Consider the following 45,811-nt stretch of genomic DNA (forward strand, 5'->3'; position numbering starts at 1 on the left):
TCCGCTGGTGGTGCCCAGGTGCAGCGGGGAACCGCCGAAGCGGGCCGCCCAGCCCAGCAGGGCACCCACCAGGGACGCCACCGCATCGCTCACGACGAGGGTGCGCACGTACTCGCGCTGCCACACGGCCCGGCGGGTCGCGCGGTGCGCACCAGAGCGGCCACCGTGGAGTCCGTGCTCCGCTCGAAGCCCGCCGACGCACGGGCGCTGCTCGGCACGGGGGCGGCGCCGCCCAGCTCGGCGTTGCCCAGCGCCGTGCGGGTGCGCACCCGCACCAGGTTGCGCAGGTCGCGCGGTGCCGCCACCACGAACCGGCCACCACTGGTGCGCCGCTCGGCCGGGGCGAACAGCCTCTGGACGAACAGGTCGTCACCGCGCACGTCCGGGAACTGCCCGAACCTCGCCCGGCCGGTCCGCGAGACGCCGTACACGCCCAGTCCCACCAGCCCCTCCCGCACGTACGGGATCTGCTCGTAGGCGCGGTAGAACGCCCGCACCGGCCACGAGGACGCCGCGGTGTCGAACTTCACGCGGGGGGAGGCCACGACGGGCTCGTCGGTGCGCAGGGTGTCGGTGAGCTCGTCCAGGGCCCCGGGCGTCAGGACGATGTCGGCGTCGAGGTAGACCCTGGGGAACGTCAGGGCCGCCTCGTCACCGGCTCGCAGCGCCGCAGCCTTCGACGCCTGCCCGAGCTCGACGACACGGACTCCTGCTGCGCGCGCCACCTCAGCAGTGTCGTCGCTGCAGCCGTTGGCGACGACCACGACGTCGGGTACCTCACGCACAGCGGCGGTGCGCAGCGCAGCGAGGGTGCGGTGCAGCGTGCGTGCCTCGTCGTGGGCGGGCACCACCACCGAGACGGTGGGGGTGGTCACGTCCCCGCTCGACGCGAGGTCCGGGGCGGTCGCAGTGCTCACGTGCACCGCTCCAGCTCCCGGCGCAGGGTCGTGAGCATCAGTACGCCCCCCGCCCGCCCACCACGGCCTTGACCGTCTTGGCCAGGATCATCGCGTCGAACGCCGGCGACCAGTTCTCCACGTACTGCAGGTCCAGCCGCGTCGACTCGTCCAGGTCGAGGTCCGAGCGCCCGCTGACCTGCCACAACCCCGTCAGACCCGGCTTGACGAGCAGCCGGCGGTGCAGGTCGTCGCCGTACTCGGCGACCTCCTTCGGCAGCGGCGGGCGCGGTCCCACGAGGGACATGGAACCGGTCAGCACGTTGAACAGCTGCGGCAGCTCGTCCAGGGAGTAGCGGCGCAGGAAACCGCCGACACGGGTGATGCGCGGATCGCGCTTCATCTTGAAGAGCAGCCCGTTGCCCTCGGACTTCTCGCGCAGGTCGATCAGCAGCTGCTCGGCGTCGGTGACCATGGAACGGAACTTGACCATGGTGAACTCCCGGCCGTCGCGGCCCACACGGGTCTGCAGGAAGAACGCCGGCCCCTTGGAGTCCAGCTTCACCAGCGCCGCGATCGTCAGGAACACCGGGCTGAGCAGCAGCAGCGCCAGCGCCGCGGAACCGCGGTCCAGCAGCGCCTTGCCGACGTGTCGCAGGCCCCGCAGCTCGGGGCGCTCGACGTGCAGCAGCGGCAACCCGGACACCGGGCGGATGACCACGCGCGGGCCGACGATGTCCGTCAGGGCCGGGGCCACGACCAGGTCGGCGCGGGTGTCCTCCAGCTGCCAGCCGAGCCGGCGCAGCACCGGGCCGTCCAGCTCCGGGCAGGTCAGGGTGGCGACCACGTCCACGTCGGTGCGCCGCGCGACGGCCGCGACGTCCTCCAGCGTCCCCAGCACCGGCACGCCCAGCTGCTGCAGCTCCAGGCTGCCGCGCCCACCGGGGGTGCAGGCGCCGTCGATGCGCAGACCGTGATCGGTGTCGCGGCGCACCTGCCGCACCAGGGAGGCCACGGCCCCGGGGTGACCGGCCACCAGGGTGGACTGCACGCACTCCCCCGCCGCGCGGCGGCGGTGCAGGTAGCGGCGCGCCACCAGGCGCCCGGTCAGCGTCAGCAGCCCCGCCACCGGCAGCGCCACCACCACGAAGCCGCGCGCCACGTCCAGGCTGAACGCCCACGACAAGGTGCCCACCATCGCCACCACGGCCGTGCCGGCCGTCAGCACCCGCTGGAACTCCTCGGAGCCCACCCCCAGGAAGCGCGGCTCGTAGGCGCGCATCAGGCCCATCGCCGCCACCCAGATCGGCGGCAGCAGCGCCATCAGCCACAGCACCGCCTGTCCGCTGGTGGTGCCCAGGTGCAGCGGGGAACCGCCGAAGCGGGCCGCCCAGCCCAGCAGGGCACCCACCAGGGCCGCCACCGCATCGCTCACGACGAGGGTGCGCACGTACTCGCGCTGCCACACGGCCCGGCGGGTCGCGCGGTGCGCACCGGCCGCAGCGACGCGCCGGCGCGGGACGGGGAAGAACGGGTCGGCCGAGCTGTGCGACGGCTCCGAACCGTCGATCACCCTGCGCTGCTGGTGCGGGAAGACCCGCACCTCGTGAACCGCGACTTCCTCCGCCGCCATGCCTCTCCCCCCGTCGAGGTGCTCCTGGACCGTGCGACCACGACGGTGTGGCTGCGGACCACTCGATCGCCGCGGTCTCGCTGCGTACGTTCGGGTGATGCTGCGCCACGAATGGTAGCCGGGGCTCACCCGTTCTCCGCAACCCTCCCACAAAGGGTGCTTGTGGCAACACGAGTCACAAATGCCTCAGGAGTCACACGACGCCACACTGCGTCACAGCTGTGGAGTCAGCACCACGGCCGCGAAGAAGCCCCACCTTGCTCGCTCCGGCGCTGCCGCGGGAGCGAGCAGAACACGACCAGCCCCGCCCGCCCTGGGTCAAGTCCCAGGGCGGGCGGGGCTGCGCGCCGGCAGCGACCGGCGCCATCGACGGGTCGCTGCTCGTCGAGCAGCGGCACCGGCGACATCGATCGGTGGCAGTCACCACCGGAGATCACGACGTTCAACTGCAGCCCGTCGGCGGTGACCAGCGGGTGGTGCGTCGTGCCTGCTTCGCCCCTGCCGGTGGAGCTCAGCCCCGCCAACGCACCCCCTTCCCACCCGCACGCTGACGGGATCGGCGCTCGCCCGGGACCAGTCCAGCGATCTTCGCCGACCCAGACGGTGCAAGACTGCGCCGTGCTGAACCGCACCGGTGATCAGCCGAAAGGCTGCATGAGCGCATCGGTGGCCATGCGGATCAGGCGGCGCCTCGCTCAGCGTGACACACCAGAGCCTCAGCTCGGCTCTTGACCTTCGACTCCCACAGGGAAGCTGTAGGTCAAGAATCGAGCCGAGGGGATCTGTGACCGTTTGCCATCACACGGCCCAGGCCCTGTACTTCACCGACCCTGAGATGCGACCGGCGAACATGGCCGCGCGGCGCAGCCACAGGCCTCTGCTGCCGGCACGCACCAAGCCCCGGACGTTGCGGGCGAGCCAGCGCACCTCCCACCAGGGCGACCGTAGGCTCGTGCGCCGCACCCCCGCGGAACGGAACGCCTGCAGCAGTTGCGCGTCCGAGCGGGCGTAGGCGTAGGACTGGCGCATCGTGGTGCGCAGTGACGGACGCAGGCGGTAGCGGATGACCGCGTCCGGGGCAGCCGCGAGAGTGAAACCCGCGTGCTGCGCGCGCCAGGAGAACTCCACGTCGTCGCCTCCGGCGACGAACCCCACGTCCCAACCCCCGAGCGCCTCGAACACCTCCCGCCTCAGCCCGGTGTTGGCACCTACGGCGTACCCCAGGTGCCCCAGCTTTCGGGGCAGATCACCAGCCCGGTACATCGGCCGCCACTGGCGGACGACCTCGGAGTTGATGCCGTCGGAGACGAGGGTGCCACCGACCAGGTCAGCGGTTGCCAGGGCACTGACCATGGCCTGGACCCATCCCGGCTCCACAACGTCGTCCGCGTCACAGATCAGGATCGTCTGTGCCCGGGCAGCCGCACAGCCGACGTTGCGCGCGTGAGCGACGCCCCGCCGCTGCGAGGCATCCACGCGGCGGATCTGGTACGGCAGCCGCGCTGCCTCCTCGACGATGAAGCCCGCCAACCCGTCGGTAGACCCGTTGTCCGAAACGATCACTTCGAACAGCTCGCTCGTGTCTTGACGGGCCAGGGCATCGAGCTGCCCGGGCAGGTCCGCCACAGCGTTGAAGCAAGGGATCACGATCGACACGGTGGGCTCGGCGGCCGGGAGCTCACCACTCGGATCAGCAAGCACCGCGGCCCCCCAACACGTTGCGGACGGTCTCAACCCGGACCGTCACGTCGAAAGCCGGCGAGGGACGGTGCACCGCCCTCCGCAGCGACTCACTGACGGGCCGGGAGCTCAAGGTCCTCAGCATGCCGTCAACAGTGGCATCGATGAAGCACCGCCACTGGGAAGGCAGGGCCCGCGGCTCCCCCGCTGCCATGTCTCTCCCGTCGGGTTGAACGCTCTGCAGATCCCCACGACGGTGTGGGACGACGATCGCGGTGGTCGGCTTGGTGGCATCACTTCCCGGCGGAGTGCTACTTTCCGGTACCGGACGAGACGGATGGTAGCCGAGCCTCACCCGTTCGCCGCAACATCCCCACGGCAGCCCTGCTGCGGACCGGAGTCCGTGGGCGAGTGATCGCCACGGATAGTCATGGCGGCATCACCTCGCACCTCGAGAAGGGCAGTACCCTGAGCGCCGCTTCCTGATGGGAGCTCCGGAGTTGGCGCCGCTGCCGTTGACGACCTGCACGGCTCACCCGCACGGGGAACCGACGATGGCCACGCGCCGCCCACCGCGGCAGTTGGAGGGACGGAGCACGTGAGCACTAGGGCGGCCGGGGGCGACGAGGTGGCCGGCGACGAGGCGGGCCTCTCGGGGTCGCTGCGCGCGAGATCCACGATGGGCGTGATCTGGATGGCCGCTCAGATCTGGACGGTCCGCTCGATGAGCGTCGTCTCGTTCGTCGTCGTCGGCCGCCAGCTCGAACCCGCCGCGTTCGGCCTGGTGGCACTGGCCGGCGGCATCATCGGCGTCCTGGCGATCCTGAGCGACAGCGGCATGGCCACGTACCTCATCCGTCAGCAGCAGCTCGACGAAACGACGCGCAGCACGGCGTTCTGGACCAGTCTGGGCCTGGCGTGCACGCTTGCGGTCCTCCTCGCCGCCTGTGCTCCACTGATCGCGGCGGCGTTCGACGAGCCGGAGCTGACCGTCGTCCTGTGGTGCCTGACGCTCAACCTCGTACTGGCCGGCGGAAGCAGCGTGCCCAACGCGCTCATGCGCCGTGAATTGCGCTTCAAGGCGCTCGCGGCGCGCGGCACCGCGGCCGCGATGACCGGCGCCGTGCTGGCGATCGCGCTCGCCGTGGCGGGTGCTGGTGTGTGGGCGCTCGTGGCGCAGTCCATCGGGCAGGCTGTCGTCAGCGCTGTGATGCTGTGGTGCGCGGTCGACTGGCGCCCCACCCTCCAGATCGAGCGGCGCCGCGCTCGGGAGATGCTCTCCTTCGGCTCCAAGCTGCTGACCATCGACCTGCTCATGCAGGCCCGCGACCGTGGTGAGGAGTTCGTCCTCGCGGGAGTGGCTTCCACGACCACCCTCGGTTTCTGGACGGTGGCCACGCGGCTCGTCAAGCTCATCCAGGACACCGGCTCCCAGGTCATCTCCAGCGTCACGACACCCGCGTTCGCCAAGCTCCAGAGCGACCTTCCCCGCTTGTTCCGTGCCTACGAGACGGCGATGTCGGCCACCGGAGTGGTGATCTTCCCGGCCATGCTCTTCCTCGCGGCGACGAGCCCGGACGTCGTCCCCCTCGTCCTCGGGGAGCAGTGGACCCGGACCGCCCTGGTGGCGCAGATCACCGCAGTCACAGCCGCCATCGGCGTCTTCAGCTACTTCGACCGGACGATCTTCGTCGCGGTCGGCAAGCTGCGACCTGAGATGATCATGGTTGCTCTCATCATCACCCTGCACCTCGTCGTCGTCGTGACGCTGGCACCGCTCGGGCTGACGGCGATGGCCCTGGGCCTGCTGGGGCGTGCGCTCTTCACCTTCCCGGTGCGACAGGTGGTCCTTCACCGGGTCGTGGGTGTGCCGTACCGCTGCCTGCTCAAGCCGTTCCGGGTCTTCGCCGCGGCAGCGCTCATGGCGTTGCTGGTGTGGGGCGGCGGGCAGGTGCTGCCGTGGGAAGACCGCTGGGCTCGGTTCGGCGCCTACGCCGGCATCGCTGCCTTGACCTACCCCTTGCTGCTGCTGCTGCTCGCGCGGCCGGTGGCGCTGGACTTCGGTGGAGAGCTCAAGCGGCTCCTGGCGGGACGCCTACGGCGCGGCGCCCGGGCATCTGGACCTTCTCAGGCACAGGAGCCCAGCGCGACAGTGCGACCCACCGACTCGTCAAAGGTCTGACCACGTACGGTCACACCTCCCTGGTGCCGGATCACCGTCACCGAGGGGTGGCGCCGGCCGCCATCCCGCAAGGCTCGTACGAGCAGGGCACCACAATCACGCGCGGCGCATCGACTCCGCCACCTCGCCGTGCGACCGACTCGAGCCGTCAGCAAGGCACTCGGGGTGTCTCGCCAGCGCCGCCTCCACCCACCGTGTGACACCACGACGTCCTGAGAGCGGTTCCCTCGCCGCACGGTGGGCTCAGTAGCCAGCGCGTCGAACAACGGCCGGCACTCCGTAGCGCCCGTCTCTCTGCAGCCTCCGGATCCAGCGTGACGAGGATGTTGTCCGCGTACGCCCCGGCCCGGCGTCCGACCTGTCGTGGCGACCTACCACAACCATCGTGGTCGCGACCCGGTTCTTGACGGAGTGAGCGGTATCCCTCGGGCGTCACCTTCGCTGCGACAGCAGGAACTTGAGGGAGCCCCTCAGCGACTCCTCACACGCTCCTGCAAACGATTCAACGCCTCGGGGACGTCCTCCCACGCGGAGGCGAACTCGTGGTTGGTGTCCACGGCCGTCCACGTGTTCCGCAATGCGCTGATCTTCCCGAACTTGTCGTTCACAACGACGTGCGGGATGGACAGCAGGGTGCACAGGACGTGGCCGTGCAGTCGGTCGGTCACGATCACTTCGCCTGCCGACAACATCCCGCTGGCCCTCCGCAGGTTGACCCGAGCCAGCTCGTGCGCCGCACGAATGGTCGCCAGCCGAACTGCAGACGCCGACGTGCGCCGCTGCAGACGATTCACCTTCATCGTGGCCTGCCAGGTCAACCAGGCACGGGAGGTCCGGGGCGCCAGGAGCCAGTCGAAGACCTCACCCTGCACGGTGGGGGCAGAACCCTCCTTGTCGGTGCGCACCTGCGTGCGAACGGGCACGTGCGGTGCGGATCGACGCAGGGGGCCGAGCGCGAAGGCGACGTCGGGCAGCAGGTGCACGGGGCAGTCGTAGTCGCGCACTGCCAGCTCGTAGCTCCGCTCGTCACGCACGAGGAGGGTAAGGCGGCCGTGACGACCGACGGCTCGACGCAGCTCTTCGCGGTGGTGCTCATCGACGTACTCGATCGACTGAGGCAGTTGCAGGACGTCCTGGCCGCGGGTGTCTTCGAGCAGACGCAGCCGCAGGCGGTGGTGCGTCGGGTAGAGCCCACCCCAGTTGCCTCCAGGGGGCAGGACCGGCAGCGTGCCCGGTCGCACGAGCTCCGACCGGTAGGACTCCCGGTCGAGGACACGCTCGATCGACGAGCCGAGGGCGGTGGCGAGCCGCTCCTCACCCAGGTACAGCGCCGCGTCGCCGCAGTTGAGGTGCATGGGGTAATCCACGACCGTCCAAGGCCGCTGTGGCAGGTGCAGGGCTCGCACGCCGGACAGCAGGCGTGCCCGGCGGTCCTCCACGAGCTGAGCGGTCGTGGAGAACGCCGGATCGTTCGAGAGCCCCTGCGTCACGTGAGTCATCCTCTCGTCATCGTGCTCCATCGCCGGAGGTGCGCGGCCGGTGATCACCCACCGCAGCGCTCGGATGCTACCGGTAGCCATCACGGCTAGGGACGCCTCGTACATGCCGGGAGCCGCCACGACCACCCACGCGAAGAGGCCCCCGCCGTACCCGGCGGGGGCCTCTTCCGATGTGGAGCTGAGGGGACTCGAACCCCTGACCCCCTCGTTGCGAACGAGGTGCGCTACCAGCTGCGCCACAGCCCCTTGCTCACTCCTGCGTCGCCGCGGGAGCGAGAAGAACACTACCAGGCCCGAGGACGGGCCGAGGTCCACACCCGTGCCCGCACCCGGCGGCGGTCAGCCGTTGACGACCCGGGCGTGCTCGCGCACGTCGATGACGCGGCGCCCGCGCTTGGGAGCCGCGGGGGCGACCTCCACGTCCACCTCCACCGGCCCGGCGGCCGGCGCGACGACCGGTGCACTGCTCGCCGGGCGCACCACCCGGGCGCGCGGCTTGAGCAGGTACGTCGGCAGCGGCACCTCGACCGGCTCCCACGCCGAACCGTCCGCCGCGGGGGCCTGCGGGCGCGGCGACGGCACGGCCGTCCCCCGCCCGGCCAGCTCCTGCGCCAGCTCCCGCTCCAGCTGCGCGGTCAGGTCGTCCAGCACGGTGACCTCCTCGCGAGCGTCCCCACCGTCCAGCCCGCCGGCCGGCTCGCCGTCCACCGGGGCGGCCGGCGCCGGGACGACCGCCGTCGCCACGGCCACGCGGACCGGCGCCTGCGCGGCGTGCCGGCGCAGCGCGACGACGACCAGCGCCAGGACCGCGGTCGGCACCAGCGCCGCCCACGCGGGCACCACCGCTGCCAGCACCAGCGCCCACGTGACCAGCGCCGCGCCCAGCACCGAGGTCAGCAGCCGGCGGCGACGGCGCACCACCTGGCTCGTGCGGGGCTGGTGCACCAGCACCCGCGGCTCCGGCGCCACGGCCTCCTGCGCCACGGGTGCGGGGGCGGGCGCCTCCAGCTGCGGGCGGGCGGCGGGCCCGGCGAGCACCGGGCGGCTGGACCCGGGCAGCGCGGCGGCCCGCTCCGCGGCGAGGCGGCCCGCGGCGGAACCCTGGCGCACCACCACCCGCATCGCACCGGAATCGCGGTCCTCGACGCGGGCGTCGGCCGCGTGCCGGCGCCGGCGGATGGCGGAGGGCACCAGGTAGGCGGCCCACAGGGCGACGATGACGAGGAAGATCAGGCTGCTCGCGGGCACGACGCAACGCTATGGCTTGACAACTGCACGACCGTGCAGGCGCCGGGCGTGTCGCCCTGCGCGTTCCCCGTGAACCGCGTGGCGAAACGCTGTACGACCTCAGGCGCGCCGGGAGTTCCGGTACCGGCTCAGCAGACCCTCGGGGACCTCCTCGGCCGTGACCGCGAACGTCCGGTGGTCGCGCCAGGCGCCGTCGATGTGCAGGAACCGCTCGCGCAGCCCCTCGTCGCGCAGGCCCAGCTTGGCCGCCACCCGCAGCGAGGCCGCGTTCTCCGGCCGGATGTTCACCTCGATCCGGTGCAGCCGCAACGTGCGGAAGCAGTGGTCGGTGACCATCGCCAGCGCCACCGGGATCGTGCCGCGGCCGGCGACCCGCTGGTCGATCCAGTACCCCACGTGCGCCGAGCGCAGTGAACCCCACGTCACGCCCGAGACGGTGATCTGCCCGACCAGCCGGCCGTCCAGCTCCACCACGAACGGCAGCATCCGGCCGGCGCGCGCCTCGCGGGAGAAACCCCGCACCATCTGCGGGAACGTCGGCGGCGGCGGCGAGGCGTCCGGGCTCGTGGCCTCCCACGGCCGCAACCAGGACGCGTTCGCCGCGCGCACCGCGCGCCACTGCGCGGCGTCGCGCCGGCGCAGCGGCCGCAACCGCACCGGCCCCTCCGACAGCTCCACCGGCCACACGGGACCGTTCACGGCCGGCTCACGGGTTTCCCCCGTCGTGCGCAGCGCGGCGGTGGTCGACCCCGTGCAGCTGCTCCACGGCGTGCAGCAGGAAACCCGCCAGGACCTCCACGCCGTCGCGGGCGGCGCCCGGCGAACCCGGCAGGTTCACCACGAACGTGCGCCCGGCCACCCCGGCCAGCCCGCGCGAGAGCACCGCCGTGGGAACCCCCTTCGCCGCGCCCGCCGCCCGGATCGCCTCCGGCACACCGGGGACCTCGTAGTCCAGGACGCGGCGGGTGCGCTCGGGCGTCAGGTCCATGGGGCTCAGCCCGGTCCCGCCGTTGGTGACCACCGCGTCGTACCCGGCGGCCACCGCGTCGCGCAGCGCCTCCTCCACCGGGTCGCCGTCGGGCACCACCAGGGGGCCGTCGACGGCGAAACCCATGCCGCGCAGGCCCTCGGCGACGACGGGGCCGGAGTCGTCGGCGTACACGCCCGCCGAGGCCCGGTTGGAGACGGTGACCACCAGGGCGCTGCGGGGCTCAGTCATCGACGCTCCAGTCCCCCGAGCGCCCGCCGCTCTTGGCGGTCACGCGGACCCCGGTGAGGACCGTGCGCTTGTCCACGGCCTTGACCATGTCCACGAACGTCAGCGCCGCGACCACCACGCACGTCAGCGCCTCCATCTCGATGCCCGTGCGGTCCGCGGTGCGCACCGCCGAGCGGATCAGCACGCCCGGCTGCTCGCCGTCCTCGACGTCGATCTCGACCTCCACGGCGTGCACCGCCACCGGGTGCGCCAGCGGCACCAGGTCCGGGGTGCGCTTGGCCGCCTGCAGCCCGGCGATGCGCGCCACCGCCAGGGCGTCGCCCTTGGGCAGCCCCCCGGAGGCGATCAGCTCCAGCACCCGCGCCGAGCACAGCACCCGCCCCTCCGCGCGCGCCTCGCGCACCGTGACGGGTTTGGCGGACACGTCGACCACGCGGGCGTGGCCGCGCTCGTCCAGGTGCGTCAGCCGCTGCCCGCCACCGCCGTCCCCCGCGCTCACGGCTGCCCCACCGGCAGCGGTCCCAGCAGCACGCACTCCACCTCGTCGCCCACCTCCACCTCGGACGTGCCCACGGGTACCACGGCCAGGCACGTCGTTCGCGCCAGCGCGGTCACCAGGTGCGAGCCGTGCCCGGACACCGGCGCCACGTGCAGGCGGCCGTCCTCGCCGAGCGTCCACGCGCACCGCACGTACTGCTCCTTCGCCGGCGGCGACGTCCACCCCCGGGCCACCACGCAGCGCACCCGCGGGCGCTCGGGGTCGGGGCCCTCCGCGCCCAGCATCCGCCGCAGCGCCGGGCGCACGAACACCTCGAACGACACGAACGCGCTGACCGGGTTGCCCGGGAGGGTGAACACCGGCACCCGCTGCTCGCCCAGCGTCCCCGCGCCCTGCGGCATGCCCGGCTGCACCGCCACCCGCCCGAAGCGCACCCGGTGCCCGGCGCGCTCGCCCAGCGGCCCGGACAGGACCTCCTTGACGGTGTCGTAGGCGCCCTCGCTGACCCCGCCGGAGGTCACGACCACGTCGGCGCGCACCAGCTGGTCGTCCAGCACCGACGCCAGGGTCGCCGCGTCGTCGGCGACCACGCCCACCCGGTAGGCCAGCGCACCCACGTCCTCGGCCGCCGCGGTCAGCAGGTAGCCGTTGGTGTCGTGCAGCTGCCCGGGCGCCAGCACCGCCCCCGGCTCGACGACCTCGGTGCCGGTGGAGACGACCACCACGCGCGGGCGCGGGCGCACCCGCACCCGGGCGCGGCCCACCGCCGCCAGGACCCCGACGTGGCGCGGCTGCAGGCGGGTGCCGGCCTCCAGGACCACCACCCCCGCGGCGACGTCCTCACCGGCGCGGCGCACGTGCTGGCCCGGGCGCGGCGCGCGCCGGACGCTCACGTGCGCCACCCCGCGGTCGGTCCACTCCACCGGCACCACGGCCTCCGCACCCGCCGGCACCGGGGCGCCCGTCATGATGCGCGCGCTCGCGCCGCCGGGCAGGCGCAGCGGGTCGGCGCTGCCCGCGGCGACGTCCGCCACGACCGGCAGCCCCACCGGGGACTCCTCCGAGGCGCCCTCCACGTCGCGCACCCGCACCGCGTAGCCGTCCATGCCGGAGTTGTCGAACGCCGGCAGCGGGCGCGGGCTGACGACGTCCTCGGCGAGGACGCAGCCCAGCGCGTCGCGCAGCGCCAGGTCCAGCGGCGGCAGCGGGCGCACCAGGTCCAGGCAGGCGCGGGCGTGCTCGGCGACGGGCGTGAAGGGCCCGTCGCCGTGGGAGCTGACGTGCGGGGTGCTCACGAGGAGGCGCCGGCCCCCGCCGCGAAGTTCTCGCCCAGCCACGTGCGCAGGTCCGGGCCGATGTCCTCGCGCTCGCTGGCCAGGCGCACCACGGCCTTGATGTAGTCCAGCTTGTCGCCGGTGTCGTAGCGGCGGCCGCGGAAGACGACCCCGTGCACGCCGCCGCCGGGGGCGCCGGGCTGCGCCAGGACCTGCAGCGCGTCGGTCAGCTGGATCTCCCCGCCCTTGCCGGGCGCCGTCTCGTGCAGCACCGCGAACACGGCCGGGTCCAGCAGGTAGCGGCCGATGATGGCGAGGTTGCTGGGGGCCTCTTCGCGCTTGGGCTTCTCCACCAGGCCGGAGACCTTCACGACGTCCTCGACGTCGGTGGGCTCGGCGACCGCGCAGCCGTACAGGTGGATCTGGTCCTCGGGGACCTCCATGAACGCCACGACGCTGCCGCCGAGCCGCTCGCGCACCTCGATCATCTTGTCCAGCAGGGGATCGCGGGAGTCGACGATGTCGTCGCCCAGCAGCACCACGAACGGCTCGTCGCCCACGTGCTGCTCGGCGACCAGCACCGCGTGGCCCAGGCCCTTGGGGTCGCCCTGACGCACGTAGTGCACCTGCGCCAGGTCGGTGGACTCCTGCACGCGGGCGAGCTTGGCGTCGTCGCCCTTGGCCTGCAGGCCCACCTCCAGCTCGACGTTGCGGTCGAAGTGGTCCTCCAGCGACCGCTTGTTGCGGCCGGTGACCATCAGCACGTCGGTCAGGCCCGCGCGCACCGCCTCCTCGACGATGTACTGGATCGCCGGGGTGTCCACCACCGGCAGCATCTCCTTGGGCATGGCCTTGGTGGCCGGCAGGAAACGGGTGCCCTGACCGGCGGCCGGGATGACGGCCTTGCGGACCGTGCGGCCGGGACGCTCGTCGCGTTCGCTCATGGGGCCGGAGGCTACCGTCCGGCCCCACCGCCGCACGGACAGCAGTCGCACGCTCACACCGGGCATGGATTTCCGGCCCGTGCGGAGGCACACTGGAGGACCACCGGACCCCGCGCGCAACCCCCCGCGCAGGTCCCCCCGGACCCAGGAGCCGCCGTGCCCCCGACCCGCGACGACGCGCGTCCCACCTCCGCCGCAGCGACCGGCGCGCCGCACGGGCCCGGCCTGCGCGTGGCGCACGACCCCGTCGAGGTGGGCGCGCGCAAGCTGGGCCTGCGCAGCGCGCTGCGCGAGCGCCGGCGAGGGCGCGGCGAGCCCGAGACCACCGACGTCGACGCCGCCCTGGCCCGCACCCTGCTCGGCTGCCCCCTCGTCGCCGGCGCGCGGCGCGTGGCCTGCTACGCGTCCCGGCCCGGCGAACCGGGCACCCGCTCGGTGCTGGCCGAGCTGCGCCGCCACGGCGTGGAGGTGCTGCTGCCCGTGCTGCTGCCCGACGGCGACCTGGACTGGGAGGTGCGGGCGGTGCGCCCCGGCCCCGGCGGCACCGGCCCGCTGGGGCGGGGTGCCATCGCCACCGTCGACGTCGTCGTCGTGCCCGCGCTCGCCGTGGACACCGCCGGGCGCCGGCTCGGGCAGGGCGGCGGCAGCTACGACAGGGCGCTGCTGCGGGTGCCGCCGCGCGTGCCGGTGATCGCCCTCGTGCACGACGACGAGCTGTTCGACGCCGCCGTCAGCCCGCTGCCGGCGCTGCCGCACGACCGGCCCGTGCACGCCGTCGTCACCCCCACGCACTGGATGCCGCTGCTGACGTGACGGGCGGGCGCGGGCACCCGGCGCACCCGGCGCACCCGGCGCACCCGGCGCGGCCGACGAGCCGGTGATCCCGGCCCGGTACGGTGCGGCATGACCGTCGAGGAGCTCAGCGCCGTCCTGCTGGTCTCCTCCGCGGTGCTGCTGGCGGCGGTGCTGGCGGTGCGCCTGTCGGCCCGCACCGGGCTGCCCTCGCTGCTGCTGTACCTGGGGCTGGGGCTGCTGCTCGGCGAGGACGGCCTGGGCATCCAGTTCTCCGACGCCGAGCTGGCGCAGGTGCTCGGCTACTGCGCGCTCGTGCTCATCCTCGCCGAGGGCGGCCTGACGACCCGCTGGGACACCATCCGGGGGGTGCTGGCCCCGGCGGCGGTGCTGTCGACCGTGGGCACCGCGGTCTCCACGGCCGTGGTGGGCGTCGGCGCCCACCTGCTGCTGGGGACGTCGTGGCCCGTCTCGCTGCTGATCGGCGCGGTGGTCTCCTCCACGGACGCGGCCGCGGTGTTCTCCGTGCTGCGCTCGCTGCCGCTGCCGCGCCGGCTGACGGGCCTGCTGGAGGCGGAGTCCGGGCTCAACGACGCCCCCGTCGTCATCGCGGTGCTGGCGCTCACGGAGATCGCCGGTGGCGGGACCTCCCCGGCCTGGTGGGCCATCGCGGGCGAGGCGGTGCTGCAGCTGGCCGTCGGCACCGCCGTCGGCGTGGGTGGCGGGTTCGCCGGGTCGTGGCTGCTGCGCCGCAGCGCGCTGCCGAGCTCGGGGCTGTACCCGGTGGCGGTGCTGGCGCTGACCGTCGGCGCCTACGCCCTGGCCGACCTGCTGCACGGCTCGGGATTCCTGGCCACGTACCTGTGCGGCCTGGTGCTGGGCAACTCCCGGCTGCCGCACCGGCAGGCCACCCGGGGCGTGGCCGAGTCCGCCGGCTGGCTGGCGCAGATCGGGCTGTTCGTCGCGCTGGGTCTGCTGGCGACGCCCTCGCGACTGCCGGGGGTGCTGCTCGACGCGCTCGTGGTGGGGCTGGTGCTGACGGTGCTGGGGCGGCCGGCGTCCGTGCTGGTGAGCCTGCTGCCCTTCCGCGGGGCGCGGCGGGTGCGACGGGCGGAGCTGGTGTTCCTGTCGTGGGCGGGGCTGCGCGGGGCGGTCCCCGTCGTGCTGGCGACCGTGCCGGCGGTGGCGGGGGTGAGCGGCACGGAACGGCTCTTCGACGTGGTCCTCGTGCTGGTCGTCGTGTTCACCCTGCTGCAGGCGCCGACCCTGCAGCCGCTGGCGCGGGCGCTGCGGCTGGCGCCGGCCGCGGCGACCTCCGACCTGGACGCGGAGGTCTCGCCGCTGGGGACGCTCTCGGCGGACGTGGTGCGGGTGCGCGTGGGCGCCGGCTCCCTGCTGCACGGGGTGGAGGTGTTCGAGCTGCGGCTGCCGGTGGGGGCGAACGTGACGCTGGTGTCCCGCGACGGGGCGACGTTCGTGCCCGGGCCGCGCACCGCGCTGCGCCGCGGCGACGAGGTGCTGGTGGTGACCTCCACCGCGGAGCGGGCCGCGGTGGAGGAGCGGCTGCAGCAGGTCAGCCGGCACGGCAAGCTCGCGGACTGGCACCACCCCCGGTCCGGCGACCACCAGTAACCCCGTGTGATTTCGTAGGTACTGTGCGCTCATGCGCCGTCGCACGGTCCTCACCGGGGCCCTGAGCACCCTGCTCCTGCCCGCCCCGCTGACCGCGCGCGCCGCCGCGCCGGGCGAGGCCGGCCTGCCGGACCTGCGGGCGCTGGCCGCGGCGCCCGGACGCGTCGAGCTGGAACGGACCCTGACCACCGTCGCCCCCGGCCTGGTGCTCGAACGGCTCGCCACCCTGGACGCCGCCGGCGCCGTGCGAACCTCCCTGCTGCGCCTGGCCCCCGGCACCGGCACCCGACCCGCCCTGCTGCAGCGCAGCCTGTCCGAACCGCGCACCCCCGCCGAGCTGGCCGCGGCGGCCGGCGCCGTGGCCGCCGTCAACGGCGACTTCTTCGACATCGACCGCACCGGCACCCCCGACGGCCCCGTCGTCGTGGCCGGGCAGCCCCTCAAGGCCGATGCGGGCGCGCAGCGCGCCGTCGGCGTGGACGACTCCCCCGCCGGGTGGGCCGGCCGCCTCGGCGACGTCCAGCTCACCGGCACCGCCACCGTCGGCACCCGCACCTGGCCGCTGGCCGCCCTGGGCACCCGCACCGTCCCGGACGGCGCCGTGGCCCTGTTCACCCCCGCCTGGGGGGCGGGCGACCGGGCGCTGACCGCCCCCAGCGGGGTGGAGCTGGAGGTGCGCGCCGGGCGGGTCAGCGCGGTGCGCGCCCCCGGCGCCGTCCCCGTGCCCGCGGACGGCCTCGTCCTCGTCGCCACCGGCGCCGCCGCCGCCGCGCTGTCCGGCACCGGCACCGGCACCGGCGCGAGCGCGTCCGTGGACGTGCGGGTCGGCGCCCTGGCCCCCGGCTCGGACGGTTTCGCGCTCGGCGCGCGCCTGGAGCTCGTGCGCGACGGCCGCGTCGCCGCCATCGACACCGCCGACCCCACCTGGGCGGCGCTGCGCGCGCGCACCGCGATCGGCTGGACCCGCACCGGTGAGCTGCTGCTGCTGACCGCCGACGGCGGCACCGCCCGCTCGCGCGGGCTGACCGCCGTGGAGACGGCGCAGCGGATGGTGCAGGCCGGCGCGGACGGCGCCGTGATGCTCGACGGCGGCGGCTCGGCGCAGCTGGTGGCGCGCCCGGCCGGGCAGGCGGCGGCGGTCGTCGTCGGCGAGCCCTCCGACGGGGCGCCGCGCGCCGTCGCGCACGCCGTCGGGCTGCTGCCGCCGCCCTCGGACGGGCGCGCCACCGGGATCGCCTGGCACGGTCCGGGCGGGCGGGTCTTCCCCGGCCTGCACCTGGCCGTGACGGCCGTGGGCACCGACGCGGCCCTGGCGCCCGCGCCGCTGCCCGGGGCGAGCGCGAGCACCGCGGACCCCGCCGTGGCCGTCGTGGAGAGCAGCGGCGCGAGCGCCGCGGGCGGCGCGCGGGTCGTCCTGCGCGGCGCGGCCCCCGGCCGCACCGCGCTGCGCGTGCGCGCCGGCTCCGCGGCCGGGGAGCTGGCCGTGGAGGTGCTCGGGCCGCTGCGCGCCCTGGAGCTGGACCCGGCGCCGGTCCTGACCGCCGCGGGCGCGAGCGCCGACGTGCAGGTCGTGGGCCGCGACGGCGAGGGGCGCCGCGCCCGTGTCGACGCCGGTGACGTGCAGGTGTCGGCCGATCCCGCGCAGCTGGGCGTGCTCGCGCTGCCCGACGGGCGCGTGCGGCTGACCGCCGCGGGCGCCGGCCCCGTCGTGGCCGGGCTCGTCCTGCGCGCCGGGGCGGTGTCCACCACCGCCGGCGTCGCCCTGGGGCTGAGCACCGTGCCGGCCGACCCCGTCGCGGACCCCGCGCGCTGGAGCGCCGCCGCCACCCGCGCCACCGCGTCCCTGGTCCGCGTTCCCGTCGACGACCTGCCGGGGGTGGGCGCCGCGCTGCGCCTGGCCTACGACTTCCGCGGGCAGCCGGCCGGCACGTCCGTGGCCGCCGCCGTCGCGGGCCCGCCCGTGGCGCTGCCCACCGGCACCCGCCAGGTCGCCCTGCAGGTGCGCGGGGACGGCGCCGGCGGCTGGCTGCGGGCGGTGCTGCGCGTGGACGGGGCCGCCCGGCCGCTGACCTTCGCCGAGCGGGTCGACTTCACCGGCTGGCGGCGGCTGGTCGCCGAGGTGCCCGCCGGTGCCCGGCAGGTGGCGCTGGAGCGCGTGTACCTGGCGCAGACCGACGTGGCGCGGCGCGCTGCCGGCGTCCTGGACCTGGCCGCGCTGGAGGCCGGCGCGGCGCCGGTCGCGCCGCAGGAGGCAGCCGGCCCGCGCGACCCCGCCCTGGCGCCCGGCCCAGCCCCGGGCACGGTCACCGGCCCGCGCACCGGGCGGGTCGCGGTGCTCGCCGCCGTGCACGCCCGGGCGGGCCGGGACGGCGGCGACGCGCTGCTGCGGCAGGCGCTGCGGCAGGCGGCCGCCGCCGGGGCGCAGCACGTCCTGCTCGCCGGGGACGCCGTCGGGGCTCCCGGCGGCACGGGCACCGACGCCGACGTCGCGCTCGTCCTGCGGGTCCTGGCCGCAGAGCTGCCCGCCGGCACGGGCTGGTCGTGGCTGCCCGGGGACGGGGAGGTGGGCACCGCCGCCGCGGCGGGCCCGTCCTCCACCGGCGGTGCGGCCACGCACCGCCACCTCGACCTGGCCGGCACGCGTCACCTGCTGCTGGACGCGAGCGGCGGCTCGCTGCGCACGGCCGGCTTCGGCCAGCTGCCGTGGCTGCGCGCCGAGCTGGACGCGGCGGCCGTCGACGACGCCGTCACCGGCGTCGTCGTGACCGCCTCGCGCGGCCCGGGGGCGGGCGCCGGGGACCTGTCCGACCCCGACGAGAGCGCCCTGCTGCGCACCTGGGCGGCCGGCTGGCGCGCCGGCACGGGCAAGCGGATCGCCCTGCTGGGCCGGGCCGGCGGCCCCGCAGCGCAGCTCACCCGGCGCGAGGGGGTGCTGGAGGTGGGCGCGGCCCGCGCGCTCGTGCCCGGCACCACCGCGGGCGGGTGGACGCTGCTCACCCTCGACGCGGGCGCCGCGAGCCCGGCGGAGGTCGCCGGGGCCCTGCCCGCGGGCGACGACGGGTGGGTGCGGGTGCACGCCCACCCGCTGGGCGCCGTGGTGGCGCGGCGCGAGCGCCGGGTGCGCTGAGCGCGGCGCGCGGCCGGGACGACGAGTAGGATTGGCACTCGAACTCCCCGAGTGCCAGTCGGGGTCCGCAGCTCCCTGGAGACGACGTGCCCACCTACGCCTACGCGTGCCAGCAGTGCGACCACTCCTTCGAGGTCCGCCAGTCCTTCAGCGACGACGCCCTGACCAGCTGCCCGGAGTGCTCCGGGCAGCTGCGCAAGCTCTTCAACAGCGTCGGCATCGTCTTCAAGGGCTCCGGCTTCTACCGCACCGACTCGCGCGGCAAGACCTCGGAGGGCAAGAGCCCGGAGAGCAAGGGGTCCGAGAAGAAGAGCTCCGGGAGCGAGGGCTCCGGCGCGGGCACCGGGGGCGGGACTGCCTCGGGCTCGTCCAGCGCGACGGCGGGCTCCGCCAAGAGCTCCTCGAGCTCCTCCACCGGCGGGTCCACCTCCGCCGCCTGACGACCCGAGCGGGCGGCGTCCCGGCCACCGGGGCGCCGCCGTGTCCACCGGCCGGTGCGGCGGGCGGCCGTCCACAAGCGGCGCCGCCGCCCGCGGTCCGTGCGGTGGCGGCGCGCCTACGGTCCCGGCGTGCTGCGCGAGACGACCCCCCGCCCTGCCGGCCCCCGCGACCGGCGCCGCCGGCGGCTGGCCCGCCGCTGGCTCAGCGCCGGGCTGAGCGCCGGCGCGGCCGGGGTGGCGGTGTGGGCGCTGTCACCACCCGCCCCGCAGACCCGGGCGGTGCTCGTCGCCACCCGCGACCTGCCCGCCGGCGCCGCCCTGGCCGACACCGACGTGCACCGCGTGCAGCGGCCGGTGGCCACCGTGCCCGACGGTGCGCTGGAGCCCGCCGCGGCGGGGGCCGTGCTGGCCGGCGCGGTGCGCCGCGGCGAGGTCCTCACCGACACCCGCACCACCGGCGCGGGTCTGCTGGCCGGGCAGCCGCCCGGCACCCTGGCCACCACGGTCGCCGTGGGCGACCGGGCCGTCCTGGACGGGCTGCGCCCCGGGGCCCGCGTGGACGTCCTGGCCCGCACCGACGACCCCGTCACCGGCCTGGCCACCGGCGCCGAGCGCGTGGCCACCGACGTCGTCGTGCTGGCCGTGCCGGCCGCCACCGCCTCCGGCGGGCTGCTGGGCCCGGCCCCCGCCGGGGCGACGGGCAGCGTCCTGGTGGCGGTGGACGCACCCACGGCCGCCGACCTCGCAGCGGCCGCCGGGCGCACCGTCCTCGCCCTGCGCGCGCCGTGACCCCGGCCCGGCACCGGCCTCGGGTGCGCGCAGGGTCAGAGCGCGCCGGAGGGGTGGCGCGGTGCGGCGGGCCGGGGCACCACGCCCGGCGTGCGCGCGACGCGCTGCGCGGCCAGCACCCACAGCACGTCGCCCGGCGCCACCGGCTCGCCCACGTGGGTGCCCTGGGCGACGTGGCAGCCCAGCGCCGCCAGGGCCCGCAGGGTGCCGGCGTCCTCCACCCCCTCGGCGACCACGCGCAGCCCGAGGTCGCGCGCCATCTGCACGGTGGAGCGCACGATGACCGCCAGCGCGCGGTCGCTGGTCATCGCCGTGACGAAGCTGCGGTCGATCTTCAGCTCGTCCACGTCCAGGCCGGTGAGCTGGCGCAGCGAGGAGTGGCCGGTGCCGTAGTCGTCGACGGCCACGGAGCAGCCGAGCGCCCGCAGCCCGCGCACCACGGCACCGGCGCGCTGCGGGTCCGACACCAGCCCCGTCTCGGTGATCTCCAGCACCAGGGCGCGCGCGGGCACCTCGTGGCGCCGCAGCGCGGCCTCGACCAGCGCGGGCAGCCCGGCGTCGTCCAGCGAGCGCGCGGACAGGTTCACCGAGACCGTGACGTCGCACCCGCACGCCCGCCAGTCCGCCACGTCGCCCAGCGCCTGCTCCAGCACCACGCGCGTCAGCTCGTGCACCAGCCCGGAGCGTTCCGCCAGCGGCACGAAGCGGTCCGGCGCCACGGTGCCCAGGTCCGGGTGGCGCCAGCGCACCAGCGCCTCGGCGCCCACGAGCACGCCCGTCGCCGGGTCGACCTGCGGCTGGTACTGCACGAACAGCTCACCGCAGCGCACCGCGCGCGCCAGGTCCCCCTGCAGCAGCAGCCCGGGCTCACCGGCGGTGCGCTCACCGGTGTAGGTGCAGGCCCGTCCCCGCACCTCCTTGGCCTCGTGCAGGGCGGCGTCGGCGCTGCCGAGCAGCTGCGCCGCGCTGGTGCCGTGCCGGGGCGCCAGCGCGACCCCCACGCTCACCGGGACCAGCACACCGGTCCCGCCGACGCGGTGGTCGCCCGCCTCGGCCACGACCCGGCGGGCGAGGTCCTCCGCGAGCGCGCCGTCGGGGACGAGCACCGCGAACTCGTCGCCCCCCAGGCGGGCGACCACCGCGCCCGCGGGCGCCAGCACCCGCAGTCGCCCGGCCACCCGGCGCAGCACCTCGTCGCCCACGGGGTGCCCCAGGGCGTCGTTGACGTCCCGGAAGCTGTCGAGGTCCACCACCAGCACGCCGGGGCCGGTGGCGCCGGAGGACGCGCGCAGGGCCCGGGCGGCGGCCGCGAGCAGTTCCTGCCGGCCGGGCAGCCCGGTCAGGGCGTCGCGCGCGGTCGCGGACGCCCGGTGCGAGCGGACCGCGCGGACGGCGACCAGGACGGCGAGGGCGGCGGCCAGGACGAGGACCGGGGGCGAGGCCAGCCACGGCGGCGCGAGCGGCAGCCAGGCGCACAGCAGCACCAGCGCCACCACCGGCAGCAGGACGAGCACGCCCCCGGTGCGGTCCCGGCGCACGCCCCACCTCCCACCGTCGTGACCCTCGCTGCGACCAGGGCCGCTGGGGGGAGCCCCGGGCCGCCGGCTGGCGCCCATCATGTGGGCCCGTGCCCGCCGGAGGAACCCCTGCGGCGACGGTGATCCAGCGACGTGGACCCGCAGTCACCGCACACCGACCAGCGGTCACCAGGAGGTGGCGCAGAGCTCATCCACCGAGCACGCTGAGTCGCCACAGGGCGTCGGTGTCAGTCCCAGTGCGGTGGTCGCTGGGAGAGGTACCACTCGTCGTCGAGCCCCCCCGCGGCGTCGCCCCACCCCTCGTCGCGGTCGTCGGAGGAGCGCTCGTCCTCCAGCGGCACCTCCCGGGCGGGGTCCGGCCCCTCGCGCTCCGGCCCCTCGCGCTCCGGCCCCTCGCGCTCCGGTCCCTCGCGCTCCGGTCCCTCGCGGTCGCCCCGTGCAGCGCCGGTGCCCGAAGCACCCGGCACGCTCACGACGCCTCCCCGCGCGGCAGCGGCACCTGCTGCTGGGGCTGCTGGGGCTGGGGCCCGTCCTTCCCGGCACGCGGCGCGTCGGGCGCCGCCCCCCGCGGCGGTGGGGGGCTCTGCGGCGGTGCGGCGGGTGCGCGCAGGTCCAGCACGAGCTCGGTGTCGGCGCCCAGCTCGTCGACGGCCTCCCGCCAGCGGCCGGCGATCCGGGCGGCCTCGGTCGCGGGGTCGGCGAGCACCTCGGTGCCCAGGGAGCGCACGTACCGCCAGCCGCACCGCTCCAGCCGGTCGGGGCCGTCCACCTCCCGCTCCAGCACGTCGGCGGCCGCCCACGCGGGGCCGTCCAGCTCCACCGCGAGCGCCGGACCGCTGCCGTCGGGGCGGCGCACCGCCAGGGGCACCGCCCGCGAGGCGCCCACCCCTAGCTGCACGGGCAGCCCGAGGTCGCGGCAGGCGGCGGCGAGGCGGCGCTCCAGCGCGCTCGCCCGCGACTCCCCCGGACCGGGTTCCCCCGGACCGGACTCCCACGCCAGGGCCACCCGCAGCAGGAGGTCCCGCCCGTCCCCGCCCGCCCCGCTGCCGGGCGCGGCGTCGTCCCGGCGCGCGTCGTCCAGCACGACGGTGGTGCGCCGGCGCGAGCGCGTCAGCGCCAGCACCGCGTCCTGCAGCGCAGGGGCGGCTGCCACGACGGGGTCGGCCAGGACGACGACGTGGTCGCGGCGCTCACCGGTCCAGCGGGACGGCTCCGCCACCAGCAGCTCCCCGTCGGTCCCGCCGGCCACCAGGCCCTCCTCGGTGACGCGGCGGCGCACGGCGTCGGCGAGCAGGTCGGCACCGGCGGCGTCCGGGACCACGACGCCCAGGGAGTGGCCGGGGTGCCGGCGCAGGGCGTCGACGACGACCTCGAGGACCAGGTCCACCAGCGCGTCGGGTCCGCGGCGGGGCGCGGGGGCGCGGTCCGAGGTGCGGTGCACGGCGCGCGGTTCCGGTCCGGCGCCGTGCAGCGAGTCCGGGGCGCGGTGGTCCCCGGCGAGCGGCACGCCCTCCAGCAGGCGGTCGTCCAGGCAGGCGTGCTGGCGCTCCAGGCGCAGCCCGGGCAGCACGCCCGCGGTGTCGCCCAGCAGGTCGCCCAGCGGTTCCTCCGGCGGGCCGGCCGGCGGTTCGGCGGAGCCGTCCGCGGCCTCGGGGCGCGCGGTGGCGACCGGGCCCGCCCCGGCGGTGGCCAGGTCGGTGGGCCCGGGCAGCGCCGGGTCGCCCACCACGACGACCTGGCGGCCGCGGGCCAGGGCGGGCAGGACCCAGGAGGTGGCGCTGGAGCGCGCGCCGAGGACGACCACGAGGTCCGCCTCGGGCAGGTCGGCGCCCAGGGCGGCGGCGCCGGCCGCCGACAGCGCCGTGCAGGGCAGCAGCGCGCCCGCCGCGGCCAGCTCCGGCGCCAGCGGCTCGGCGGGGCCGGCGGCGGTGCGCAGCGGCGGGCGGGCGGGGCGCTGCGCCGGGGCGGGCGCGGCACCCGCGCGCGCGTCGACCGCGCCGCGCACCCGGCGCGCGTCGTGGGCGCGGGCCGCCGCCTGCGCCAGCTGCAGCGCGGCGCGCGCCCGCCGCAGCGCGGTGGTGTCCGGCGCCCCGACGAGGGGGTCGGCCAGGGACAGGGCGTCCAGGACGCCCGCCCACCACGCGCGCTCCACCTCGGCGGTCAGGTCCACGCTGCCCGGGCCGTCCCAGCGCGCCCCCAGGTCCTCCAGCAGGGGCTGCCAGCCCGCCGCGGCGAGCTCGTCGAGCAGCACGGTGCGCTCGGGCAGGTCGTCCAGCGCGGCGGCCGCCCGCACCAGGTCGCGCAGCAGCGCGGTCAGCTCGGGCAGCTGCACGTCCAGCAGGGAACCGTCCGGCGTCAGCTCGGCGAGCAGGGGCTGCGGCAGGACGCGCTGCAGCTCGAGCAGGTCCGCGCGCAGCGCCGCCACCGCCACGCACAGCTCGTCCAGGCCGTCCGGCACGTGCGGGGCGCCGTCGCGCACCGAGACCCGCTGCCACGCCAGGCGCTGGGCGCGGGCGCGCTGCAGCCACTCGTGCAGCTCGGCGGTGCCCTCGGGCACCGCGGCGGGCAGCAGCAGGGCGCGGGCCTGCCGCCGCAGCCGCCAGCGGGCCAGGGCGCCCACGCGCACGCCGTTGTCGCGGCGCCACTGGGCGCTCGCGGTGGCGGCGGCCACGTCCCCCAGGGAAGCGGCGAAGACGTCCGGGCCGAAGCGGGCGACGGTGGCGCGCACGCCCTCCAGCAGGTCGACGCGCGCGGCGGCCTCGGCGACCGAGGCGGCTCCGCGCAGGCCCGCCGCGTCGCAGACGGTCGCCATGAGCGCCCGCGCGGCCGGCAGCGCGTCCTCCAGGGCGCTGCGCACCCGGGTCAGCGCGTCCGCGGCCGCCTGCGGGGCGCGCAGCTGCGCCCCGGCCCACGGGCCGCTGGTGCCGGTGGGGTCGAAGGCGCCCAGCTCCACGGCGCGGCGCAGCCGCCCGGCCCAGGCCGGCAGGTCCTCGCGGCGGCACGCGGCCAGGTCCTCGCCGCGCAGGCGGCGGGTCGTGGTGGCGGGCACGGGGCGCTCGGCCAGCTGCGCCAGCGCCTCCAGCGCGTCGTGGACGCTGACGCCCCAGGGCGCGCGCGGGCGGTGCAGGGCGTGGGTGTGCTCCTCCAGCAGCGCCGCGTCCGCGGCCGGGTCCGGGCGCGTGCCGGGCGCCGCGGCGCCGCTGCGGGCCTCGAGCTCACCGCGGGCGGTGCGGGTCTGCTCGCGCACGTCGGCGATCACGGCGGCGGGGTCCAGGTCGGCGGTCAGGTGCAGCACGAGCCGGCCCAGGCCGTGCTCGCGCAGCCGCTCGTCGACGGCGCGGCGCTCGGCGGCGGCGTCGGCCACCAGCAGGGTGGTGCGCCCGGCGGCGGCACCGGCGGCGACCAGGGCGGCGGCGACCTGGGTGGCGCCGGTGCCGGCGGGGGCCTGCAGGCGCAGGTCGGCGCCGGACAGGACGTGCTCGACGGCGCGCCGCTGCGCCGCGTCCAGCGGCAGGCCGACCCGGTCCGCGGCCACCGGCGCGGCGGGGGGCTCGGCGGCGCAGGGCTCCGCGGGGGTGACGGGCGCGCCCTCGGCGAGGGCGCGCACGACCCGGTGCCCGCGCACGTCGGCGCCGTGCCGGTGCAGGTGGGTCAGCAGGTCCGAGCCGGGGTCGGCGAACGTGGCCAGCAGCAGCCGGCGCTCCACCCGCAGGCCGGGCACGCCGGCGAGCTGGCGGCGCACCTCCTCCAGCGCGGGCTCGGGGTCGAAGCCGCGGTGCCTGCCCACGGCCCGCGCGACGCGCTCGGCGTCCAGCTCCACGCCCAGCTCGGCGCGGGCGGCGCGCACCAGGACCGGGTTGACGAGCACCCCGGGGTCCAGCCGCACCACGAAGTCCTCGCGCGCCTCGGCGGCGGGGGTCAGGGAGCAGCGGCGCAGCAGCAGGGGCGTGCGGCGCGCCGCGGCGCCGGCGGGCGGGGTCCACGTGACGGTGCCCACGGCGACGGCGAGGGCGCGGGTGCCGCGCTGGGCCAGCAGGACGCCGGCGCGGCGGTGGGTGGCCCGCACGCGCCGGCGGGCGTCGGCCCGGGCGCCGGGTTCGCGCACGAGGCTGGACAGCGACGCCGGGCCCCCGGCCAGCAGCTGCGCCAGCCCGGAGGGGTGCGCGGTGGTCAGGTCGAGCCCCTCGTCGGGGACGTCCAGCAGCGCGGACGTCCCCCCGAGCGCCTGCGCCTGCGCCCACCACCGCCGTCGGGTCGCGTCGGCGGTGCGGGGTGCGGCGTCGTTCACGCCCTCCACAGTAGGCGCGCCGGCGAGCGGTCCGGCCCGCTCGCCGCGCCGCTCACCCGGTGGGGCGCCCCCGCCCGCCGGTGGGGGCGGACTGCGCGGTGGGCTGCGCGGCGGGCTCGGCGCCGGCCGGTCGGGCGGTCGACGGTGCGGCGGGGACGCTGCTGGTGGAGCGGGCCAGCGCGACGAGGGTGACGTCGTCGCGGGCGCGCCCGCCGCTGTGGCGGCGGGCGACCTCCAGGGCCTCGTCGACGAGGGCCTGCGGGGTCAGTTCCGGCAGCCGGGACAGCGCCGCCAGGACGCCCTCCACGCCCAGCTCGTCGGTGGTGCCGCTGGGGCGCGCCTCGGTGAGCCCGTCGGTGTAGACGACGAGCATCGAGCCGGGGGCCAGGGAGGCCGTCCCCGTGGTCCACGCGCCGGGCACGTCCAGGTGCAGCCAGGACAGCAGCGGGCCGGTGGCGCCCAGCTCCGCGACCACGCGCACGGCGCCGCCGTCGGAGCGCAGGACCAGGGGGGCGGGGTGGCCGGCGTTGGCGTACCGCACCAGGCCGGAGTCGGGGTCCACGACGGCGACGACGCAGCTGGCGAAGCGCTCGGCCTCGTCGGTGAAGACCCGCGCGGCCATGGCCAGCGCCAGGTCCGGCTCGGGGGCCAGGTGCAGGGCGGCCTCCAGCAGCCGCTTGAGCTGGATGGCCACGATGCCGGCGCGGGCTCCGTGCCCGGAGACGTCGGCCACCACGACGGCGTAGCGGCCGTCCTCCAGGTGCAGCACGTCGTACCAGTCGCCGGCCAGCAGGCCCTCGGCCGGGCGCAGCGCGGCGGCGGAGGACCACCCGGCGACGGTGGGCAGCTCGTGGGCGGCGAGCTGGTCGCGGACCTCGGCGACGAGTGGCTGGCCCTGGGACAGGGCCTCGCGGGCGGACACCGCGTCGGCGAGCTCGTCGAGGATGCGCCGGCGCATCGTCTCGGCCGAGTGCGCCACGGCGGTCAGCTCGGGGGGGCCGGCCAGCCCGACGGGGGTCTGCAGGTCGCCGCCGCCGACGCGCAGCATCTGCTGGGAGAGCAGGTCCAGGGGGCGCAGCACCCAGCGGCGCACGAGGTGCAGCACGGTGGGGACCATCAGCAGGGCGACGGCGAGGACGGCGACCTGCACGAGCTGGAAGCGGTCGACGTCCTCCTCGGCCTCCCGGCCGGCGGCGAAGCGCTGGTCCTGGAGCTCGTCGGTGAGCTCCTCGACGCGCACGTAGGCGCTGCGGAACTGCCTGCTGGCGGGGGCGTCGGCGAGCGCGTTGCGCAGGCCCTGCGCGTCGCCGGTCGCCTTGACGCGGGCCTGCTCCCGGGCGGCGATGCGCCAGGCGCGGACGTCGTCCAGGAGCGCCTCCACGCCCGCGGTGACCTCGGTGTCGCCCAGCTCGTCCGCCCGGTTCAGCAGGGTCCGCTGGCGGGTGGTGAGGTCCTCGGCCAGGTCGGACCGCTCCCGGAGCAGCGAGGGCGTCTGGGTGGGGTCGGCGGACAGCACGTACTGCTGGTGCACGACGTGCAGCTTGACGAACGCCTCGCGGAACCCGTCGAGGCTCTCGGCGACGGCGGCGCGCTCCTGCTGCGCGGCGCTGCGGATCTGCCCGTCGCCCTCGGTGGTCCACATGCTCTGGGCGAGCACGACGGTCAGCGCCAGGGAGATGAGCAGGAAGACGCCGGCCATGACGGACACGCGCCGCTGCAGGGTGGTGCGCAGCATGAGGCGGTGCCAGCGCCGTGCGAACCGCTTCAGCGTCCACCTCCTCCTCGGCCGGTGGGCGCGTCGGCCCGCCGGAGTGCGTCGTCACACCTTGTCACCTCCCGGTGCGGGTGGGCAGCCGCTCGGCGAGCACGAGCGGGCTCGCTGGGATAGACGTGGGGGGTGCTCCCCTCCCCCGCCGCCCCCACGGGCACCGCCGCCCCCACCGGTCTGCGCTGGCCCGCGTCCCTGACGCTGGTGCGCCACGGGCAGAGCACCGGCAACCTCGCCGACGCGCGGGCGCGCGAGCAGGACGCCGAGGTGGTGGACGTGGGCGAGCGCGACGCGGACGTCCCCCTGTCGGACCTGGGCCGGCGGCAGGCGGCGGCCGTGGGCCGGTGGCTGGCGACGGCCCCGGAGGCTCCGCCCGTGCCGCAGGTGGTGATCAGCTCTCCGTACGTGCGGGCGCTGCGGACCGCGGAGGCGGTGGTGCGCGGCGCGCGCGAGGCGGGGCTGGACGTGCCGGACCCGCGCACGGACGAACGGCTGCGCGAGCGGGACCTGGGCTGGTGGGACGGGCTGACGGGCGCGGGCGTGCGGGCCCGCTTCCCGGAGGAGTCCGCGCGGCGGGCGCGGCTGGGCAAGTTCTACTACCGACCGCCGGGCGGGGAGAGCTGGTGCGACGTGGCCCTGCGGGTGCGCAGCGTGCTGGCCTCGCTGCGCGAGGAGCACCCCGGCCGGGACGTGCTGGTGGTCTCCCACCAGGCCGTGGTCACGAACTTCCGGCTGGTGCTGGAGGGCCTGGACGAGCGATCGGTGCTGGAGCTCGACGCGCACGAGCCGCTGGCGAACTGCTCGGTGACCTCCTACGCGTTCGGGGACGGCGGCGTGCAGCTGCGGCTGGCCGGGGACACCAGGGCGGTGCAGGGGGTCGAGATCACTGACGACCCCGCGGACGACCCCACCGAGGAGCCGGTGGAGGACTCCGCCGGCTCCCCCGCCGGTGGGCGTCGGGGTGCGCAGGTGGCCCGGTGAGCGCCCGCGACGCGGCGGAGGGCGCGGTGACGGTGACGTCGGCGGTGCTGCGCGAGTGGCCGCTGCCGCCGCCGGGCGTGGGCAAGGAGGCGCGCGGTCGCACGTGCGTGGTGGGCGGCAGCGAGCGCACGCCGGGTGCGGCGCTGCTGGCGGCGGAGTCGGCGCTGCGCTGCGGCGCGGGCAAGCTGCAGGTGGCCACGACGGCGGCGACGGCGCCGGCGCTGGGGGTCGCCCTGCCGGAGGCGCTGGTGCTGGCCCTGCCCGCGAACGCGGAGGGCGGCATCGACCCCTCGTGCGGTGCGGAGGGGTCCGAGCTGGCGGAGCTGGTGCAGGGCGCGCACGCGGTGTGCCTGGGCGTGGGCACGGTCGGGGAGCCGGCGGTGGTGGCGCTGCTGGAGGCGCTGGTGCCGCCGCTGCGCGAGACGGTGGTGCTGGACGCGCTGGGCCTGGCACCGGTGACGCGCGACGCCACGTTCCTGCACCACCTGCAGGGGCGGGCGGTGCTCACGCCGAACCTGGCGGAGCTGGCGATCGTGCTGGACGTCGACGAGGACGAGGTCGGCCGCGACACGGCGGCCGCAGCGCGCGAGCTGGCGCGCCGCAGCCGGTGCGTGGTGGCCGCCGGTGGCGGGGAGTCGTGGATCGCCGCCCCGGACGGGCGGTTGTGGCTGGACGTGTCCGGCGGCGCGGGCCTGGGGGTGTCCGGGTCCGGGGACGTGCTGTCGGGGATCGTCACGGGCCTGTGCGCGCGGGGCGCGGACCCGGTGCAGGCGGCGGTGTGGGCGTGCCACCTGCACGGGCGGGCCGGGGACCGGCTGGCCAGCTCGGTGGGGCGGCTGGGCTTCCTGGCCCGGGAGCTGCCCGCGGAGGTGCCGCGGGTGCTCGCCGAGATCGAGGTGTGAGCCCGGCACCGCCCCGGATCGGGTCTGCGGGGCGGCCCCCGGCGGGTTCGTCAGGCCGGTGGCGCGGTCAGGACAGCAGGGCCGCGGCAGCGGGCACGACGTCGGCCAGGGGGACCTGCAGGTTCCAGGTGGTGGAGGAGCGCTGCCCGGCGGTGTGCGGGTCGCCGTCGGGGCCGGTCCAGGACTGCGGCTCGGCGGTGACCTTCCAGGCGTCGGCGCCGCGCTGGCGGGCGCGAGCGGCGAGGGCCTCGTCGCCGCAGTCGGCGGCGGCGGAGGCGATGACGTCGACGGCGCGGCTGAGCGAGCGGGCGTCGTAGAAGGCGATGCTGCACCCGGTGTCGGTGGCGCTGGTGGCCACGAGGATGCAGCCGGACTCGGCCAGCGCCGCGTCGATGGCGGCGAGGGCGGCGCTCTGGCGGGGTGCGCGGCGGGGGCCGGGCACGGTCGCGCGGGAGTCGGTGCGCAGGGTCTGAACGGACATCCGGAGTTCTCCTCGGGAGACGACGTCGGCCGGGTGTCGGAGTCCCCCTCGACTCGGCCCGACACCCAGGAGACGGCATCGGTCGGCGTGTCTTGCGGCTTGAGTGTAGGCACCCGTCCGGACCCGCCCCGACCACGGGGTGCAGTGTTCGCCTGGGGCGCAACACATCCCAACGACACAGCGTCGTAGTTCGGCTGGCCCGAACGCGGGGGCACCGGCCGGCGGCCACCCGGGCCGGACGGTCGCGCACGGGATCCCGCTAGACTCCGAGAGCCTCCGGCGACGGCCGGTGGGCGTGCCCCCGTAGCTCAGGGGATAGAGCATCGGTTTCCTAAACCGTGTGTCGCAGGTTCGAATCCTGCCGGGGGCACCCAGCAGCACCACGGGCCGGCCCGCAGGGGCGCCGGCGGCCCCCCGGCTCCGGGACGCGGGCGCGAACAGCGGGCGAACGCCCGCACCGGCCACGCGCAGAACAGCGGCGCGGCATCGTGAGCGCCCCTAGCGTGGGGCCATGCGCCGGCTGAGCACAGCGAGCACGAGCACGGTGAGCAGGGCGGTCGGTGCAGCGGCCCTGGCGGGTGGCGCCTGGGCCTGGGCGCTGGCGGCCACGGCGATGTCGGCCGTGCACGCCGCCGAGGCGCGCGCCCTGGGCCCCGGGCACACCCCGGACATGCCCGGCGAGGACGAGCTGGCGCTGGCCGCCCACGACGTGCGCCTGGCCGCGATGGCCGCGATGTGGTGCGCCCTGCCGCTGCTCCTGGCCCGCCCGTCCGCGCTGCCCCGGCGCACCGGTCCGGGCGGGCGCCGCACGGCGGCGCCGTTCGCCGCCTGGGCGGGTGCGGGAGTGGCGATCGCGCTGGCCAACGCGCTGCTCGGCCCGACGGTCGACACCCGCCCACCCGCCCTGGCCGCGGTGCTGGTGCTCGCCGCCGTCGCCGCGGGGACCGCAGCGGGGGCCGCGGCGGGGAGCGCGCTGCACCGCGGCCCCGCACCGTCGGAGGGTGCGCTCTGGTGGTGGCTGACCGGCAGCGGCGCGCTGGCGGCCGGGACCGCCTGGGCCGCGCTCGCGCAGGACCTGAACAGCGAGCGCTACGCCGCCTTCCTGCCCCGACAGGTGCCCGACGCCAACGCGGTGGCGGTGCTGGTGCTGCTGGCCACCTCGGGTGCCGGTGCACTCGCCGCCGGGTCGATCAGCGAGCGGGCGAGCGGGCGGGTGCGCCGCAACGCCCACCCGCTCCTGCGCGCAGCCCTCGTGGTGGTCCCCACCACGGTGGCGGCCGTGCTGATGCTGGACCCGACAGGGCTCCTGCCGGACGCCTGGAGCGACACCTGGCGGACCGGACCGGCGCTGGTGGCGGCGCTGGCCCCGTTGTTCCTGATCGCCGGTCCGGGCCTGCGCGCCCCGTCCCGGCGCAGGGTGAGCACCACCGCGCTCGTCCTGGTCGCGGTGGCCGCCCTGTCGACGGTGGCGCTGCCCCTCCTCGCACCGGTGGTCCTCGTCGGCGGCGTGCTCGGGCTGGTCTTCACCGCACCGGCCGGGGCGTACATCGGCTACGACGGCCTGCCGATGACCGGCGCCGGCGGACTGCTGGCGCTCGGTGCGCTGGTGGTCCTGGTCGTCCTCACCGGCGAGCGCGACGGGCAGGAGGCGCCTGCACCGCAGCGCTCGCCGGTGTGAGACGAGCAGCACCCCCACCGCCCGCGCTCGACGCCCGGCCGGGCCCGCCTCAGCTCGCCGTGACCTGCCCGGTGGCCCACGTGTAGGTCAGCGAGCCGTGCTCGAAGTCCTGCCGGACCCCGCCGGGCACCGGGACCTCCTCGCCCACGGGGTAGCCGAAGCGGCTGTTCTCCCAGCCGACGGAGGCCCAGTAGTCGCGGATGGCGCCCTTGACGAGCAGCACCGGCTTCGGGTCGTCCACGTAGCTGCGGGTGTACAGCGACCCGCGCTCGAAGTGCTGCGCCGACCAGCCGTCCCTCAGCTGGATGAACGGGTCGGAGGTGGGGTACCCGATGCCCCGCTCCCACCCCAGCTCCCCCCAGCGGTCCAGGACGTCGCGGGCCTCGAGGACGTAGTGGGCACCGGTGCGCGGACCGCGGTAGATCGAGCCGTACTCGAAGCGCTGGAAGGCGCCGCCGTCGGGCAGGGCGACCTCGTCGCCCACCGGCATGACGAGGTAGCCGCTCTCGCGCCCGGCGCGGTCGTAGGCGTCGCGGATCGCGCCGCGCACCGCGTGCGCACCGCTGCGCTCGCTGGAGTAGATCGACCCGCCCTGGAAGTGCTGGACCTGCGCGAACCCGCCGCGCCCGGCGTCGTCCTCGTCGCTGACCGGGTAGCCCAGCACCGAGCGGTCCCAGCCGAGGCGGGCGTACTCGTCGCGGACGGCTCCGCGCACGCGCCACACCCCGCTGTCCGGGCTCCAGAACAGCGACCCGCCGGTGAAGTGCTGGCCGAAGCCGCCGCGCAGCAGCGGGCCGAACTCGTCGGTCACCGGCAGGCCGGTGCCGCGCTCGTAGTCGCGGGCGGCGTAGCCGGCGGCGATCGCCCCGCGCACCGCGTGCGCACCGGCGAACGGCGACCAGTAGACCGTCCCGCCCTCGAAGCGCGTGTAGAGCCCGTCGAGGGTGCTGACGCCGAACTCGCTGGTCAGCGGGTGCCCCAGCCAGCCGTTCGTGCCGCCGGCGGCGAGGTGGCGGTCGTGGATCGCGCCGCGCACGACGTGCCCGCCGGAGCGCGGGTCGAGGTGGAAGGCGCCGTCGGCTGCGCGGTGCACCACCACCCCCTGCGCGGTGGTGGCCGACGGGGTCGGCGAGAGCCCGGTCAGCGCCTGCGGCGCCCCCGGCCGGTCGTCCCCCTCGGCGAGGTAGCGCTCGACGCTGGGCCAGCCGTCGCAGCCGTAGGCGCCCACGGGCGCGCTGGCCGCCACGACGACCCCGGTGGCGTCGAGCAGCTGGAACACCCCGCCCTGGCCGTCGGTGAGGCGGAAGTTCACCGCCCGGGACCCGCTGCCCGGCTCCACGGCGGACAGCTCCCCGCTCGGCAGCCGCACGTCGGTGACCGTGCCGTCGGAGGTGAAGGTCACCAGGTGCCCCGGGAGGCCCTGGACGCAGCTGGCCCGCACGTCCAGGTCCCGCACCGCCGCGCTCGCCGGCGGCGCCCCCACCAGCGTCGTCGCGAGCGCCGCTCCCAGCGCGGTCGTCGCGCCCCTGCGGGCACCCGCCCGCCTCTTCTGCCCCGTGGTGCTGCGCGTGCTCGTGCGCACGTCGTCCTCCCCCTCCGCGCGGGCGCCGTCACCCGCCTCGCCCCCGCGCTCCCCCCGAGCGCGTCCGGCCGCCGGCGCCCCCGCCGCGGTCCGTGGCAGACGTTCTACACCTGCGCGCCGCTGCGTCGCACGGGTTTCGGGACCCCCGGCGGGGCCGTGCCCGGGCGCCCCGCGCCGTGCGGCACCGGGACACGGGCTGCGGCCGGGGGTAGCGTCGGTGGTCGTGGAACCGGCGACGGAGGAACACTCGACGACGCGGCCCGCGGGCCCGGCGCGGCCCACGGGCGCGGCCCTGGCCCTGTGCGGTGCGCTGCTGCTGGGTGCGTGCGGCGGCACCCCCGCCACGACCACCGACCCCGCGGCCGCCACGAGCACGAGCACCGGCGAGCCCTCGGCGACGAGCAGCGGCACGGCCTCCTCGACCACCGGGACGATCACCGTCCCCGCCTACTACGCCGGCCGCACCGGCATGGACGGCGGTCTGGAGGTCGCGCTCTACCGCGAGTTCCACGACGTGCCCTCGGTGGGCGACCCGGTCTCCACCGCGGTGCGGGAGATGCTCCAGCCCCCGCAGGACCCGGACTACTCCGTCCCGTGGCCCGAGGGCACGGAGGTGCTCGGCGTGGAGCGCACGGGCGACCTGGTCACGGTGGACCTGTCCGCGGAGGCCGCCACCGCCCCGCCGGGCGCCGGCGAGGACCTCGCGCAGGCCGCGCTGCAGCAGGTGGTGCACACGGTCACGGCGGCCGACCCCTCGGTGGCGGGCGTGCAGCTGCTGATCGACGGCTCGCGCGTGCCGGACCTGTGGGGACTGGGCGCGCACGCCGGGGAGGCGCTCGCGCGGGCGAGCGCCTCGGAGGTGCTGGGGCCGGTGTGGGTCCTGGAGCCCGTGCAGGGCGCGGAGGCGACGTCCCCCGTGACGCTGGGCGGTGAGGCGACGGTGTTCGAGGCGACGGTCGGCTGGGACGTCACCGACGCCTCGGGGACGGTCGTGGCCGAGGGGTTCGCCACCGCCTCCGAGGGGGCGCCGGGGCGCGGGGCGTGGTCGGCGCAGGTCGACCTCGAGCCGGGCGAGCACGTGGTCCGCGCGTTCTCGGTGTCCGCCGAGGACGGGTCGGTCGTGGCCGTGGACTCCAAGGCGTTCACCGTCACCGGCTGACCTCCCGCCGCGGGGGCCGGCGGGCGCTGGGGACGAGTGCGTCAGACCGAGAACACCCGCACCGCCGCCTGCAGCTGCGCGGACGTGGCGGCCAGCCCGCGGGCGGCCTCGCGCACGTCCTCCAGGTCGCGGGAGGTGCGCCCGGCGGCGGTGACCACCCCGTCGAGGGTGGCGACGATGACGCGCCCGGACTCGGCGGCGGCCTCGACCTGGTCGACCACGCCGCCGGTGGTGGCGCTCTGCTCGTCGACGGCGGCGGCGATGGTGCCCTGGTAGCCGTCGATGCGGCCGACGATCTCGCTGATCTCGCTGATGCGGGCGGCGGCGGCGCCGACGGCCTGCTGGATGGCGCTGATGCGCCCGGTGATGTCCTCGGTGGCGGTGGCGGTCTGCTGCGCCAGCTCCTTGACCTCCCCGGCCACGACGGCGAACCCCTTGCCCATCTCCCCGGCGCGGGCCGCTTCGATGGTGGCGTTCAGGGCCAGCAGGTTCGTCTGCTCGGCGATGGCGGTGATGACCTTCACGACGCTGCCGACCTCGGAGGAGGAGCGGCCCAGCTCGGCGACGGCGCGGCTGGTCTCGGAGGCGACGCCCACGGCCTCCTGGGCGATCCGGGCGACGGACTGGGCGTTGCGGCTGATCTCGGCGGTGGCCTGGCCCGTGCGGTGGGCGCCGGCGGAGACCTCGGCGATGCGGGCGGTGACGTCCTGCGCGTTGCCGCTGACCTCGACGGCGCGGGCGCTGGTGCCGGCGGCGTGCTCGGCGATCTGGTCGCTGGAGGTGACCAGGCGGGAGGCGGCGGCGTCCAGGTCGCCGACCGCGGTGGTGACGTCGCGCACGACGCCGGCGGCGCGGTCCAGGGTCGCGTTCAGCGCGAGGGCGAGGTGCTCCAGCTCGGTCTGCCCGCGACCGGTGTCCAGGCGGGCGGACAAGTCGCCGGCGGCGAGGACCTCGGTGGCGCGGCGGACGGGGCGCACGATGCTGCGCCCGACCAGCCAGGACAGCACGGCGCAGGCGAGCAGGAGCGCCCCGGCGCCCAGGGCCAGGCGGCGGGCGTCGGCGAGCGCCGCGGCGGAGACGGAGTCGACGTAGACGCCGGAGCCGACGACCCAGCCCCACGGCTCGTAGCCGGCGACGTAGGACGTCTTCGGCTGCGGGTCCTCCTCACCCGGCTTGGGCCACTGGTAGTCGACGAACCCGGCGCCGTCGCGGCGCACGACGTCGACCATCTCCACGAAGAGCTTCTTGCCGTCGGGGTCGGCGTTGGCGGACAGGTCCGTGCCGTTCAGCTCGGGCTTGACGGGGTGCATGAGCATGGTGGGGCTCGTGTCGTTGACCCAGAAGTACTCCTGGCCGGAGTAGCGCAGTGAGGCGAGCGCCGCCAGGGCCTGCGCCTGAGCCTCGGCCTCCGTGAGCCGGCCGGCGGCGGCCTCGGCAGCGTGGTGCTCGACGACGCCCAGCGCGGTCTGGACGACGGCTCGCGTGGCGGCCTGGCGCTCGGCGAGGATCCGGTCGCGCGTCTGCAGGCTGGCCATGACGGTGATGCCGGCCATGGCGATCGCGGCGACGACGACGACGATCAGCAGGCGTGCGGCGATCGACCTGGTGCTGGTGGCCCTCATGGAACAGCTCCCTCGCTGGGGCGGCCCCCCGCGGACCGCTCCCTCCCATCGGCAGGTGCGGGGCGCCGCTTGACCGACCGGGCGTCGGCCCGTCGTCACCGGGTGTTCGCTGTGGGTTCGTTGAGAGTGCGCGCAGTGCTCGCCAGACTCCGCCGGGTGAGATCGCGCACCGTCGCCGCCGCCACCCTGGCCGCCGCCACGTTCCTGACCCCCCTGACCGCCGCCACCGCCGCCTCGGGCACCCACCCCGGCAAGGGCCACGGCCACGAGGAGGCCGCCCCGCTGATCGTGGGCCACCGGGGCGCCTCGGCGTACCGGCCCGAGCACACGCTGGCCGCCTACGAGCTGGCCGCGGAGCTGGGCGCCGACGTCATCGAGCCCGACCTGGTCTCCACGAAGGACGGCGTGCTCGTGGTGCGCCACGAGAACGAGATCTCCGGCACCACCGACGTCGAGGAGCGCCCCGAGTTCGCCGACCGGCAGGCGACGAAGACCATCGACGGCGTCGAGCTGACCGGCTGGTTCACGGAGGACTTCACGCTGGCGGAGCTGAAGACGCTGCGCGCCGAGGAGCGCCTGCCGGAGCTGCGCCAGGAGAGCACGATCTTCGACGGCGCCTACGAGGTGCCCACGTTCGAGGAGGTCCTCGACGAGCGCGAGCGCCTGTCGAAGGAGCTGGACCGCGAGATCGGCATCATCCCGGAGATCAAGCACTCCACGTACTTCCAGTCCATCGGCCTGCCGATGGAGCGCAAGGTGGTGCACGCGCTGAAGCAGCACCACCTGAACCACCCGGACTCGCCCGCGACCGTGCAGTCGTTCGAGCTGACCAACCTGGTCGAGCTGCGCACGAAGTTCGGGCTGAGCGCGGACTCGGTGTTCCTCACCTCCGCCTCGGGCGCCCCGGCGGACCTCGTGGCGGCGGGCGACCCGCGCACGTACGCGGACCTGCTGACGCCGTCCTCGCTGCGGTACCTGGCCCGCTACGTGGACGTCGTCGGCCCCTCGCTGAACCAGGTCGTCGCGCTGGACGTGGACGGCACGCTGGGCGAGGAGACGACCCTGGTCGCGGACGCGCACGCCGCCGGCCTGGAGGTGGTCCCCTACACCCTGCGCCCGGAGAACGAGTTCCTGCCGGTGGACTACCGCAGCAGCGAGGACCCGGCCGAGTTCGGCCGCGTCCTGGACCTGGCGCAGGTGTACTTCGAGGCCGGCATCGACGGCGTCTTCACCGACTCCCCCGACCTGGGCGTCGTGGCGCGCGACCGCTTCCTCGACGAGCGCGACGGCGAGCAGCCCGCCGCCTGAGGACCGCCGGGCACGGCGCCGGGCCGTTCGAGGTGCGCGGGCCGGCGCCGTGCCTAGCATCGCAGTCGTGGGCACCTCCGGGAGTCGCCGCCGCGTCGCCGCGGGCCGGTGATCCCGCGCGCGCCCGGCGAGCGGGCGGTCCCGGGCGGTGAGGGTCCGCGGGCGCGTCCGGGCCGGCTGCTGCGGGGTTCGGCCCGCGCGGTGGTGGCCGCCCGCTACGTCGTGCTGCTGCTGTGGGCATCGCTGGCGGCGCTGGCCGTGTGGGCGCCGTCGACGGGCGCCGGCACCGAGGCCACCCGGTTGCAGGCCTTCATCGACCCGCAGGACACGACCCTGGCCACCGAGACCGCCTCGGCGCGGGCGTTCGGCTTCCCGCTGATCTCGCGCACCGTGCTGGTGCAGCACGACCCGCAGGGCCTGTCGGTGTACGACCAGGCCCAGGCCGTGCTGCGGGCGACGGCGTTGACGCGCGGCGAGTACGAGGACGCCGGCCCGATCGTGGGCGCGCTGCCGGTGACGAACACCCTGGCGGCGTTCCCGGGTTCCACCCGGGCCGGCACCACGGCCCTGACCTTCCTGCTCATGGACCCCGACGAGGGCCTGGGCGACCGCACCAGCGCGGCGCAGCGGTGGGCCGCGGAGCACCTGGACGCCGAGGACTCCTTCGTCGGGGTGAGCGGGTCGGTTCCGGCACGCGTGCAGCAGGCGCGCACGCTGCACGAGGAGCTGGCCCTGGTGGAGGTGACGACCCTCGGCGCCATCGCCGTGGTCGTCGGCCTGCACTTCCGCTCCCTCGTGGCCCCGGTGCTGGCGATCGTGACGGCGGGCACCGCGTTCTTCGTCTCCCTCCGGCTCGCCGAGCTGGTCGCCGGCGCCATGGGCACGGGCGTGCCCGAGGAGCTGCGCCCGCTCGTCCTGGCGCTGCTGCTGGGGGTCGTCACCGACTACGTGATCTTCTACCTGACGGGGGTGCGCCGGGCGCTGGCCGAGGGCGCGGACCGGCTGACGGCCGCGCGCACGGCCACGGCGCAGTACGGGCCGATCGTGGCCGTGGCCGGGGTGACGGTGGCCGCGGGCACCGCCGCCCTGGTGGTGGCGGACTCGCCCTTCTTCGCGGCCGTCGGACCGGCCATGGCGATGTCCGTGCTCGTCGGGGTGCTCGTCTCGACCACGCTGGTGCCCGCGGTGATGGCCGTGCTGGGCCGGGCCCTGTTCTGGCCCTCGAGGCCGGTGCGGACCCCGCCCGCCGCGAGCGGTGCGGGACGCCGGGCCGCCGCGCGCCGCGAGCGCGGGGTGCGGCTGCTCACCCGCCGCCCGGTCGCCCTCGCCGTCGTCCTCGGGTGCACGGCGCTGCTGGCCGCGGCGTCGCTGCCGCTGCAGCAGCTGCGCCTGGGGGTGGGGTTCGTGCCGTCGCTGCCGGCCGACGCCCCGGTGCACGTGGCCGCGGACGCCGCCGCGGAGGGCTTCGCGCCCGGCATCGTCTCCCCCACGGTGCTGCTGGTGCAGGGCGAGGGCGTGACCGGGCAGCGCCGGCAGCTCGCCGCGCTGGGTGCCGCCCTGGAGCGGCAGCCGGGCGTGGCGGGGGTGCTGGGCCCCGGCGACCTGCCCGAGGAGCTGGCGCGGCGGGCGCTGCTGGCCCCGCAGGGCGATGCGGCCCGCTTCCTGGTGGTGCTGGCGGGCGACCCGATGGGCGGCACCGCCATCGCCGACCTGCGCGCGCTGCGGGAGGACCTGCCCGCCCTGCTGGCGGGGGCGGGCCTGGGCGGGGCGGAGCGGGGGGTGGGCGGGGACACCGCCCTGGCCTCGGCGCTGGTGGCGCTGACCGAGGACGACGTGGGGCGCATCGCGCTGGCCGCGCTCGGCGTCAACCTGCTGGTGCTGGTGCTGTTCCTGCGCGCCCTGGTGGCCCCGCTGTACCTGCTGGCCACCAGCGTGCTGGCCCTGACGGCGTCGCTGGGCCTGGCCACGTGGCTCTTCCAGGACCTGCTGGGCCACGACGGGCTCACCTTCTACGTGCCCTTCGCGGCCGCGGTGCTGCTGGTGGCGCTCGGCTCGGACTACAACGTCTTCGGGGTGGGCACCATCTGGGCGCAGGCGCGCACCGCCCCGCTGCGCGAGGCGGTCGTGCGGGCGGTGCCGCAGTCCTCCCGGGCCATCACCGCCGCCGCGGTGACGCTGGCGCTCAGCTTCGGGCTGCTGGCGCTGGTGCCGCTGCGCTCGTTCCTGGAGCTGGCCGTCGTCATGGCCCTGGGCATCGTCCTGGACGCCATCGTGGTGCGCTCGCTGCTGGTGCCCACCCTGCTGGTCCTCGTGGGGCCGGTCAGCGGCTGGCCGGGGCACGCCCTGTCCCGCGACGCCGCGGCCCGCGGCACCCCGCCCCGCACCGCCGCACCCGCCGGGAGGCCGTGATGCCGCGAACGCCTGCGCCCTCCCGGGAGCGGGAGCGCACCCGCCCGCGCCGGTGGGTGCCGGTCGCGACGCTCGTCGTCGGCGCCGTCCTGGGCGCCGCGACCACCGCCGGGCTGGTCGAGCTGGGGGTCCTGCCCCTGGGCGCCCCCGCCGCGCAGGACCCCGGGGCGGTGCGCGACGCCGCGCCACCGGGAGAGGTGCCGGAGGTCCCCGAGGCCTGCCGGGAGCTGGCCGAGGTGTCGGTGGAGGCCGTGGACCTCGCCCGGCGCACCGCGGAGTCGATCGCGCAGGCCCGCGCCCGCGACCTGGTGCCGGTGCTCGAGCGCCTGGAGGAGCTGGACCCGCGGGTGCGGGAGCTGGCCGCCTCGTGCGACCTGCCGCAGGTGGGGTGAGCCGTCGCGGCGGGTTCCTCAGCGGGCGACGGCCCGGCCGAGCAGCCGGATCAGCACCCCGGCCGCGAGCACCGCGATCCCGGTGAGGACGGCCTGGACCGGCAGCGTGGCCACCAGCACGACGCAGCCGGCGGCGCCCAGCACCTGCAGGCCCCTCGGGAAGAGCCGCTGGGCGCGCGGCTGGCCGATCGCGGCGAGGTTCGTGACCAGGTAGTACAGCAGCACCCCGAACGACGAGAAGCCGATGGCGCCGCGCAGGTCCACGGTGAGCACGAGCACCACCACGACGAGCGCCACGGCCGCCTCCGCGCGGTGCGGCACCGAGAACCGCGGGTGCACGGCGGCCAGCGGGCGGGGCAGGTCGCCCTCACGGGCCATCGCCAGGCTCGTGCGCCCCACCCCCGCGATGAGCGCCAGCAGGGCACCGGTGGCCGCGGCGACGGCCCCGGCGCGCACCAGCGGTGCGGCCCACCCCCACCCGCCGGCCTGCACGGCCGCGAGCACGGGCGCCGCGGTGCCGGCGGCGCCCTCGGCGCCGAGCACGGCCAGCACCGCCACGGCCACCGCCGCGTACAGCACGACGGCCGCGCCCAGGGCGAGGACCACCGCGCGCGGGATGGTGCGGGCCGGCTCGCGCACCTCCTCGGCGAGGGTGGCGATGCGCGCGTACCCGGCGAACGCGAAGAACAGCAGCCCGGCGGACTGCAGCACCCCGTACCAGCCGCCGGGCGCCTCCCACGCCAGCCGAGCGGTGTCCGCCCGCCCGCCGGCGGCGGCCGCGGCCAGCACGAGCGCCAGCGCGGCCAGCGCCACGCCGAGCAGGGCGCGGGTGGCGGCCGCGGTGCGGGTGATGCCGCGCAGGTTCACCGCGGCGAGGACGACGACGACCGCTGCGGCGACGGGCCGCTGCCACGGCGCGGGCACCAGGTGCGCGGCGACGACCAGGGCCATCGCGGCGCAGCTGGCGGTCTTGCCGATGACGAAGCCCCACCCGGCGAGGAACCCCCACCACGGGCCCAGCCGCTCGCGCCCGTACACGTAGGTGCCGCCCGCGGAGGGGTACGTGGCGGCCAGCTGCGCGGAGGCCACCGCGTTGCAGAACGCGACCACCGCGGCGACGCCGAGGCCGAGCAGCAGGGAGGTGCCGGCCGCGGCGGCGGCCGGGCCGACGGCGGAGAACACGCCCGCGCCCACCATGGAGCCCAGGCCGATCGCGACGGCGTCGCCGGTGCCGAGGCGGCGGGCGAGGGCCGGGGAGGTCGTCACGCGCGGGACCGTAGCGGGGTCGGGTGAACGGCCGGGTGCGGGCCGCGCGGCGCGCGGTGGCAGAGTCGCCGGCCGTGCCCGACGCGCCCCCGCCCTGGTCCGTGCAGCTCCTGTCGCCCGCCACCCTCGCCGGCGCGCAGGAGGTGATGCGCACCTGCATCGCGCGCGACTTCGGCGACGCGCACGACCCGGTGGTGCACGCCGACGTCGACGACCCGCTGCACCGCTACCCGGGCACCGCGGAGGCGTTCCTGCTCGTGGCGGTGGACGCGGGCAGCGGCGAGGTGCTCGGCACCGCGGGGCTGCGCGACGGGCGGCTGCGGCCGGGCGCCACCCCGCCGCACCTGCTCGAGCGCTACGCCGACGGCCGCACCGGCCAGCTCGTGCGGGTGTACGTGGCGGCCGCGGCCCGCCGGCGCGGCACCGCGCGCGCCCTGGTGGCGGCGGTGCGCGAGCGCGCCGCGGCGGACGGCCGCTACGAGCGCCTGGCCCTGCACGCGTACCGCCACTCCCCCGGCGCGGTGGCGTTCTGGGAGGCGCTGGGTGCCCGCGTCGTCGCGGACGACTCGGCGGGCCCCTCGCGCAGCGTGTTCTACGAGTTCACCTCCAGCGGGTCCGCGGGCTCCCCCGCGCCCGGCGGGCCGTCGCAGACCAGCCCGGAGGTGAGCGCGTCGAGGTTGCGGCGCACCAGCGAGGGGTAGTCCTCGCCCTCCGCGGCGCGCTCGATCGGGTCCAGCACGCCGGTGCCCACGCCGAGCTCGCGCGCCAGGGTCTCGGTGACCTCCGGGCTGGTGGAGACCTCGAAGAAGACCGTGCGCACCCCGGCGTCGCGGACGACGTCGACGACCCGGCGCACGCGGGCCGGGGAGGGCTCGACGTGCGGGTCGATGCCGGTGAGGCCGACCTGCCGCAGCCCGTAGCGCTCGGCGAGGTAGCCGAACGCCTCGTGGGAGGTGACGAGCACGGCCCCGCGGCAGGGCGCGAGGGCCTGCGCGTGCTCGGCGTCCAGGGCGGCGCTCTGCTGCGCGAGCTCCTGCGCGCCAGCGGCGTAGTCGGCGGCCGCGGCCGGGTCGAGCTCGGTGAGGGCGGCGGCGACGAGCTCGCCCGCCTCGGCCAGGCGCAGCGGGTCCAGCCAGAAGTGCGGGTCGGCGTCCAGGTCGGCGAGAGCGGCGGTGTCGACCACCCGCCCGGGCGCGGAGACCTCCAGGGCGTCGTCCGTGGACGGCTGCAGGCCGGACTGGTGCACGAGCAGGTCCGCCTCGCCGAGCGCGCCGACCTGCGCGGCGCTCAGCTCCACGTCGTGGCTGTCGCCGCCCGGCGGCACCAGGCCCGTCACGTGGACGTGCTCGCCGCCGACGACCTCGGCGACGTGCTGCAGCGGGGGTGAGGAGGCCAGGACGTCCAGCCGGCCGTCGTCGGCTCCCGGCACCTCCCCCGCCGCCCCGGTGGAGCAGGCGGCGGGGGCCAGGGCCGCGAGCGCGAGGGCTGCGGCGGCCCAGCGGCGTGCGGGGCTCACGCGGTCCCGGCCTCCTCGTGCTCGTGCTCGCCCTCGTGGGCGTGCCCGTGCTCGGCGTCGCCGGTCACGCCGTTCAGCTCGTTGGGCACGACGTCCAGCTGCGTGCTCTCGAAGACCTCGCCGGTGGCGACGTCGACGGCGTGCAGCTGCTTCGTGGCGGGCTCGGTGACGTAGGCGGTGCCGTCCAGGACGTGCAGGGTCGGGCGCGGCTCCTGCCACTGCAGGGGTTCCTCCCACGGCGCGACGACGGGGATCGAGCGCACGACCACGCCCGTCTCGGGGTCGATGACGTGCAGGGCGCCGTCGGTGCCCAGGACGAGGGCCTCGCCGTCCTCCCCGCGGCCCAGGGAGCGGAAGGAGTAGGAGGCGGGCAGGTCCACCAGGCGCAGGGTGGCGTCGCGGGTGTCGATGAGGGAGACGCGGGTGGGGCGCTCCAGCTCGGCGTCGGGGTCGGTCTTGTAGTCGCCCAGGACGATCGGGGAGGCCCCGGAACCGGCCTGGTTGCCGATGCGGCCGTAGGGGTCCGGGGCGGCGACCTTGGTGATCGCGCCGTCGCGGTGCACGAGGGCGCCGTCGGTGCAGCCGATGACGACGGCCTCGCCGGCGGCCACGGCCTCGCCGTGCACGCCGGGGCACTGGTCGCTGCGGGTGGTCTCGGTGCCGTCCGCGTCGAGCCAGCGGGTGCCGGTGCGGGCCTCCTCGGTGCCCTCGGAGACGATCAGGCTGCCGTCGCCCAGTTCGACGGCCACGCCGTGGTGAGCGGCGGGGGTGGTCAGCTCGCGCTGCTCGCGGTCGGGGTCGGCGACCTCGGCGGAGTCGAAGGCGGTGACCTGCCCGCTGCCGTCGTCGAAGAGGACGGTGCGGCCCTCGTGCACGACGACGTGGCCGGGCTTGACGGCCTCGAACGCCACGTCGGTCAGCTCGGGCTCGGCGGTGTAGTGGTGGGAGTGGTCGCCGTGCGGCTCGCTCCAGGTGCCGGCGTCGAGCACCTGGAAGGCGCCGGTGGTGGACAGCAGCAGGTGCCGGCCGTCGCCGGCGGGGTTGAGGCGGGTGAAGCCCTCGACGGGCAGGTCGGCGAGGACCTCGAAGGTCGAGGCGTCGAGCACCTGCACCCCGCCGTCGTGGGTCAGGGCCAGGCGCGGGGTGCCGGCGGCGACCTCGGTGGCGGCCGCGGCGGGTTCGGGCGTGTCCTCGGCGCTGGCGGCGGGCTCGGAGGTCCCCGCACCGCAGCCGGTGAGCAGCAGCAGCGAGAGCAGCGAGCCGGCGGCGAGCGGGCGGGTGGGCAGGTGGGTGAGCGGGTGGTGCACGGCGGTCCTCGGTTCCGTGGGGGTCGTCGGGCCCCGGGCGGGGCGGTCCGGAAGCTAGCAAATGATTGTGATTATCATCAACACCGTGTCAGCGCCTCCCGCTCCCCCGCCCGCCCTCGCCTACCGCGGCTGCTGCGCCGGCTACGCCGCCGGCCCCGTCGTGCGCGACGTCGACCTCGAGGTCGCCCCCGGCGAGTGCGTCGCCCTGCTCGGGCCCAACGGCGCCGGCAAGACCACCCTGGTGCGCGCCGCCCTGGGCCTGGCGCGCGTGCACGCCGGGCACCTCGACGTCCTCGGCCACCGGCACGACCGGCTGCCCGCCGGCGCGGGCCTGGGCTACGTCCCGCAGCGGCACACCGTGGCCACCACCGTGCCCGCCACCGCCGCCGAGGTCGTCGCCGGCGGGCGCCTGGGCGGCACCGGCCCGCTGCGGCGCCTGGTGCCGGCGCAGCGCCGCCGCGACCGGGCCGCCGTCCTGGACGCCCTCGACCTCGTGGGGCTGCGCGCCCGCGCCCGCACCCCCCTGGCCGAGCTCTCCGGCGGCCAGCAGCGCCGGGTGCTGCTGGCGCGCGCCCTGGCCGGCGACCCGCGCCTGCTGCTGCTGGACGAGCCCACCGCCGGCGTCGACGCCGCCGCGGCCCGCGCCGTCGCCGCCGTCCTGCGCGAGCAGCTCGACGCCGGCACCGCCGTGGTCCTCGTCACCCACGAGACCGCGGCCCTGGCCCCCGTGCTGCACCGCGTCGTGCGGGTCGAGGGCGGTTGCGCCTGCGAGCAGCGGGGGCGGGTGGCCGCCGGTGCCTGAGCTGCTGCAGCTGCTGGACTACGCGTTCCTGCGCCGCGCCCTGCTGGCCGCCGCGATGGTCGGCCTGGCCGCCCCGCTCGTCGGCGCGTTCCTCGTCCAGCGCGGGCTGTCCCTGGTGGGCGACGGGCTGGGCCACGTCGCCCTGGCCGGCGTGGGGGTCGGGGCGCTCACCGGGCGCAGCCCGGTGTGGGCCGCGCTGGTCGCCGCCGTGGGCGCGGCCCTGCTCATCGAGATCGTCCGCCACCGCGGCCGCACCGGCGGCGACGTCGCGCTCGCGCTGCTGTTCTACGGCGGCATCGCCGCCGGCGCGGTCCTGCTGAGCCTGGCGCCGGCGGGCGGGGCGAACCTCGAGAGCTACCTGTTCGGGGCGATCACCACCACCAGCGCCGCGGACGTGCGCGCCTTCGCCGCCCTGACCGCCGTGGTCGTCGTCGCGGTGCTCGTGCTGCGCCCGTGGTTCTTCGCCGCCGGCAGCGACGAGGAGCACGCCCGCGCCGTGCGCCTGCCGGTGTTCCGGCTGAACTGCGCCCTGGCCGTGCTCACCGCCGTGACGGTCGTGCTCTCGATGCGCACCGTGGGGCTCCTGCTGGTCAGCGCCCTGCTCGTCGTGCCCGTGGCCACCGCCCAGCGGCTGTGCCGGGGCTTCGGGGCCCTGCTGCTGGTCGCGAGCGCCGTGGGCGCCGCGGTCGGCGTGGGCGGGGTGGCGGTCTCCGCCGTGGTGGGCACCCCCTCCGGCGGCACGATCGTCCTGCTGGCGCTGGCGGTGTTCGCGCTCGCGGCAGCGCTGCGGGCCGGGTCCGGGCGCGTGCGCCGGACCCGGGTGGCCACCACCGCCTGAACCGGCCCCCGGCGCCACGACGCCGCCGCGACCGGTCGGTCGCGGCGGGGGCGTGGGGGGGGGGGGGGGGGGGGGGGGGGGGGCCGGGGGGGCGGGGGGGCGGCGGGCGGGCGGCGCGGG

36 protein-coding genes and 2 tRNA genes are annotated in these 45,811 nt (G+C 76.9%); 17 read left to right on the forward strand and 21 right to left on the reverse strand.

Going from position 1 to position 45,811, the window contains the following annotated elements:
- Positions 1-89 precede the first annotated feature (89 nt).
- The 3 genes from ACRYR9_RS08935 to ACRYR9_RS08945 form a co-directional block, all read right to left on the reverse strand.
- Complete coding sequence (locus ACRYR9_RS08935) at positions 90-917, reverse strand: glycosyltransferase (protein WP_432540186.1); 828 nt, start codon at positions 915-917, stop codon at positions 90-92.
- Positions 918-954: 37 nt separating this feature from the next.
- Entirely contained in the window at positions 955-2,529 is a 1,575-nt protein-coding gene (locus ACRYR9_RS08940) for a sugar transferase (protein WP_432529757.1), read from the reverse strand.
- 798 nt (positions 2,530-3,327) lie between these two features.
- Positions 3,328-4,185 carry a glycosyltransferase family 2 protein gene (locus tag ACRYR9_RS08945; protein WP_432494359.1) on the reverse strand — a complete coding sequence of 286 codons (858 nt, stop codon included), beginning with the start codon at positions 4,183-4,185 and terminating at the stop codon, positions 3,328-3,330.
- 718 nt (positions 4,186-4,903) lie between these two features.
- Here ACRYR9_RS08945 and ACRYR9_RS08950 point away from each other — a divergent pair.
- Positions 4,904-6,391, forward strand: a complete 1,488-nt coding sequence (locus ACRYR9_RS08950) for a lipopolysaccharide biosynthesis protein (protein ID WP_432494374.1) — start codon at positions 4,904-4,906, stop codon at positions 6,389-6,391.
- 470 nt (positions 6,392-6,861) lie between these two features.
- Here ACRYR9_RS08950 and ACRYR9_RS08955 read toward each other — a convergent pair whose 3' ends face one another.
- The 8 genes from ACRYR9_RS08955 to galU all read right to left on the reverse strand — a co-directional run bounded on the left by ACRYR9_RS08955 (position 6,862) and on the right by galU (position 13,074).
- The gene (locus ACRYR9_RS08955; protein WP_432494357.1) at positions 6,862-7,881 is read right to left on the reverse strand and encodes a polysaccharide pyruvyl transferase family protein; all 1,020 of its coding nucleotides are present in this window, start codon (positions 7,879-7,881) and stop codon (positions 6,862-6,864) included.
- A 182-nt stretch (positions 7,882-8,063) separates the two neighbouring features.
- A tRNA-Ala gene (locus ACRYR9_RS08960) sits at positions 8,064-8,136 on the reverse strand.
- A 93-nt stretch (positions 8,137-8,229) separates the two neighbouring features.
- Positions 8,230-9,138, reverse strand: a complete 909-nt coding sequence (locus tag ACRYR9_RS08965) for a hypothetical protein (protein ID WP_432494355.1) — start codon at positions 9,136-9,138, stop codon at positions 8,230-8,232.
- A gap of 99 nt (positions 9,139-9,237) precedes the next feature.
- Complete coding sequence (locus ACRYR9_RS08970; protein WP_432494353.1) at positions 9,238-9,837, reverse strand: GNAT family N-acetyltransferase; 600 nt, start codon at positions 9,835-9,837, stop codon at positions 9,238-9,240.
- 7 nt (positions 9,838-9,844) lie between these two features.
- Positions 9,845-10,357 (reverse strand): MogA/MoaB family molybdenum cofactor biosynthesis protein, encoded by a 513-nt coding sequence (locus ACRYR9_RS08975; protein ID WP_432494351.1) that lies wholly within the window; start codon positions 10,355-10,357, stop codon positions 9,845-9,847.
- The gene (moaC, locus tag ACRYR9_RS08980) at positions 10,350-10,856 is read right to left on the reverse strand and encodes a cyclic pyranopterin monophosphate synthase MoaC (RefSeq protein ID WP_432494349.1); all 507 of its coding nucleotides are present in this window, start codon (positions 10,854-10,856) and stop codon (positions 10,350-10,352) included. The genes ACRYR9_RS08975 and moaC overlap by 8 nt, the downstream gene beginning before the upstream one ends.
- Positions 10,853-12,151 (reverse strand): molybdotransferase-like divisome protein Glp, encoded by a 1,299-nt coding sequence (gene glp / locus ACRYR9_RS08985; protein WP_432494347.1) that lies wholly within the window; start codon positions 12,149-12,151, stop codon positions 10,853-10,855. The genes moaC and glp overlap by 4 nt, the downstream gene beginning before the upstream one ends.
- Positions 12,148-13,074 carry a UTP--glucose-1-phosphate uridylyltransferase GalU gene (gene galU, locus ACRYR9_RS08990; RefSeq protein WP_432494345.1) on the reverse strand — a complete coding sequence of 309 codons (927 nt, stop codon included), beginning with the start codon at positions 13,072-13,074 and terminating at the stop codon, positions 12,148-12,150. The genes glp and galU overlap by 4 nt, the downstream gene beginning before the upstream one ends.
- Before the next feature lie 156 nt (positions 13,075-13,230).
- Between galU and ACRYR9_RS08995 the strand changes: the two genes are divergently transcribed.
- From ACRYR9_RS08995 to ACRYR9_RS09015, 5 genes are all read left to right on the forward strand, one after another.
- Positions 13,231-13,887 carry a 5-formyltetrahydrofolate cyclo-ligase gene (locus ACRYR9_RS08995; RefSeq protein WP_432494343.1) on the forward strand — a complete coding sequence of 219 codons (657 nt, stop codon included), beginning with the start codon at positions 13,231-13,233 and terminating at the stop codon, positions 13,885-13,887.
- A 90-nt stretch (positions 13,888-13,977) separates the two neighbouring features.
- The gene (locus ACRYR9_RS09000; protein ID WP_432494341.1) at positions 13,978-15,498 is read left to right on the forward strand and encodes a potassium/proton antiporter; all 1,521 of its coding nucleotides are present in this window, start codon (positions 13,978-13,980) and stop codon (positions 15,496-15,498) included.
- Between the two features lie 31 nt (positions 15,499-15,529).
- Positions 15,530-18,625 carry a phosphodiester glycosidase family protein gene (locus tag ACRYR9_RS09005; RefSeq protein WP_432494339.1) on the forward strand — a complete coding sequence of 1,032 codons (3,096 nt, stop codon included), beginning with the start codon at positions 15,530-15,532 and terminating at the stop codon, positions 18,623-18,625.
- Positions 18,626-18,711: 86 nt separating this feature from the next.
- Positions 18,712-19,065 (forward strand): FmdB family zinc ribbon protein, encoded by a 354-nt coding sequence (locus ACRYR9_RS09010; RefSeq protein ID WP_432494337.1) that lies wholly within the window; start codon positions 18,712-18,714, stop codon positions 19,063-19,065.
- A gap of 129 nt (positions 19,066-19,194) precedes the next feature.
- Positions 19,195-19,854, forward strand: coding sequence for an SAF domain-containing protein (locus ACRYR9_RS09015; RefSeq protein ID WP_432494335.1), 660 nt, complete (start codon positions 19,195-19,197; stop codon positions 19,852-19,854).
- Between the two features lie 35 nt (positions 19,855-19,889).
- Here the strand turns inward: ACRYR9_RS09015 and ACRYR9_RS09020 are convergent, their stop codons facing one another.
- The 4 genes from ACRYR9_RS09020 to ACRYR9_RS09035 form a co-directional block, all read right to left on the reverse strand.
- A complete protein-coding gene (locus ACRYR9_RS09020) occupies positions 19,890-21,392 on the reverse strand; it encodes a putative bifunctional diguanylate cyclase/phosphodiesterase (protein WP_432494333.1) in 1,503 nt (500 codons plus the stop codon).
- A gap of 227 nt (positions 21,393-21,619) precedes the next feature.
- Positions 21,620-21,865, reverse strand: a complete 246-nt coding sequence (locus ACRYR9_RS09025) for a hypothetical protein (RefSeq protein WP_432494331.1) — start codon at positions 21,863-21,865, stop codon at positions 21,620-21,622.
- The gene (locus tag ACRYR9_RS09030; RefSeq protein ID WP_432494330.1) at positions 21,862-25,680 is read right to left on the reverse strand and encodes a hypothetical protein; all 3,819 of its coding nucleotides are present in this window, start codon (positions 25,678-25,680) and stop codon (positions 21,862-21,864) included. The genes ACRYR9_RS09025 and ACRYR9_RS09030 overlap by 4 nt, the downstream gene beginning before the upstream one ends.
- 52 nt (positions 25,681-25,732) lie before the next feature.
- Positions 25,733-27,415 (reverse strand): PP2C family protein-serine/threonine phosphatase, encoded by a 1,683-nt coding sequence (locus ACRYR9_RS09035; RefSeq protein WP_432494328.1) that lies wholly within the window; start codon positions 27,413-27,415, stop codon positions 25,733-25,735.
- Positions 27,416-27,577: 162 nt separating this feature from the next.
- On the opposite strand from ACRYR9_RS09035, the gene ACRYR9_RS09040 reads away from it, so the two are divergent.
- Together ACRYR9_RS09040 and ACRYR9_RS09045 are read left to right on the forward strand one after the other, a co-directional pair.
- Positions 27,578-28,429, forward strand: coding sequence for a histidine phosphatase family protein (locus tag ACRYR9_RS09040; RefSeq protein WP_432494326.1), 852 nt, complete (start codon positions 27,578-27,580; stop codon positions 28,427-28,429).
- Entirely contained in the window at positions 28,426-29,331 is a 906-nt protein-coding gene (locus ACRYR9_RS09045; RefSeq protein WP_432494324.1) for an NAD(P)H-hydrate dehydratase, read from the forward strand. Before ACRYR9_RS09040 ends, ACRYR9_RS09045 begins: the two co-directional genes overlap by 4 nt.
- Before the next feature lie 67 nt (positions 29,332-29,398).
- Here ACRYR9_RS09045 and ACRYR9_RS09050 read toward each other — a convergent pair whose 3' ends face one another.
- Entirely contained in the window at positions 29,399-29,812 is a 414-nt protein-coding gene (locus tag ACRYR9_RS09050; protein ID WP_432494322.1) for a hypothetical protein, read from the reverse strand.
- 297 nt (positions 29,813-30,109) lie between these two features.
- Between ACRYR9_RS09050 and ACRYR9_RS09055 the strand changes: the two genes are divergently transcribed.
- Both ACRYR9_RS09055 and ACRYR9_RS09060 read left to right on the forward strand, forming a co-directional pair.
- Positions 30,110-30,182, forward strand: a tRNA-Arg gene (locus ACRYR9_RS09055).
- A gap of 141 nt (positions 30,183-30,323) precedes the next feature.
- Positions 30,324-31,490 carry a hypothetical protein gene (locus tag ACRYR9_RS09060; RefSeq protein WP_432494320.1) on the forward strand — a complete coding sequence of 389 codons (1,167 nt, stop codon included), beginning with the start codon at positions 30,324-30,326 and terminating at the stop codon, positions 31,488-31,490.
- Positions 31,491-31,539: 49 nt separating this feature from the next.
- Here ACRYR9_RS09060 and ACRYR9_RS09065 read toward each other — a convergent pair whose 3' ends face one another.
- Positions 31,540-33,072: an LGFP repeat-containing protein gene (locus ACRYR9_RS09065; RefSeq protein WP_432494318.1), complete on the reverse strand. Its 1,533-nt coding sequence runs from the start codon at positions 33,070-33,072 to the stop codon at positions 31,540-31,542.
- Between the two features lie 223 nt (positions 33,073-33,295).
- Between ACRYR9_RS09065 and ACRYR9_RS09070 the strand changes: the two genes are divergently transcribed.
- Positions 33,296-34,231, forward strand: coding sequence for a Gmad2 immunoglobulin-like domain-containing protein (locus ACRYR9_RS09070; protein ID WP_432494316.1), 936 nt, complete (start codon positions 33,296-33,298; stop codon positions 34,229-34,231).
- A gap of 41 nt (positions 34,232-34,272) precedes the next feature.
- Here the strand turns inward: ACRYR9_RS09070 and ACRYR9_RS09075 are convergent, their stop codons facing one another.
- Positions 34,273-35,853 carry a methyl-accepting chemotaxis protein gene (locus ACRYR9_RS09075; protein WP_432494314.1) on the reverse strand — a complete coding sequence of 527 codons (1,581 nt, stop codon included), beginning with the start codon at positions 35,851-35,853 and terminating at the stop codon, positions 34,273-34,275.
- A gap of 156 nt (positions 35,854-36,009) precedes the next feature.
- Here ACRYR9_RS09075 and ACRYR9_RS09080 point away from each other — a divergent pair, with 156 nt between their 5' ends.
- The 3 genes from ACRYR9_RS09080 to ACRYR9_RS09090 all read left to right on the forward strand — a co-directional run bounded on the left by ACRYR9_RS09080 (position 36,010) and on the right by ACRYR9_RS09090 (position 39,962).
- Complete coding sequence (locus ACRYR9_RS09080; protein ID WP_432494312.1) at positions 36,010-37,161, forward strand: glycerophosphodiester phosphodiesterase; 1,152 nt, start codon at positions 36,010-36,012, stop codon at positions 37,159-37,161.
- Positions 37,162-37,269: 108 nt separating this feature from the next.
- Positions 37,270-39,570 carry an MMPL family transporter gene (locus ACRYR9_RS09085; protein ID WP_432494310.1) on the forward strand — a complete coding sequence of 767 codons (2,301 nt, stop codon included), beginning with the start codon at positions 37,270-37,272 and terminating at the stop codon, positions 39,568-39,570.
- Positions 39,570-39,962: a hypothetical protein gene (locus ACRYR9_RS09090; RefSeq protein ID WP_432494308.1), complete on the forward strand. Its 393-nt coding sequence runs from the start codon at positions 39,570-39,572 to the stop codon at positions 39,960-39,962. The genes ACRYR9_RS09085 and ACRYR9_RS09090 overlap by 1 nt, the downstream gene beginning before the upstream one ends.
- An 18-nt stretch (positions 39,963-39,980) precedes the next feature.
- On the opposite strand, the gene ACRYR9_RS09095 is transcribed toward ACRYR9_RS09090, so the two are convergent.
- Complete coding sequence (locus tag ACRYR9_RS09095) at positions 39,981-41,228, reverse strand: APC family permease (protein WP_432494306.1); 1,248 nt, start codon at positions 41,226-41,228, stop codon at positions 39,981-39,983.
- Positions 41,229-41,302: 74 nt separating this feature from the next.
- Between ACRYR9_RS09095 and ACRYR9_RS09100 the strand changes: the two genes are divergently transcribed.
- Positions 41,303-41,929, forward strand: coding sequence for a GNAT family N-acetyltransferase (locus ACRYR9_RS09100; RefSeq protein WP_432494304.1), 627 nt, complete (start codon positions 41,303-41,305; stop codon positions 41,927-41,929).
- Here the strand turns inward: ACRYR9_RS09100 and ACRYR9_RS09105 are convergent.
- Positions 41,821-42,744, reverse strand: coding sequence for a metal ABC transporter substrate-binding protein (locus ACRYR9_RS09105; protein ID WP_432494302.1), 924 nt, complete (start codon positions 42,742-42,744; stop codon positions 41,821-41,823). The two genes, ACRYR9_RS09100 and ACRYR9_RS09105, sit on opposite strands and share 109 nt — an antisense overlap.
- Positions 42,741-44,051 carry a zinc metallochaperone AztD gene (gene aztD, locus ACRYR9_RS09110; RefSeq protein WP_432494300.1) on the reverse strand — a complete coding sequence of 437 codons (1,311 nt, stop codon included), beginning with the start codon at positions 44,049-44,051 and terminating at the stop codon, positions 42,741-42,743. Before aztD ends, ACRYR9_RS09105 begins: the two co-directional genes overlap by 4 nt.
- An 85-nt stretch (positions 44,052-44,136) precedes the next feature.
- On the opposite strand from aztD, the gene ACRYR9_RS09115 reads away from it, so the two are divergent.
- Together ACRYR9_RS09115 and ACRYR9_RS09120 are read left to right on the forward strand one after the other, a co-directional pair.
- Positions 44,137-44,853: a metal ABC transporter ATP-binding protein gene (locus ACRYR9_RS09115; RefSeq protein ID WP_432494298.1), complete on the forward strand. Its 717-nt coding sequence runs from the start codon at positions 44,137-44,139 to the stop codon at positions 44,851-44,853.
- On the forward strand, positions 44,846-45,691 hold the full coding sequence (locus ACRYR9_RS09120) for a metal ABC transporter permease (RefSeq protein ID WP_432494296.1): 846 nt from the start codon (positions 44,846-44,848) through the stop codon (positions 45,689-45,691). The genes ACRYR9_RS09115 and ACRYR9_RS09120 overlap by 8 nt, the downstream gene beginning before the upstream one ends.
- Positions 45,692-45,811 lie beyond the last annotated feature (120 nt).

The organism is Kineococcus auxinigenes (genome assembly GCF_050871525.1).
Lineage (GTDB): Bacteria > Actinomycetota > Actinomycetes > Actinomycetales > Kineococcaceae > Kineococcus.

What these genes read in the sequence shown, in the direction of transcription:
- ACRYR9_RS08950 (WP_432494374.1), top strand. Translation starts at nt 4,904, where the DNA reads ATGGCCGCTCAGATCTGGACGGTCCGCTCGATGAGCGTCGTCTCGTTC.
- ACRYR9_RS09075 (WP_432494314.1), bottom strand. Translation starts at nt 35,853, where the DNA reads ATGAGGGCCACCAGCACCAGGTCGATCGCCGCACGCCTGCTGATCGTC.
- ACRYR9_RS09060 (WP_432494320.1), top strand. Translation starts at nt 30,324, where the DNA reads ATGCGCCGGCTGAGCACAGCGAGCACGAGCACGGTGAGCAGGGCGGTC.
- ACRYR9_RS08940 (WP_432529757.1), bottom strand. Translation starts at nt 2,529, where the DNA reads ATGGCGGCGGAGGAAGTCGCGGTTCACGAGGTGCGGGTCTTCCCGCAC.
- ACRYR9_RS09000 (WP_432494341.1), top strand. Translation starts at nt 13,978, where the DNA reads ATGACCGTCGAGGAGCTCAGCGCCGTCCTGCTGGTCTCCTCCGCGGTG.
- galU (WP_432494345.1), bottom strand. Translation starts at nt 13,074, where the DNA reads ATGAGCGAACGCGACGAGCGTCCCGGCCGCACGGTCCGCAAGGCCGTC.
- ACRYR9_RS09090 (WP_432494308.1), top strand. Translation starts at nt 39,570, where the DNA reads ATGCCGCGAACGCCTGCGCCCTCCCGGGAGCGGGAGCGCACCCGCCCG.
- ACRYR9_RS09035 (WP_432494328.1), bottom strand. Translation starts at nt 27,415, where the DNA reads ATGCTGCGCACCACCCTGCAGCGGCGCGTGTCCGTCATGGCCGGCGTC.
- ACRYR9_RS09050 (WP_432494322.1), bottom strand. Translation starts at nt 29,812, where the DNA reads ATGTCCGTTCAGACCCTGCGCACCGACTCCCGCGCGACCGTGCCCGGC.
- ACRYR9_RS08975 (WP_432494351.1), bottom strand. Translation starts at nt 10,357, where the DNA reads ATGACTGAGCCCCGCAGCGCCCTGGTGGTCACCGTCTCCAACCGGGCC.
- ACRYR9_RS09005 (WP_432494339.1), top strand. Translation starts at nt 15,530, where the DNA reads ATGCGCCGTCGCACGGTCCTCACCGGGGCCCTGAGCACCCTGCTCCTG.